Genomic DNA, 57,671 nt, shown 5'->3' with positions numbered 1-57,671 from the left:
CGGACGCGCCGGCGGGGCGCCGGGCGTCGCCGCCGTTTCCGTCCTTCGAACCATCGTCGCCATCCTTCGTCTGTGTCTTCGCATCGGCGCCGTCCGACGAACCGGAGTCGCCGCCGGACGCATCGGCCGGCATGCCGGACGCGTCCGGCGAGCCTTCCGCCGCCCCGGACGCCGCATCCGAGGAATCCTCCCCGGACGCGGACGCCCCGTCGGCGGCGAGCGTGCCGTTCTGCTCGCTGGCGGGCGTCGCGTCGAACGGCACCCAGCCGACGCCGTCGAGATACGCCTCCACCCACGCGTGCAACTGGCGCGACCGCACCTGGTAGTAGCCGTCGGCGCCGCGCGGGGACGCGCCGGCGTTGTAGCCGAGCACGACGCGGGTGGGCACGCCCATCGCCCGTCCCAGGACGGCGAGCGCGGAGGCGTAGTGCTGGCAGTACCCTTTGTGGCCGGTCTTCGGGTCGAGGAAGTCGTCGATGACCTGCATGTTGGAGCGTCCGTCGCCGTCGGGCGCGTCGAGCGAGTAGGAGAACCGGTTGTCCTTGGCGGTGAAGTAGCCGACGAGCCAACGCATGGCGCGCACCTGGGCGTCGTAGTCCTTGCCGGTGACCGGCACGCCGTCGGCCTGGGCGCGGCGGATGACGGCGCGCACGTTGGCGGGCAGGCTCTTCGGCAGCGACGTGTACCGCCCGGCGTGGGCGTCGTCGTCCGACCGGCGGACCATGTCGTCGAGGCGCCGCATCATGCGCTGCCCGTCATCGGAGGCGTTCGCCGCGTCCACGACGGTGGCGACGGACGCCCCCTCCCGCGTGATCAGTCCGGTCGCCGTGCGCGCCCAGTCGGGCAGGCTTCCCGACCAACCGTTCGCGCCGCCGGAAACGCCTCCGGAGCCGGATTCCGTGGCGGCGTCCTCGTCGGACACGTCGCGCAACGGCAGGACGATGACCGCCGTGGAGCCATCCGCGTCGAAGCCGTAGGCGGTGCCCTCCTTGCCGAGGCCGAGCTGCGCGGCGACGGTGTCGTCGAAGGAGATGCCGCTGGGAGCGCCGATCGTGGTCTCCGAGCCGTTCTCCCACGCGTCGCCGCCGCTCGAACCATGATCCGAAGCCGTCCCGTCGCCGATCTCCCCGCCGCGACCGCCGTCGAGGGACATGCGGTAGACGCTCACCCTGCCGAGACGCCAATCATGCGGACCGCGCACGACGCCGTCCTTGCCGACGGTGGCGCGGATGACGGCGAACCCGTCGCGCACCTCGCCGAGCCCGGAGCCGGCGAGGGACCGCCGCGCCTCGATCCAGGTGGCCACCTGGTCGTCGGAGGCCCGCCGGCGTTGCGCGAAGTCCTCGCCGGCGCGGCGCACGATGTCGAGGTCGGCGAACCCGGCGGCCGAGGAGATGGGCTCGAGATAGGTGCCGGATGCCGTGTATGTCATGTCCGCCGAGGTGGCGTTGACGCGGTTGTAGACGCTGCCGTCGCGGTAGCGCAGCCAGTCGGAGCCGACGCCGGCAATGTCGGTGGCGCTGCCGGGCACGGGCAGGAACCGGCTGCGGAGCGTGTCGACGTGGACCTTCGCGTATCCCATGAACCGTTCGAGTGTGTTCTCGTCGACGCCGGCGACGTCGTATCCGGCATAGCCGAGCATCCACATGTAGAGGGTGAGCGGGTCGGGGGCGCGGCGCTCGTCCATGTCGAGGTCGTCGGATTGATCGCGGCCGAGGCGGATGCCGGAACCATACAGGCCGGCGTCGAGCGCGATGTCCTTGCCGTACCCCCAGGTGTCGCCGTCGAATTCGTCGAGCGTGGTCATCTTCAGGTAGACGCGGCGGTAGGAGGAATAGCTGAGCACGACGGAGTCGGAACCGGCCGAGATGTTGCGTTTGAGATCGATGAGCGGGCTGACCGTGTTCGACGAGAACATGCCGCCGCCCTCGCCGATGGACAGCGGAATGCGGTAGGCGAGGGACTCGGCGGCCGGCGTGCCGGCCAGGGTGACGGCCATCACCGTGAGCGCGGCGCAGACGGAGGGCAGGATGCGGGTGGCGGGGCGAGGGGCCACAGCGGCACCCGATCCCGATCGCGGGATCGCCTTTGCCGGCGACGCCGTGGGTCGGCACGGCCGCTCCGCCCCGGCCGCCCACAGTCCCATCGGGAAGGCCGCGGCGAGCAGGGCGACCGCCCACCATGGGGCGACGTGCCCGAGCATCGCATAGTCGGCGGCGAGCGCGGCGACGGGAAGCAGGACGAAGAACGGCGCGGACCGGTGCCACAGCAGAAGACAACGGACGAGCAGGGCGACAACGGCGATGACGACGATGAGCAGGACGTCGGAGGCGGGCGCGACCTTCAGGGGCGGCAGTTGGCGGTTGAGCCGGTCGAATCCGCGTGACAGGGACTCGGCGAAGGACACGGCCGACGATGATGCCGGGGATGCCTTCGAGGACGTCGATACGGGTGCCATGCCGTGCAGCCGGATCAGGACCGCCACGGACGCGGCGATCCCGACGGCGAGCGCGTAGGCCGATACGCGGATCAGGGCGGCGCGCACGGAGGCCGCGGGCACGGACGAGGCAAGCGCCGCGATTGCGAGCGCACCGGCGGCGAACCATGCCCATAGTCCCGTGGGTTCCACAAGTCCGGCCAGGCCCTTGAGCATGATGCCGAAATACGCCAGCAGGGACGCCGCGGCGACGATGCGGGGTGCGGCGACGCGTGCCACGGGGATGACGGAGGTCACGAGCGGCGGCGCGGGGGTGACGTGCGGAGTTTCGGATGCGAGCTGCGGAGTTTCAGGGACAACGTGCGCGGTTTCGGGAGGAACATGCGCGATCACGACCCGTTCATGCGGAGTGGGGTCGAGTATGCGCACCGCCGCACCGATATGCGACCGCCGCAGGGATTGTGCCAAACCGTTGGAATCACTGGCATCGCACACCAGTACCTCCACCGGGCCCGAACGCCGGCGGACGGTGTTTCCCACCGACACTGCGCACGTTGCAGGCGAAACTCCGCACGTTTCGGCCGAACCACCGCAGCTTGCATCCGAAACTCCGCACGTAGGCCGTACAGCCGCCAGAAAACGGGTGACGGCCTGTGTGCCTTCGGCCACGCGCACGCCGTCGGTGGCCATCACATCCGTTCCGCGTCGCGCCCGCACGTATGGCAACAGGGTGGCGACCGCCCCGTCGAGCCGTTGCGCATCGACGCCGTCCGCACCGTCCGCATTCACCACGAGCAGCAGGGTGGCGCGGTCGTCGCCATCGGATTCGCGGGTCATCAGCCTGCCGCGATGCGCGCTGTGCCTCCATGAGATGCGTTTGATCGGGTCTCCCGGTTCGTAGGCGCGCACGGCCCCGGATTCCTCCGTATCCGACAGGCCCGCGGCCTTCCCCCGGGCGGCCGCTCCGATCCCGGACGACGGCTCCTGCACCGTTTCGGGCAGGATCGGTGTCTCCCCGGCGGCCGCGAGGCGGCGTCTCACCACGAACAATCCGAACGGAGACCTCCAGCGCGGCATCGTGCCGACCCGGCGGTACAGGCCGCGTTCGCGGGGCAGGTCGCCCGTCCATCGATCCACGACGTTCCCGTACTGGTCGATGCGTTCGTGCAGCGCCGTCGCCGTTACATCGGACGGCCGCAGCAACCGCGCCATCCGGGTGCACATGTCTCTTCCCCGGCCCGTGCGGCTCGCCGTCTCCACCACGCCGACGGCCGGGGATTCCCATCCGGCGCTCCCGGCCGCCACCCATTGCGCCACGGCGACGGCCAACGACAGCACGATCATCGACATGATGGCGATGACCGCGGCCATCAGCGTCCGCTCGTCAAGCAACAGCCCCGCATAGCACAGGGCGGCGCCCGCCACTACGAGCAGCAGACAGGACACGGCGGGGCGGATCATCCCATGCCAATGCGGACGTGCCCGCCGTTCCCGACGCACCCGGCGCGCGCCGCGCGGCGGACGAAGCGGGAACGGCGAACGGACGCGGAACCGGCACATGGCTGATCACGCTCGGGGCACGGTCGTGGCGCGCACGATGTCCGCGATGATCGCGCGCGCCCGTTCCAGGGATTCGCCGGCGAATCCCGCGTCGTCGAGCACAAGGCGGTGTGCGAGCACGGGCACGGCGAGCATGCGGGCATCGTCGGGGATCACGTAGTCGCGGCCGTCGATGAAGGCGCGGGCGCGGGCCATGGCCGCCAACGCGAGGCTCGCGCGGGGCGAGGCGCCGTACCGCACACCGTCATGGCGGCGCGTGCCCCGGGCGAGCGCGACGATGTAGTCGGCGACGGGCTTCGAGACGGCGACACGACGCGTGCCCTCGCGGACGGCGGCCGCATCCTCGATGCGGCACACCCGGTCGACGCGGTCAAGAGGATGGGACCAGTCGGGCGCGGTGATCATCGCCGCCTCGCTGTCGGCGTTCGGATATCCGAACGCGGTGCAGGTCATGAACCGGTCGAGCTGCGCTTCCGGCAGTGGATACGTGCCCTCCAGTTCGATGGGGTTCTGCGTGGCGACGACGAAATACGGGTCCGGCAGCGGGTGGGTGGCGCCGTCGACGCTCACCTGTCGTTCGTTCATCGCCTCGAGCATCGCGGATTGGGTTTTCGGGTTCGCGCGGTTGATCTCGTCGGCGATGACGATGTTGGCGAACAACGGCCCGGGATGGAATGCGAACCGGTCGTCCCGCCGCGACCAGACGCTCACGCCGGTCAGGTCGCCCGGCAGCATGTCGGGCGTGAATTGGATGCGGCTGACGTCGCCGTCGATGGCTCGGGCGAGGGCGCGGGCGAGCGTCGTCTTGCCGACGCCGGGCACATCCTCGAGCAGCAGGTGCCCGCCGGCCGCGAAGGTGATGACGGCGAGTTCGATGACATCCGGCGGGCAGGACAGCGCGTCGTGCAATGCCTCGGCGATGCATGTCGGCAGGGCGGAGATTCGTGACGCCGTGGATGCCACGGACCCTGCGGATGATGGTTCGGACGCCATGGACGCCTCGCTTCCTCGCGTTCCCCGTGACCGCACGGTCCTTGCGGCGCGCGTGGCATGCCTCCCCACATGCGGCCCGCGCGGGCCAGAACGGTCGTTGCCTGTTGATGCGAAGTCTACCGGAGCGGGCATAAAACGAAACCCCGTACGCCGAAGGCGATACGGGGTTCCAATGATTTCGGGGCGTGGTGCGCGTCCGCGGCGCCGCGGATCGGCGGGGCGGCCGCGTGCATGCGCGCCATGCCGGCGCGGGTCTCAGCCGAGGATGGCGAGCACGTCGCGGGCGCCGATGATGAGGTAGTCCTCACCCTCGTAGTGCACCTCGGTGCCGCCGTACTTGGAGTACAGGACCTTGTCGCCGACCTTGACGTCGACCGGGATGCGCTCGCCCTTGTCGTCGCGACGGCCCGGGCCGACGGCCAGGACTTCGCCCTGCTGCGGCTTCTCCTTGGCGTTGTCCGGGATGTACAGACCGGACGCGGTCTGGGTTTCGGCCTCGGCCTGCTTGACGATGATCTTGTCTTCCAGCGGTGTGAGCTTGATCGACACTGTGGGTCACCTCGTATTTCTCGTTAGTTCGATGTGTCCGCGCCAGGACTGCCCAAGAGGCTGACGATCACTTGCGCGATCCCAAGCACTGGTTCACATGGTAGCGCGCTTTTTAGCACTCTGCCAACTCGAGTGCTAACGCTGTGAGAGAAACGGGAGCGGCCCGGCCGCCTGATCAGGACTGGCGGCGGGCGAGAATGGCCTGCAGTCCGTTGCCGAGCGAATCGGAGGTGGCGGCGGGCACGGCGACCCGGGCCTGCTCCTCGGACTCGTGGAAGGCGGCCACGTCGGTGACGCCGGCGTCGTCCGGCACCGCGGCGAGGACGCTGCCGTCATTGGAGTCGTGCGCGGCATCGGCCGGATCCGCGTTCGCGGCGGTCGAACCGGCGGTGTCGGTCTCACCGGAAGGCTTGGGATCGGACTTCGCCGGAGCGGTCTCCACCTTGGCTTCGGCGGCCAGTTCGCGTTCGGTGGTCTCGTCGACGGGCGTGGCCTTGGCGACCTGACGCATCGACTTGATCTCGCGGCTTTCCGGCGGCGCGGGCTTCTCCTCGACCACGTTGCGGGGCTCGCCCAGCGAGAAGGAGATGAGTTCGGGCGACGGGGTGGCCATGTCGACCACGTCGAGCGCACGGGCGGGACGGACCTCGGCCAGTTCGTCGGTGGCGTCGGCGTCGGCCGCGACCTCGGTCGCGACCTTGGCGGCGGACGCGGATGTCGGCGTGGAGGCGGGCGTCTCCTCGGCGGAGACGGGCCCCGCGGACTTGACCGGGGACATATCCACGGACGGCCGCGCGGATACGGGCGTCTCCTCGACGGAGGCGACCTCGGCGTCGGCCGCGGCCCGGGACGGCAGCTTGCCGCGCGCGGCCAGCGCCTGACGCTGCTCGGTCTGCGCCTGACGCAGCACGCGGCGGATCTCGCGTCCCTCCATTTCGGCGGTCGGGGTGTCCTCGCCGGCGGGCGGCTCGTCCGCCTCGGACACGGCGGGACGCAGACGGGCGGCCTCGGCCTCGACGCGCGAAGCCTTGGCGTCGACGGTACGGGCCTGGGTCCTCGCCCGGGCGAGACGCGCCTTGCGTTCGCGTGAACGCGCCTGGGCGACCTTGCGCTCCCATTCGCGGGCCTGGCCGGCGGCGCGCGCCCCCAGCGCGAGCACCACGCCGGCGAGCGCGGCCGGGATCAGCGCGAACCACGGGCTGAAGTGAAGGGCGAACGCCGCCGCGGCGACGGCGACGGTGACGACGACCAGGCAGATGACGATGATCTGGCGGCGACGGACCGCTTCACGGCGCAACCGCCTCACTTCGGCGATGCGCCCGGGGCTGAGCGTGTTCGCGCGCCTCTCGTTCGGCTGCATCAAAACCCCCTTCGCATAGGTCGTGTCGTCGCTGAACCGCGTCCCGCTGTCTGCGTCGACCAGGTGCAGCGACGAGGAGTATCGGTCCTCGCGATGCTCCTCCACATGCCTCATGCTGTTGGTCGTGCGGATGGGCAGCCATACCACGATTCCGATGAGTACGATGATGAGCACGATGACCGTGCTCAGCTGCTCGTAACCCATAACACTCAAGAATAGGAGAGGGGCGGCACATTCACCGCATTGGGGGATGGCGTGTCGGGGGGCTCGGGCCCGGAACGGCGCGTCGCGGGCCGTGCGGCGAGGCGTGCCGCGAACCCCTCCCCCATGTCCTCGGCGAGCAGGCTGAAGGTCTCGTGCGAACGCCACCGGCCCGCGACGTACATGTAGAAGGGACGCAGGCCTTCGTGGCGTGCGCCCACCTTGCGCACCACGGCGAGCGAACGGGCGTTGTCCGGCAGGATGGCGATCTCGAGCCGGTGCAGCCGCGGGCCGGTGGGGTCGCCTATCGCCCAGTCGGCGAGCATGGCGAGCGCGGCGGGGGCGATGCCGAGCCCGGCGTGGTCCTGCGCCACCCAGTAGCCGACCACGCCGGTGCGCATGGCGCCGTAGGTGATCGCCCCGATCGAGATCTGGCCGACGATGCGCATGCGGTATTCGATGAGCAGCACGACCCCGGCGCCACGGTCCTCGTTGCGACGCTGCATGGCGAGCCACTGGTTGAAGGTGATGCCCGGGCCGTGCATCGGATCGCCGGACTCCCACGGTTTGAGCCATGCGTCGTTGCCCCACCGCACCTCGTTCCATTCGTCCTCGTCGTCGGCGCTCATCGTGCGCAGCGTGATCGGCGGGAGGCCGGCCGGCGCGTGGAGGACGACGGGCACGCGGATGGCGTTCGGGTCGGCCGGGGCGAACGCGTGGCGGAGGGTCTGGAAAACTGACACGCCCACCATTGTGCCACGCCGCCGAAAAACCGCGGTCGTATGCTGGCCGTCATGGAAGCACATACGAAACGCGAGCTGCGCCACGCCGCGATCGCCCGTCGCAAAACGGTGCCGCCGTCGGAGCGCGAACGAGCCGGGGAACGGTTGCGCGGGCTGTTGGACGAGATGTTGGGTGCGATGGCCGGGGCCGCCACGGTCGAGGAGAGTGAGAACGGAGAGGCCACGGCCCGAGATGCCGAGACCGGGGAGACCGGGGCCGGGATCGGCACCGGAACGTTCGCGGACGGGCCGGGGACGGTGGCGGCGTACGTCTCGATGGGGTCGGAGATCGAGCTGCGTCCGTTGCTCGGCGCACTGCTGGAGTCCGGAAGGCGCGTGCTGGTGCCGATGCTGGGCGCGGGTCTGGATGTCGGCTGGGGCGAGCTGCACGACATGGACGAGCTTCGCGCCATGGACGCGGGGGCCGGTCATCACCGGCCCGACGAGCCGGAGGTGGGCGCGTTGGACGCCCATGCGCTGGGAGAGGCCTCGCTCATCCTGGTGCCGGCGCTGGCGGTGGACGCCTCGGGCACGCGTCTGGGACGCGGCGGCGGATGGTACGACCGGGCGCTGGAGCATCGTGCGCCCGGCGCGGCGGTCATCGCGGTGTGCTGGCCGTGGGAGGTGCGCGGGCGCGGCGAGGAGCCCCTGCCCAGGGAGGCGCACGACCTGCCGGTCGACGGCGTGCTCACGCCGGACGGCCTGACGATGTTCTGACGTTTCCAGGCGATGTCCGCATCGTGGTCGCCGGGCGTTCGGCGACGGCGGAACGTGTCGCATGGACGATTAGGATATGTACGGTTGCATACACCGGATCGCGCGGGGCCTGCGAATGTCATGAACATCGGACATGCGGGCGCCCCGGAACGTTTCCGGGCAGGATCGTCGTCTGTTGGAGGAACACGTTGCCTACCTATCATTACCGTTGCAAGAGCTGTGGATACGATTTCACCGAGCGCCAGTCGTTCGACGACGCCCCGATCACCGTCTGCCCCGAGTGCCATGAGGAGCAGGTGCGCAAGATCTTCTCCGCCGTGCCGATCGAGTTCAAGGGCAGCGGCTTCTACCGCACCGATTCCGGCAAGAAGTGAGCCGGACTGCCGCCCGAATAGGCGGTATGGCCGTCCGATCGGGCGGCATCCCCGGATGACGGGGCCATCGTGCTTACCCATTGTGCTTACCCGTCCCCGATCCGGGGAGCGCATCGCCTCTCCCCGGATGACTGGAACCGGGCTTGGACCGCACCTTCCGATCGTCGGGCCGAATTGCTTCGGCCTTGGCGAATCGGAAGGTGCGGTTTTTCATATCCGCGCGACGCCCGGGGATGGGGACCAACGCGTGGGCACCGTGTGGCCGGTCGTATGAGGGCATGAGGGTATTTCGGCCCCCCGGGGTTCCGGAATACCCCGCTCACCCGGGCGTTCGAACAACGTGTGAAGATTCGTAGGGGTAGCTCTGTACACATTGGTCGCACGGATTGCGCACCCGCTCCCCCATACCCGACCATGGCGGTATGACGAGGTTCAGGATGCCTTGGGCGAGGCTCACCCGCCCCACGTTGGCCGCGAAACGCGCGCGTGCCCGGCTGATGCGGCTGGTCATGGCGTTGTGTTCCGGTTTCGCCGTGGTGCTGGTGCTGACCTCGCTGGACGCGATGACGTCCAAGACCACCGTGGTGGTGGCTTCCCGCGACGTGGAACGCGGGAACGTGATCCGTGACGGCGATGTCAGGATCGTCGAAGCGCCCTACTCCCCCGTCGTGTCCGGAGCCTTGTCGGACCGTCGGGATGCGGTGGGGCGTGTGGCGCAGACGGATCTGATGGCGTATCAGCCGTTGTTCCCCACGAACGCCCGCGACGCGCCGGTCGTGCCTTCCGGCATGACGGTGCTCGAGGTGCGTGTGGCGAACGACGCGTCGCGTCTGATCCCCGGCGACATGGTGTCGCTGGTGTCGGCCGTGGGCTGCGGTGCCGAAGTCGACGGCGGGAACGATACGAACGGTGATAAGGAGGATGCGGATGGAGGAAACGATGCCGGTCATACCGGCTACGCGGGCACGGATGTGACGGCCCCGGCGGGAACGGACGGCGTACGTCCGTGCACGCTGGCCGAGGAGACGCTCGTCATGGCGCGGGCGGCCGCCGACGAAGGCGGCTCCGGTGCCGCCGTCATCCCATTGGCCATGCCGCCGGATGCGGCGTTGCGTGTGATGGCGTCCGCCGAACTCGGAGCCGTGGTCGCCGTCATGCGCTGAAAAGCAAAGGCGTCAACGCCCGTCGTTGAACACCGCCCAATGGGCTGAGCCGTCAAGCGGAAAGCCCTGTGGGCTTTCCGTAGGCGAAGTGAGCGGCCGCACCATGGACGGCCGCGAAGGCCGCCTCATTGGGTGGGGTCAACGCTTGTCGTTGAACACCGCCCAATGAGGCGGCAGTTCTCCGAGGATGCGTTTGTCGTCGTCAGCCTCGCGCTGGCGTTCGGTCATCATGTCGGCAGGCTCGAGCTTGACGCCGTCGGCGTCGAACCGTTCGGTCCCCTCGCGCACGACGCGCTTGTGTTTACGCGGCGTGCGGCGGGTGGGCGAATACTCGCTCATTGGACCTCCCGGTACATTTCGCCGACCCTGGCGACGATGCGGTCGACTTCCTTCTCCGGGTTGACGAACGCGCCGACGCTCCACACGGTGATGGCGGACCAGCCGAGCGTCATCAGGTCGGCGGTGAGCATGCGGTGGCGTTCACGCGTCGACTGGATGGACATGTAGCCGGCGTCGTCGGTGAGCACCGCCAACGCGTACGGCTTGTCCTTGAGGCCCACGACCATCGGGATGGTCAGCCCCTTGTCGAATCCGTAGTCGATGGCCACGTCGAGTCCGCGTGCGCGGATGCGGTCGGCCAGGTCGTTGAACAGCGTGTTCTTGCCGGAGGCGAGCTCCACGGGGTGCGCGTCCTCGTCGGCGAGGTGCTCGGCCCAGACGAGCATGGTCTTGAGCAGTTTCACGCCCGGCGTGTGGATGCGTTCATCCTCCATCTCGTCGGAGGAGAACGCGGAGACGATGTCGACGTTGCGGTCGGCGAGCGCCAGCGCGTCGAGCAGCATGCCGCGGCCGCCGATGTCCTCGAGCGCGCCGAACTGCTGCAGGAGCCTGCCGTGCGCGGTCTTCGCATAGCACAGCGACAGGATCACGTCGGTGGCCTGGGCGCCGGCGACCTCGCGGATGCCGACGATGCGCACGTGGCGCAGGAAGCTGTTCATCGACTTGTCCTTGGCGGCCAGGAGCTTGAGCTCCGAGCCGAGACGCACGCGGAACACGTCGGTGAGCGTGACGACGGTGAGCATGTAGCTGGCGGGCACGATGGCGAAGCCGGCGGCACGTTCGGTGATGAGCCTGACGACCGCGTCGATCTCCTGCTGGCTGGATTCGACCAGCCCGGTGGAGAAGACCGGCGTGCCGTTGGCGTCGTCGATCTTGTGGTAGGCCACATGGCCGCGGGCGCCCTCGGTGGTGACGTCGTAGCGCACGGCGCCGTAGCCTTCGGATTCGAGGAATTCGCTCAGGACGGGCGCGCGGCGCACCGGATGCGACTTGACCTCGACGACGGGCAGGGCGTTGATGAGCTGCTTGAGGCCCATGCAGGTGACGGTGCCGCGATGCGCGATGACGACGACCTGCTTGACGCGCACGACGATGCTGAGCAGCTGGATCGGCGGGATGTGCGCGCAGGCGTCGATGATGGCGACGTCGGCGAGCGGTTTCGCCTCGGTGAGCGAGGCGAGCGTGTCGGGCGTGGCCATGAGGATCGGCTTGGCGGCGGCGAAGATCTCGGCGTGGTCGCGGCGGATGCGGTCGAGCGACAGGTGGGTGCGGCCGGCGAGCTGCGTGTGCAGGAGGTTCGCCTCCTGAGTGCGGGCGAACAGCAGGTCGCACAGGCGGCGCATGGACTCCTGGGCGACCATCGGGCCGATGGAGCGCACGTGTTCGACGTCCACCTGCTCGAAGCGTTCGGTGGCGTTGGCGAGCACCGAGCCGTCCTGGTTCGAGATGATCGGCGAGGAGCGCACGATGTCCTCGAACACGGTGGTCCACCAGGCGAGCTGGAGTTCGGCGCCCACGGCCGTGGGGTCGATGCGGCGGTTGGTGAAGTCGGCGACGAGGTCGTTGAGGCCGACCTGCTGGAACTCGTTCTCGAGCCGGCAGCGTTCGGGCAGGTCGTCGAGGGCCTTGTGGTCCTCGAGGAGCGCCTTGAGCCGGGCCTCGACCTCGTTGAAGTCGCGGGTCTCGAGTTCGCCGCCCTGCGGCGTGGTGCTGAGCACCGCGTCGAGCGCGGTCATGTCGGCGGACATGGTCTCCTGCGCGGCGATCATCTGGTCGAGCTTGGGCGGCAGGACGGGCCATCCGCCGTGCGGCACGAGCGTGTGCCACTGCTCGGACTGCTTCCTGACGACGACGAGTGCGGCGTGCAGGTCCTCGACCTGGGCGCCGACGCGCAGCAGCGACCTGGCCTCGCGCAGGTGGCGGCGACGCTCCCAGAAGCCCATCGTGGTGCCTTCGGCCTTGCGGTCGGCCTTCGGCTTGCTGGCCTCGATCATCGCATCGACGTCGCGTTCGAAGATCTCCGGCTGGAACACGTCGAGCACGCGGCGCAGGTTCTTGAGCACGATGATCTGGCGGCTCCAGTCGCGCGCCGTGGCGGGCACGGGGAAGCCGCACGCCTGCACGGTGGCGGAGACGTGCTCGCGCACGGCGGGCAGCACCTTCTCGAGCAGGTCGACGACCCGCTGGTAGGCGTTCACCGCCTCCTTCTCGCTGGTGAGCGAGGCCTTGTACCATGCGGTGTCGTTCGGCCCGATCGTGTATTCGCCGACCTCGCCGGCGCGTTCGAGCTTCTTCGTCCACTCGTCCATGTGGCCGGCGACCTGGCGCGCGGTCGTCTCGGTGAGCCTGACGCGCGTGGCCGGATGCGTGGGCGCCACGGAGATCGCGGCGAGGTTCTGGATGGTCTGGTAGGCGGACACGCCCCACTTCTCGCTCACCCCGTGCAGGTCGCCCAAGTAGCGGGTCAGACGGGAGCGCACGCCGACGAGTTCGTCGGCCAGCTGGTCGAAATGCTGGGTGGCGACGCCGGACTGGAATCCGACGGCGGTGATGAGCTGCCGATCGATGCTGGCGTTCGCCCGTTCGTCGGCGATGTCGAGCAGCAGGCCCTGCATCTCGTTCGCGCGCATGACCTGCATGAAGCGGCGCTTCTGTTCGGCCACGCCCGGCGCGTACAGGACGGTGCGGCCGTTCATCACGCAACGCGATGCGATGGCCGCCGCCTGTTCGGCGGTGTCACGGCCGAGCGCGCCGTCGATGGCGATGGAATGGCCGGCGGCGGCGAGCTGCGCCGCATAGCGCACGGTGTTGTCGACGTCACCCACCTCGTATTCGGTGTGCGGGTCGGCGTCGAACGGGCTGTAGTCGGGAATGGGAGCGCCGCGCAACGCCTCGATGGCGTCCTTGTCGCCGGCGAGCGCGTCGAGCAGCGGGTTGCCGCTCGGACCGTCGCCGAGCCTGTCGATGATGCGCTGCGTTTCGGTGAGCACCTGCGCGGAGGGTTCCATGAAGCAGCCGAGGATGATATGGCGCTCGATGGAGAAGTCGCCGATCGCGCGCTTGGCCTGTTCGGTGATCGTGCCGAACACGGCGGAGGTCTCGGGCGTGCCGGAGGCGTAGTGGGAGCCGTCGAACAGGTATTCCTCGTCGATGTCGACGCCGGCCGAGTGCATCACGGACACGAACGAGGCGTTGAGCGACACGTTGCCGGTGAAGGTGATCGACGACTGGCCGGGCGTGTCCGAGGAGACGGCCTCGACCGGGTAGAGCAGGACGGGCAGCGCGTTGCCCCGCCAGGTGGCGACGCCCACGACGAGGGACAGTTCGGCCACGCCGCTCATGCGCTTGCGGGCGCCGCGGTCTTCGAGCACGCGGCCCAGACGGCGTTCGGCGGCGCGCAGCATGCCGTTGTCGCGGAACAGCGATTCCAGGGTGACGTGCCCGGAGGCGAACAGCTGGGCGATGCCCGAGGGGTGGGCGTGGGTCAGGTCGAGCTGCGCGGAGAGCTGGCTGATGTTCTCCAACGGGGATGGCACCAGCGAGGCGCGGTACTGGTCGTGCCACTGCTGGAGACGGTCGAGCGTGGGTTGTGCACTCATCGTCCGCTCACTTTCCTACCGCTTCACGGTAATCCTGGTAGCCCGCGTTGTGGGCGAGCGCTTCGTCGATGTCACGGTCGCCCTGCGCCGCGAGCCATGCGTACAGGTCATCGTACAGCGCCGGGTTCATCGCGAGGAAGGGCAGCAGCTCGGCGTGACGCGCCATTTCGAACTGCAACGTCATGTCGGTGGTGTGGCGGGCGTCCTCGGAGGTCATCCCGTCGACCTCGACGACGGGGGCCTGCGGCTTGTCGAATTCGCCGTTGGAGACTTTCTCGAACACGGATCCCGGTTCGAAGGCCGGCGTGTAGACGCCGGTCGCGTCCGTCTCATCGGGGGTCACGGACGCCGCGACGGCCGTGGCGTCGCCGGCGGCGTTCATCGGCACGAAGGTGACGGCGCGTGGATCGGCGGGCGCTTCGGTGCGGACGGGTTCGTCGGCGGTCGTTCCGGATGCGGCCGGGACGGCGGTCCCGGGGGCCGCGGCATCGTCCGCGGCGGGTGTCGTCGGCGTCTGGGACACGGCGGTTTCGCCGGCGACGACCTCCTCGGCGGTCGGGGCCGCGGCCACGACGATCGGGGTGGTCCTGTCCGTGGAGGCGTTGGCCTGTGACGGCTGCACGGCCTTCATCGCGTCGGAGGAGGCGGTCATCGCGTCGGCGAACAGGTCGCGCGGCAGACTCGGCTTCAACGGGTCGACGACGCGCAGCGGCATCGAATCGGCCGGCGGCTCGTCGATGGAGGAATCGGAAGGCAGCACCGCGGGAACGGGATGGACGGGTTCGGCCGCGGCGGCGCCGGCGGGCACGATGGCGCCCGCGGCGGGATCGTCGAACACGACCGTCGCGGCGTCGTCCGCGTCGGCGAACGGGTCCTCGTGCGCGGGGACGGGTTGCGCATCCCGCACGGCCCGGGAGGCGTCATCATGGGCATCGCCAGATGTTCCGGCGGGGGCCGCATCGTCCTCGACGGGCATGTCGGACGCCTGAGCGGGGTCGACGGCGACGATGGACGGATCGGGATCGGTGTGGGTGATCGGCGCGAACGTGACCGGCTCGATGTCGGCGATGCGCGCGAGCGGCGAAACGGCGGCGTGACGGGCGTGCTGCGCGTTGAACACGGTGGTCGGCTCGCCGGCGCGCAGGTCGAGGATCTCGTCGACGGACATGTCCGCCGCCTCCGGTTCCTGACGCACGGTGTTGGCCGTGGAGTATTCGAACAGGTTGGAGACCTGGGCCACGGGGCGCGTATCCGGTTCGATGCGCACGAAGTCGATCGGCACGTCGCCGAACTGGATGCGCATCGGCGAGGAGGACAGCGGCACGTCGCGGCCGGCGGGCATGCGCAGGAGTTCGCCCTTCTCGTTCACGACGTAGGAGCCGTTGGTCGAATCGAGGTCGCGCAGCACCGCGCTGCCGTCCTCGGCCACGGAGAACCGGGCATGGCGCTTCGACATGGATTTGGTGGCGTCGTCAATCTCAAGCCGTGCGATGCCCTCGTCGGGCAGGGGACGCAGCGGCTTGCGGCCGATTTCAAGGCTTTCGCCCGGGCGCACGCTCACCTGGTCACCGCCGCTGACCTTCAATCGCCACTGGCTCGCCGTCTGCTCACTCACCGCGTCGGCCTTCCTTTCCTGAGGATTTCACGCACTATTTCCTATTGTGTCATGCCACGGCGCATTTGTTCGCATTATCGTCCGACGAATCGACAGATTCTCCGCCCGGCCGCACGGACGCCACGCCGGCCGGCCAGTCGGCCATGGCCACTATGCAGGAACCCCGCACCTGACATGGTCAGATGCGGGGTTCCCTTCGCGATTACGCGGTCAAGCATAGGAAGCGGCTTTCCCAGCCGCGTTCATTACTTGAGCTCGACGGAAGCGCCAGCGGCCTCGAGCTGCTCCTTGGCCTTCTCGGCGTCTTCCTTCTTGGCCTTCTCGAGGACGGCCTTCGGAGCGGAGTCGACCAGGCCCTTGGCCTCGGCGAGGCCCAGGTTGGTGATGGCGCGGACGGCCTTGATGACCTGGATCTTCTTGTCGCCAACAGCGGAGAGGATGACGTCGAACTCGTCCTTCTCCTCCTCGGCCGGGGCGGCGCCCGGAGCGGCGGCGGCAACGGCGGCGACCGGGGCGGCGGCCTCGACGTCGAACTTCTCCTCGAAGGCCTTGACGAACTCGGAGAGCTCGACCAGGGTCATCTCGCCGAAGGCTTCCAGCAGCTCATCGTTGGTGTACTTAGCCATTATGGCTTCCTTTCGATCTTTGGCGACGGACGGAATGAAGAGGTGATGCCCGTCACCTAAAACTTGGTTTCTTTTCAGTTATGACCGTTCGATTCACGCGGCTGGGACGAACCCCCGCCACAGTGAAATCAGGCGGCCTTCTCCTGCTTCTCGCGCAGCGCATCGATCGTACGCACGGCCTTGGTCGGCAGAGCGTTGAACAGGTACGCGGCCTTGGACATCGTGGCCTTGATGTCGCCGGCGAACTCGGCGAGCAGCTGCGGGCGGGACTTGAGATCCGCCAGCTTGGTGGCGCCTTCGGCGTCGTAGACGGTGCCATCGGCATAGCCGCCCTTGATGACGAGGGCTTTGTTCTCCTTGGCGAAGTCACGGATGGTCTTCGCAGCCTCGATGAAGTCGCCCTTCACGAAGGTGATGGCGGTCGGGCCGGCGAGAATCTCGTCGAGACCCTCGATGCCCGCTTCCTTGGCGGCGATGCGTGCCAGCGTGTTCTTTGCCACAGTGTAGGAAGTATCGCGGCCTAGCTTCTCGCGCAGATCGGAGATCTGCGGAACGGTAAGCCCGCGGTACTCGGTGAGGTAGATCGCGTCAGCGTCACGGAACTGAGCCGTAAGCTGGGCGACCACCGCTTCCTTTTCGGGCCTCTTCATGGCGTTCCTTCCTAAGTCGGCCGTTGACCTGAGGTTCGGAGCACCCCGCCGGGCAATAAAAAAAGCCCTGCACGCAGGCAGAGCAACATAAGGCCGTTTCCGGCTGCCCGCAAATGGGCTTATATCTCTCAACCTGCGCTGGCTCGGCAAGCCGAACTTCGGCAAGTGCGATTGCGCGCACCTGCAACCAACGGTCTGTGGTTTACGAGTGGATAAGTTACGTGAGGTCACGGACATATTCACGGACAGATAAGGACACGGCGTGTCGCCGTGACGATCTCCTGCCTCACGGTCGCCGCCGCTCGGCCGGACCTACGGACACCCCACCGGGCTGTCCGCCCACGGCCCGGCAGCGTGTCGCCGTGACAATTCCCCGCCCCACGGCCCGGCAGCGTGTCGCCGTGACGATCCCTACAGCGTCGCGGCGTACTGGGCGACGGAGGCGGAGACCTCCTTGAGATAGTCGAGGGAACGGCGCCAATGGCCGGGCACCTCGATCGAATGGTTCGCATCCGGGTATTCGTGCACGTGCGGGGTGAGCGCGTTCGCACGCGCACGGTCGTAGAACGGATCGGCGGTGCCGGCGCACACCAGCGGCGCCGGGCCGGGGTAGCGCGACGTGCGCCACCGTTCCAGCTCGCCCTCGCCGCCCGCGAGCGCGGCGGCGTCGCCGTCGACGACCGCACGCGCGACGTCGACCGCCGGCGCGTCCGGCTCGGCCACGATGTCGTCGCCCACGCGCGGCACCGGGATCACCCGCGCCGACGGGTCGAAGTCGGCGTGATGCAGCACCGGGGTGAGCAGCACGAACGGCAGTCCGAACGTCGTGGCGACGTGCGGATAGGTCATCGTCGTGAGCGACTTGCCGATGAGCAGCAGCCGCGGCGACGGGGCGGACGCCGCAGGACCGGCGCACTCGGCGGCGTCGCCGGAGGCGGCCGCGGCGCGCGCCCTCGCCGCCTCGGCACGGACCGACGCGACCCACCCATCGATCGCCTCGTTGAGCACCGGGATCACCGTGGAAAGGTCGTCGGAGGCGTTGCGCACGTTCATGCGGTCGATGCGCCAGCCGTTCTCCACCAACGCCTGGGCCGACCAGTACAGCAGCGGACGGTCGCAGTTGTAGCCGGTGCCCGGCATGAGCAGCACGCGACCGCGCTCCTCGCCCGGCTTCACCGCGTTCTTCTTCCACGCGCGAATCGAGACCTCCACCGAAGGCTTGCCCATCTCTCCCCCATCATGCGATACCTGTCGTTCCGCCGACCAGTCTAGCCTCGTGCGCACCGGCCGCGCGCAATACGCCCGCGCTATAATCGGCCACGGCTCCAGCCGGACTGGCCCCGGACGGGTTCCGGCGCATCCGGCGGGCAAGGCGAGTCGCGATTCTCGCCGGAGGCCGCGGCCTCCGCACAACCCATGGAAAGAGAGAAAGAGCAATGGAGAAGTTCTTCCACTTGAAGGAGAACGGCACGACGGTCTCGACCGAGATCTTGGCCGGCCTGACCACGTTCTTCGCGATGGCGTACATCATCGTCGTCAACCCGCAGATCCTGTCGTCCACCGGCATGCCGTGGGGCGGCGTCTTCCTCGCCACGATCATCGCGGCGATCATCGGCACGCTCGTCATGGGCCTGTTCGCCAACGTGCCGTACGCGCAGGCCGCCGGCATGGGCCTCAACGCGTTCTTCACCTACACCGTCTGCTTCGGTCTCGGCTTCACGTGGCAGGAGACGATGTGCATGGTGTTCCTGTGCGGCCTGATCAACATCCTCATCACCGTCACCAAGATCCGCAAGATGATCATTATGGCCATCCCCGAGCAGCTGCAGCAGGCGATCGGCGGCGGCATCGGCCTGTTCGTCGCCTATGTCGGCATGCTCAACGTCGGCCTGATCTCCTTCACCCCGAAGGACACGAAGGCCGCCGGCAAGGGCCTCGCCACCGCCGCGACGCCGGGCCTCGCCACGTTCAACACCCCGGTGCTGTGGGTGTTCCTCATCGGCCTGCTGCTCGCCGTCGTGTTCACCGTGACGAAGGTCAAGGGCGGCATGCTGCTCGCCATCGCCATCACCACCGTGGTGGGCATCCCGTTCGGCGTGACCAACTTCGGTTCCTCCCAGTCCCTGTCGCAGACGTTCTCCGAACTGCCGACCACCTTCGGCGCGATCTTCACCGCGGACGGCTTCCCGGCGCTGTTCTCCGACCCGGCGAAGCTGCCGCTCGTGATCGTGACGATCTTCGCGTTCTCCATGTCCGACACGTTCGACACGCTCGGCACGTTCCTCGGCACCGGCCGCCGCACCGGCATCTTCTCCCTTGAGGACGAGAAGGCGCTGGAGAACGGCTCCGGCTTCTCCTCCAAGATGGACAAGGCCCTGTTCGCCGATTCGATCGCCACCTCCATCGGCGCGATCTTCGGCACCTCGAACACCACCACCTATGTGGAGTCCTCCGCGGGCATCGCCGCGGGCGGCCGCACCGGCCTGACCTCCGTGGTCGTCTCCATCTGCTTCGCGCTGTCCATCTTCTTCGCGCCGATCATCTCCGCCGTGCCGTCCGCCGCGACCGCCGGCGTGCTGGTCATCGTCGGCTGCATGATGGCCGCGTCCCTCAAGGAGGTGAACTGGACGAGCATCGAGGATGCGATCCCGGCGTTCTTCGCCACCGCGTTCATGGCGTTCTCCTACTCCATCTCCTACGGCATCGCCGGCGGCTTCATCATGTACTGCATCGTGAAGACCTGCAAGGGCAAGGCCAAGGAGGTCCATCCGATCATCTGGACCGTCGCCGCGCTGTTCATCATCGACTTCGTGTGCATGGCGATTCTGTGATCGTATGATCGCGGCCACGTCCAGGGCCCGTGTCGTCCGCCGATTCCTGCGGACGACACGGGCCCTTTCATTTGGCGTAGGAGCTTTTATGCGGATTGCATGCCGCATGCAATGAATGTTGCCCCTCGGTATAGCGATTGGGGTTTTATCCATGGAGGGGCAGGAATTCCTGCCCCTCGGCACGGATTGCACGGGGATTGAACGTCGAGGGGCACACGGACGACTTGCAAGCCGGGAAGGCGCTTCGTTGGGTTGTTGGAAAATGGCGGATTATGGTGAGCCCGTTCTCACGGAACGCGGGAAGCTTGCCACTCGATAAAAGAAAGGACGCGTACCACATCGAGGGGCAACGAAATATGTCCCTCGACGCGTGCAACGAGGCTTTCATTCGTCGAGGGACAATCCAGCCACGAATGACGCCTGCATTCACGCATGAAATGCATGCATGAATCCATCCATGCATTCCCGCATTCACGCATGCATCCCATCCATCCACGCATCCATCCATGCATTCATGCATTCGTGCATGCATCCATTCACGCATGCATCCGAAGCCGTCGCGGCGGTCAAGAATAAGCGTGCATTCGTGCATTCATGCATTCGCACATTCACACATCCACGCATCCATACATGCATCCATGCGCGGCGTCCCGCACCGAAACCGGAAAGCCCCGCCGCATACATATGCGATGCACGTGTATGCGGCGGGGCTTTCCGGAAATGACGGCGATATCCGTCGCGCGATCAGCCGAAGCGGCCGGAGATGTAGCGCTCGGCCTCTTCGTTCTGGGGGTTGTTGAACATCGTGGTGGTGTCCGCGAAGTACTCCAGGTGGCCGGGCTCGCCGACGGCCTTCAGGTTGAAGAACGCGGTGAAGTCGGCGATACGGGCGGCCTGCTGCATGTTGTGGGTCACGATGACGATGGTGTAGTCGTCCTTGAGCTCGTTGATCAGATCCTCGACGGCCAGGGTCGAGATCGGGTCGAGGGCGGAGCACGGCTCGTCCATCAGCACGACCTGCGGGTGGACGGCCACGGCGCGGGCGATGCACAGACGCTGCTGCTGGCCGCCGGACAGGCCGATGCCCGGGTTGTCGAGACGGTCCTTGACCTCGTTCCACAGGTTGGCACCGCGCAGGGCCCACTCGACGAGGTCGTCGGCGTCGGACTTGCTCAGGTGCTTGTTGTTCAGGCGCACGCCGGCGAGCACGTTCTCGCGGATGGACATGGTCGGGAACGGGTTCGGGCGCTGGAAGACCATGCCGACGTCACGGCGGACGGAGACCGGGTCCACGTCCTTGTCGTACAGGTTCTTGCCCTCGAGCAGGACCTCGCCCTCGACGTGGGCGCCGGGGATGAGCTCGTGCATGCGGTCCAGGGTGCGCAGCACGGTGGACTTGCCGCAGCCGGACGGTCCGATGAACGCGGTCACCTTGTTCGGCTCGATGTTGATGTTCACATCCTCCACGGCGAGGAAGTCGCCGTAGTAGATGTTCTCGTGGTTGACGTCAATGCGTTGTCCCATGATGTTTCCTTTTGATTCCTATGTGATGCGATGTCGTCTGTATTGCGATATTGCGATGCGTCAGCGTTCCGTCTTGACGGCGAACACCTTCGCCACGAGACGGCCGATGAGGTTGAGGACCAGCACGATGATGATCAGCACGAGGGCGGCGGCCCAGGCGCGTTCCATCGGGATGGTCGGCACGCAGGCGGAGGTCGCGTGGACCGGGCAGTTCGCGTTGAGCTTCGAGTACTCCTGGTAGACGAACACCGGCAGGGTGGTCATCTGGCCGGAGAACAGGTTCACGTTGGTGCTGGAGATGTAGCCGGCGGTCATGAGCAGCGGGGCGGTCTCGCCGATCACTCGCGCGATGGCGAGGATGCAGCCGGAGACGATGCCCGGCAGGGCGGTGCGCAGCACGATCTTGGTGATCGTGCGCTGCTTGGTGACGCCGAGGGCCAGCGAGGCCTCACGCAGGTCGTTCGGGACGATCTTGAGCATCTCCTCGCAGGACTTGACCACGGTCGGCAGCATCAGCAGGGACAATGCGACGGAACCCTCGATGCCGTTGATGGTGCCGGGGCCGAACACGATGGTGAACATCGAGAAGGCGAACAGGCCGGCGACGATGGACGGGATGCCGCTCATCACGTCGACGAGCAGGGAGATCGTCATGGCGAGCTTGCCGCCGTGCGCGTATTCGACGAGGTACACGGCGCACATGATGCCGATCGGGATGGAGATGACCATGGCGCCGCCGGTGATCTCCAGCGTGCCGATGATGGCGTGGACCACGCCGCCGTAGCCGCCGGACGGGGTCGGGTTGCCGCCGACCACGCCGGTCATGTTGTAGGACAGGAAGTTGAGGTTGAGTCGCTTCAGGCCGTTGACGATGGTCGTCCACAGGACGGAGACCAGCGGGATGCAGGCGATCACGAAGGCCAGGCCGATCAGGCCGGTCATGAAGAGGTCCTTGCGCTTGCGGGAGTTCTCCGAGGAGCGGGTCGGACGGAACTTGTCGAAGTCGATGACGGGCGCGCCGTCGAGGTTCTTCTTCTTGGTTGCTTCAGCCATCAGACGCTCGCTTTCTCGGTGATCTTACGGGCGGCGTAGTTGACCACGAAGGTGATGAGGAACAGGATCAGACCGGTTCCGATCAGCGTGGAGACGCCCAGATCGTTCGCTTCGGGGTACTGCGCGGCGATGTTCGCGGCGATGGTCTGGTTCTGGGAGGCCTGCAGCAGCTTGATGGAGTAGGTGAGGCCCGGGGACAGGATCATCAACACGGCCATCGTCTCGCCGAGCGCGCGGCCGAGGGCCAGCATGGAGGCGGACACGATGCCGGACTTGCCGAACGGGATCACGGCCAGCTTGATCATCTCCCACTTGGTGGCGCCCAGACCGTAGGCGGCCTCCTGTTGGAGGGTCGGGGTCTGGAGGAAGATGTCGCGCGACATGGAGGTGATGATCGGCAGGACCATGACGGCCAGGACGACGGCCACGGTGGCGACCGTGCGCTGCGGGTTGGCGGCCGGGCCGGCGAACAGCGGGATCCAGCCGAGGTAGGTGGCCACCCAGTTCCAGAACGGGTAGATGGCCGGCACGAGGATCAGGCCGCCCCACAGACCGTAGATGACGGAGGGGATGGCGGCGAGCAGGTCGACCACGTAGCTCAGGCCGGTGGCGATCTTCTTCGGCGCGTAGTGCGAGATGAACAGGGCGATGCCGATCGAGATGAAGAACGCGATCAGCAGGGCGAGGATGGAGACGAGCACGGTGCCGAACAGCAGCGGGAGCACGTAGCCCCAGAAGCTGTTGGTCTTGCCGCCGGTGAAGCTCGAGATGGTGGCGCTGTTGGCGGACTGGTCGCCGCCGATGAGGGGCCACGCGCGGAAGAAGAGGAACAGGAACACGGCGGCGAGCACGACGAGGATCAGGATGCCGCAGGCATACGCGATGCCCTTGAACACCTTGTCCGCCGTTTTGCCACCGGCCGGCTGCATGACCGGCGTGTCTTGCGAACTCACGGATTCTCCTTAGTGGAAATGGTGCGTTGTGCGTGTATGGCGTGTACGGATGTACGGGTGACGACCGCCCGGGAGAGGGGTTCTCCGAAACCGGCTATGAGCCGCAGCCGTTCACACGACTGCGGCTCATAGGTGTTGTGCTGTATTCAGATATCAGCGGGGTTCCGATGGACCGCCGTTCCGGCGTCCGGCCGGGAGGGCCGGAGGAGGCGTCGTCACTTGGTCTTGATGGCCTCGATGGACTTGGTGATCTTCGAGGTCAGGCTGGACGGCAGCGGGGCGGAGCTGGCGGCGTCCTGAGCGGCCTTCTGGCCGTCGTCGGAGGTGACGTAGGTGAGCCAGGACTTGGCGAACTCGGCGTTCTTGGCGTCCTTGTAGGCCGGGCAGGCGATCATGTAGGACACGAGGACGATCGGGTAGGCGCCCTTGGCCTCGGTCTCGTGGTTGATCTTGACGACCACGCGGTTCTCACCGGTGGCGGTGTCGTCGAGCTTGGAGTCCTCGATGACCTTGGAGCCGCCCTCGGCGGAGATCTCGTTGTAGGAGTCGCCGACCTTCACGGCCACGGTGCCGAGCTTGCCGACCTGGGAGAAGTCGGCGTAGCCGATGGTGCCGTCGGCCTGCTGCACGGTGGAGATCACGCCCGAGGTGCCCTTGGCGCCCTGGCCGACGGAGTTCGGCCAGTTCTCGGACAGGTCGTAGCTCCAGTCGTTCGGGGCGGCGTCCTTGAAGTAGGAGACGAAGTTCTGCGTGGTGCCGGACTTATCGGAGCGGTGCACGACGGTGATCGGGGTGGCCGGCAGCTTGAGGTCCTTGTTCTGGCTCTGGATGGCGTCGTCGTTCCAGGTGGTGATCTTGCCGTCGAAGATCTTGGCGATGGTGGAGGCGTCCATGTTGATGTGCTTGCCTGCATCGGAAACGCCCTTGAGGTTGAAGACCACGGCGATCGGGGAGATGTAGACCGGCACGTCGAAGGCGGCGCCGGAGGCGCACACGGCCTTGGACTGGGAGACCTCGTCGTCGGACAGGGCCTTGTCGGAACCGGCCCACGCGGTGGCGCCGGTCAGGAAGGTGGAGACGCCCGCGCCGGAGCCGGACGGGTTGTACGCGATCTTGGCGTCCGGGTTGTTGCCCTGGAAGCCGGCGATCCAAGCCTCGACGGCGGCCTGCTGGGAGGAGGCGCCGGCGCCCTGGAAGTCGCCGGAGACCGGCTCGGACTTGGTGGCGGAAGAGCTGGATCCGTTGCTGGAAGTGGATGCGGTGTTGTCGCCGCAGGCCGCGAGACCGGCCAGCATCACAATGCCGGACAGGGCGGCAATGGAGCGAACGAGGACATTCTTGCGCATTGTTTCTTTTCCCTCTATCACTTGCATAAAGCCGGCCCGGGCTTCAATGGACCCACCCGGACCGTCTGTCATTTCTTCTGACATCTACAAGCCTATGGGCGCGAGCGGGGGCCGCGGGCCGAAATCAGTGAACAGACGATGAACAATCCGCGATATGTGCCTACGTCGTTTTCGGGGGTCCCGGCGTAGTTTGGCGACGCCCCTCCCGCAAACGGGGAAAGGCCCTCCATAGGAGAGCCTTTCCAAAACGGATTACACGTGACGAAGTCACGCGGCCGGCTGAGCCGTGAAGCAAACGACCCGGTGGGTCGTTTGTAGGCGAAGGCCTGCCGACAGGCAGGCAAGACGAATCGCGCGTGACCGCAGGTCACGCGGCCGGCTGGTCGATCTTGTATCCCAGGCCGCGCACGGTGGTGAGGTACTTCGGGTGGCTGGGGTCCTCTTCGATCTTGGCGCGCACGCGCTTGACGTGCACGTCGAGGGTCTTGGTGTCGCCCACGTAATCGGAGCCCCAGATGCGGTCGATGAGCTGGTGGCGGGTCATCACGCGCCCCTTGTTCTGCAGCAGGTATTCGAGCAGCTCGAACTCCTTGAGCGGGAAGAACACATTCTCGCCGCGCACGGTGACCTGATGCTGGCCCACCTGCATGGAGATGTCGCCGCACACGAGCGGCAGGTCGTCGCCGTTCGCGGACTGGTCGGCGCTCTGCACCTGCTGGTTGCGGCGCATGACCGCGCGGATGCGGGCGAGCAGCTCGCGGAACGAGTACGGCTTGGTCACGTAGTCGTCGGCGCCGATCTCGAGTCCGACGACCTTGTCGATCTCGGCGGACTTGGCGGTGAGCATGATGATCGGCACGCGGCTCTGCTCGCGGATGCGGCGACACAGCGCGGTGCCGTCGATGCCGGGGAGCATGAGGTCGAGCAGCACGAAGTCGATGCCGCCCTTGGTGAACAGTTCGAGTCCCTCCTCGCCGGTGGCGGCGGCGGAGACGTCGTATCCCTCTCGCGTGAGCTGGTACACCAGCGGTTCCCTGTAGGATTCCTCGTCCTCCACGATCAGAATGCGCGTCATGTTGTGTTCACCCTTCCTTCCGCGATACGTTCCACCATCGTAGTCGTCCGGTCGCTTGCCGTTCCACCGACGTCTCGACTACGTAACGGGATGCGCGCCGGTTCAGTCGGCCTTCGTCGCCGAAACATCAGCGGTCGCAACGGGACCTGCACCGGAACCGGCGCCCGCATCGTCCCGAGAATCGGCGTCCGAATCGGAGGCTACGTCGTCTACGGAACCGCTCGCGGCGGCGCCCGTGGACGACGCCGTGGCCGCGTCGTCGCCGTCGGCGGGAGCCGCCGCGACGAGCGGCGTCTGGTCGGCGGCGAGCGGCAGTTCGACGGTGAACGTGGACCCCTCCCCCTCGTGCGACCACACGGACACCGTGCCGCCGCAGTCGGCCACGCAGTGCTTGACGATGGCGAGGCCCAGGCCGGTGCCGCCGGTGGCGCGCGACCGCGCGGGGTCGACGCGGTAGAAACGTTCGAAGATGCGGTCCAGCGATTCGGCGGGGATGCCGATGCCCTGGTCGATGACGCGGATGCGCACCTTGCCGTCGCGCACGCCCGTCGCGACGCGCACGGTCGTGTGTTCGGGCGAGTAGTGGATCGCGTTCTCGACGAGGTTCTTCACCGCGGTGGTGATCGACTCCTCGTCGCACGAGATGACGGCGTCCGGCTCGCCCGGCACGGCGTGCAACGGCACCTCGACGCCGTCGTAGTGCAGTTCGAGCGCGATGTGGCGGCCGTCGGCCTGCACCTGGTTCTCGGCGATGGCCTTGCGGGCCACCGCGAGCACGCTCAGACGCTTCGGGTCGAGCATCGTGTCCGCGTCCTGCGCCTTCTGCAGGTCGATGAGGCGGTGGACGAGTTCGGTCAGGCGCGTGGACTCCTTCGCCACGCGGCCGGAGAAGTAGCGCACGGCGTCCGGGTCGTCGGCGGCGTCGCCGATCGTCTCGGCGAGCAGGGAGATCGCGCCGGCGGGCGTCTTGAGCTCGTGGGAGACGTTCGTCATGAAGTCGCGTCGCATCGCCTCGAACCGGCGCTGTTCGCTCATGTCGCTCAGGAAGATGGCGTACAGGTCGTCGCCGATCGCGCCGATGCGCACCTTGAGATAGCGGATGTTGGAGGGCATCGTCTCGCCCGCCTGCACGCCGTGGCCGGAGTTGCCGTTCACGCCGGCGGGCGTGCGCACGCCGTCGAGCGGCAGTTCGATCTCGCGTTCGCGCGTCGTGCCGTCCGCGACGACGCGCGCGAGGATGCCGATGGCGTCGTCGTCGGAAAGACGGCCCGATTCGGCGAGCCCGTAGTCGGCCACGCCGTCGGTCGTGTAGCGGACGAACCCTTCGCCGTCGACGAGCATGACGTCCTCGGGGACGGCGCGCGCGAACGCCTCCTCGCATGCGCGCACCGACGGTTCGGCGCCGAACAGCGCCTCGTGCGGATCGAGCGGTTCGGGCACGTGGGGCCGTGACTCGCGCCCGATGATCTCGCCGCGTTCCATGCCGTTGCGGTAGGCGGTGACGGCCGCGACGAACGCGACCGCGACCACCACGCCGAGCACCTGCCACCAGACCATCTGACCCCACCTCTCCGCCGGCCCCGCCGGGCCGTTTGAAGAAAACGTTTGCTCTCCCAGCGTAACGGGCCGGCGCGGAGTGCACGCGTTTCACTACGTAAGTTCAGCAGAAGTTCATCTTGCCGCGGGCGTCACATGCGGCGCAGCATGTCGACGACGAGAGAGGCGGCGGTATCCGCGTACTCGCTGATGTCGAACTCCTTGAACACCTCGTAGTCGGTGTCCGCGTTGTCCGACAGGGCGCGGATGACGAGCGCGGGCACGTCGTTGCGGGCGGCGACCTGCGCGACCGCCGCGCCCTCCATCTCGACCGCGTCGGCGCCCGTGTCGTGGATGACACGGCTCACATGCTCGGGCGAGTCGACGAAGTAGTTGCCGGAGGCGATGATGCCGGTGATGTGCCTGGTTCCGGCGGCATCGAGCGCCTCGTCGGCGAGGTGCAGGAGGTGGTCGTCGGAGTGGAACTCCGTGACGGGCGCGTCCTGCGTGCCGGGCTTCCACTGGCCGACGAGGCGCATGTCGGTGTCGAGGAAGCGCAACGTGCCGCCGAGTACGACGTCGTTGACGTGCAGTTCGCGGTTGAGGTTGCCGGCGATGCCGGAGAAGACGACGGCGTCCGGCGCGTACGTGCTGATGAGGTGCTGGGTGGTCGCGGCGGCGGCCACGAGGCCCATACCGCCCACGGTGGCGACGACGCGGATCTCCTCGCCGTTGTTCGTGCGGATCGTGCCGCGGTTCACGTCGAGGCTGGCGGCGCGGTCGTGCTCGACGCCGTCGAGCGCCTTGGCGATGAGCGCCACCTCCTCGTCCAATGCGCCGATGATCGCGATGGTCCTGGTCATACGAAAACTCCCCTCTGCTCGATGTACGTTCCGCAATCGAGCATAGGGGAGCTTATGGTCAGGGCCGATCAGGCCTCGTAGTCCTTGTCCTTGCTTTCCTTGATGAGGAACAGGGCGATGAGGGCGAGGGCGGCCATGATGGCCATGTACCAGCCGACGGACACCACGGAGCCGGTCTTCTGCACCAGCGCGGTGGCGATGGTCGGGGCGAACGCGCCGCCGAGGATGGCGGCCAGGTTGTAGCTCAGGCCGGCGCCGGAGTAGCGCACGTTGGTCGGGAACAGCTCGGGCAGGTAGGCGCCGCACGGTCCGAACAGGCAGCCCATGAGCGCGAAGCCGACGCACAGGAACACCATCACGGTGAGCACGTTGTGCTGCAGCAGGTGCATCGCGAACAGCGAGAACACGAGCGTCAGGGCGGTGGTGGTGATGAGCACCTTCTTGCGGCCGATGCGGTCGGAGTAGATACAGGAGATGAGGATGAAGATCGCGAAGAAGACCACGGAGGTCATCTGCATGGCGAGGTACTCGTTCTGGCTGAACGGCGGGTTCATGACCTTCACGCCGTAGCTCAGGGACCAGGTGCCGAGCACGTAGAACAGCGTGTAGGTGATGCCCATGGCGAAGGTGCCGAGGAGCACTTCCTTCCAGTACGGCACGAGGGAGCGCAGCGGGTGCTTGACGACGCGGTCGTTGGCGACGGCCTTGCGGAAGATCGGGGTCTCGGTCATGCGCAGACGCACGTACAGGCCGATGGCGACGAGCACGGCGGAGCACAGGAACGGGATGCGCCAGCCCCAGGCCTGCATCTTGTCCGGGCCGAGCGTGGAGTCGAGCAGCAGGTTCAGGCCGTAGGCGCAGAAGAAGCCGATCGGGGCGCCGAGGTTCGGGAAGGAACCGTACAGGGCGCGCTTGTGCGCCGGCGCGTTCTCGGTGGCGACGAGGGCGGCGCCGGACCATTCGCCGGCGAGGCCCACGCCCTGGCAGGCGCGGCAGATGCACAGGATGATGATGGCGGCCATGCCGAACTGGTCATAGCCGGGCAGGCAGCCCACGAGGAACGTGGAGATGCCCATCGTCATCAGGGCCACGACGAGCGTGGTCTTGCGGCCGATCTTGTCGCCGAAGTGGCCGAACAGCATGGAGCCGAACGGGCGGGCGAGGAAGGACACGGCGAACGTGAGGAACGCGAGCATGGTGCCGATGGCCGGGTTGGCCTTGGTGGCGGCCGGGAAGAAGATCGCGCCGAAGTAGCTGGCGGACGCGATGGAATAGCAGTAATTGTCGTAGAACTCGATGGCGGTGCCCACCATGGAGGCGGCGATGATCTCGGGAACCGAGTCCTTCTTCGCCGAGGCGCCCGAAGTGGCGACTGCAGTTGCGGACATAATGGATATACCCCTCTACAGATGAATCTCTCAATCTCGATCCATCCCCGTGCCGCGGCCTGTCGATAGGCGCCGCGATCACGGGCGATGATGCGGGGCGTGCGGGCGCGGACCGAAGGCTTGTGGCTGCAGCGGCGTCCGCACACCGCTGTGCTGGTGTATAGGTCTACTCGCGTGGCGAAGGCTGTGGTGATGCTGCTCACATAGTGAGCAGCCCGTCAGCGCCAGCGGCGCGTGGCCACCGCCTCGGCGAGTTCGCGCAGCAGGGTCTCCGTATCCTGCCAGCTCAGGCATTTGTCGGTGATCGACTTGCCGTAGACGAGCTTGTCGAGCGGGGCGGCCGGCTGGTTGCCGCCCTCGAGGAAGCTTTCCATCATCACGCCGGTGATGCCGCGCTCGCCGTTCGCGATGCGCCCGGCGATCTCGCGCACGACCTGCGCCTGGCGATGCTCGTCCTTGCCGGAGTTGCCGTGCGAGCAGTCGACGATGAGCCCGTGCGCGGCCGCCGAATCGGCGGGCATGCGCTTGCGGATCGTCTCCAGGGCGGCGGCGATGTCCTCGCGCGAGTAGTTCGGGCCGGAACTCGAGCCGCGCAGCACGACGTGGCAGTCCGGGTTGCCGAGCGTCTTGACCACGGCGGCGCGGCCGAGATGGTCGATGCCGAAGAACGTGTGCTGCTGCGCGGCGGCGAAGCACGAGTCGGACGCGGCCTTGACCGAGCCGTCGGTCGCGTTCTTGAAGCCGATGGGCATCGACAGGCCGGAGGCGAGCTGGCGGTGCACCTGGCTTTCGGTGTTGCGCGCACCGATCGCGCCCCAGCTGACCGCGTCGGCGATGAACTGCGGGCTGGTCGGCTCGAGGAACTCGGTGGCGGCGGCGAGACCCTCACCCAGCACGCCGAGCAGGGTTCTGCGCGCCAGCAGCAGGCCCTTGCGGATGTTGCACGAGCCGTCGATGTCCGGATCGTTGATCAGGCCCTTCCAGCCGACCGTGGTGCGCGGCTTCTCGAAGTACACGCGCATGACGATGAGCAGCTCGCCGTCGAGTTCGTCCTTGAGCTTCGCGAGGCGGCGCGCGTAGTCGAGCGCCGCGGCCGGGTCGTGCACCGAGCACGGGCCCACGACGACGAGCAGACGGTCGTCCTGCCCGTACAGGCAGGCGCGGATCTCGTCGCGCGAGTAGGCGACGATCTCCTGCGCCTCGGCGCTGAGCGGCAGGTCGGCGAGCACCTGCGCCGGGGTGGGCAGCACCTCGAACTCGAGCACGCGGCGGTTCACGATGCGGCTGACGCCGACCTGGTCCTCCCAACGCGGCACGTCCGTGGTGACGAGCGGGTTCTTGCCCGCGTCCATCGCCTCGCGGATGGCCTTGAGATCCTCCGGCTTGTTCAATGGCTGCTGCTGCATGACGTCTGTGCTCTCCCTACGCTCACGGTTCCAGCCCCTAGCATAGCCGAGCCCTTGCAGCGAACGGTTCTCAATAAGTTCCGTGCGGGGCGACCGCACATTCCCGCACGATACGCACATCGCCCGCAACGGCGGGAAACGGCCGTTGCGGGCGATGCCATGTTCGATCAACGGTGCGGCGAACCTTGCACTCAGCGGGCGGCGCGACGGGCGCTGACCGCGTCGGCCAGCGTGTGCAGCAGCTCCTCGGTGCGGTCCCACGGCACGCAGGAGTCGGTGACCGACTGGCCGTAGACCAGCTGGTCGAGCGGCGCCGGCTTCTGGTGGCCGGCGACGAGGAAGCTCTCCATCATCACGCCGAGGATGCCCGGTTCGCCTTCGGCGACGCGCTGGGCGATCTCCTCGATCACCTCGGCCTCGCGCACCTCGTCCTTGCCGCAGTTGCCATGGGCCGCGTCGATGATGAGGCCGTGCTCGCTGGGGCCGGACGCCTTCGACTTCTTCAGGTCGGCCAGCGCCTGGGCCACGGACGCCTTGTCGTAGTTGGGCCCGTGGTTCGAACCGCGCAGCACCAGATGGCAGTCCGGGTTGCCCTTCGTCTCCGCGGAGATGACGCGGCCGTCCAGGTTGATGGACAGGAAGTGGTGTTCGAACGCGGCCGCGTAGCAGGAGTCGGCGGCCGGCTTGATCGAGCCGTCGGTCGCGTTCTTGAAGCCCACCGGCATCGACAGGCCGGAGGCGAGTTCGCGGTGCACCTGCGATTCGGTGTTGCGCGCGCCGATCGCGCCCCAGCTGATGAGGTCGCAGATGTACTGCGGGGTGATCGGGTCCAGCCATTCGGTCGCGGTGGGCAGCCCGAGGTTGAGCACGTCGGTGAGCACCTTGCGCGCCAGCCACATGCCCTTGCGGATGTTGAAGCGGCCGTCCAGGTCGGGGTCGTTGATCAGGCCCTTCCAACCGATCGTGGTGCGCGGCTTCTCGAAGTAGACGCGCATGACGATGAGCAGACGGTCGTTGAGCTCGCGATTCACGGCGGCGAGCTTCTCCGCGTACTCGTGCGCCGCCTTCGGATCGTGGATGGAGCACGGGCCCACGATGACGAGCAGACGGTCGTCGCGACCGTGCAGCACGTCGCGGATCTGCTGGCGGGACGTGAGCACCAGTTCGCTCATCGCGTCGGTGAGCGGAAGCTCCCTGAGGAACGCGCGGGGCGCGGGGATCGGGTCGAGCTGGCGGATGTTGACGTCGACGGTCTCGGGAAAGACGGCCTGCTCCCCCAAACGCTGTGCGTCCACGGAACTGTCCGGGCCACGAAGTGCTGCCATGCCGACTCTCCTTTCTTGACCATCAAGTCTCTTGACCATAAGTCATATCGTTCGATGCGCCGCACGGTGCGGCGACCACTTCACTGTAGTTGTCGATGTCCGAAACGCGAAACCGGCCGGCCGTTTCTTGGAACGGCCGGCCGGAATGGCGGGGGGTGCCCGGGTCTACGCGATCACGCGCGCTTGCGCAGCATCAGGGCCGCGCCGCCGGCGACCAGCGCCACCGCGGCCGCGACGACGACGCCGATCACGGCGGCGCCGGTGTTCGCGGTGGAGCCGGTCTTCTTGGCCGGCTTCTTCGCGGTCGCGGAGCCGGCGGGCTTGGACTGCTGCTGGGACGGCTTGGACGCGCCGGGCGTGCCGTCCTTGATCGTCACCGTGAACCGGGCGCGCGCGCCACGGCTGAAGACCACCGTGACCGTGCCGGTGCTGCCGGTCTTCTTGCCGTTGAGCAGGTCGCTGGACAGGGTCAGGCCGGAATCCGTCACGGTGTAGTCCGTGCCGGCGGCGAGCGGGTGCTCGTCGTACCGCACCTCGTCGACGCCGGCGCCGTTGAAGGCAATGCCGACGTTCAGCCCCTTATGGTTGGCGGCCTTGGATTCGGCGTCGTACTTGTCGTACGTGAAGGCGTTGCGCTCCAACTGCGCGTTCGCGTCGTCGCCGGAACCGTCGTCGATCTTCCAGATCTGCGTGCCGTGGTACGGGTTGGCGGTGCCGATGTTCAGACCGGTGTCGGTGACCGCGAACACACGCAGGCCGTGGTTGTTGTTGTCGCCAAGGCCGTTGCGGGTGACGGTGCTGAAGTGCACGCCGTCGGCGCTGGTCACCAGGTCGAAGCCGCGCTTCTCCTTGGTGGCGGAGCTCAGGTACTTCATGGTGCCCACGAAGTAGCCGAAGTTCTCCACGTTCGCCTGCGTGAGCCACTCGTCGAAGGACTTGACGAGGGAGTCCGGCAGGTTGGCGCGGTTCTTCTCGAGCAGGTCGCGCAGCTGGGTCAGCTGGTTGTAGAAGCGTTCGCGGTCCTGCGCCGACGGGGCGGCGTCGGCGGAGTACGTGGTCACGCCGTCGGCGGAGGCCGTGGCGGGGGCGGCGGTCAGGTCGCCCTGCATGTCGCCGAGCAGCGTCTGCATCCGTTCGACGTCGGACTGCACGGCCTGCGCGTCGCCGTCGGCGGAAAGCGTGGCGGCCTTGAGGTCGTCCTCGCTCGCCGGGGCGGTCGCCTCGGAGGAGGATTCGTCGGACTGCGCCGCGGCGTCGGACTGCTGGCCGGCGGACTGGCCATCGGACTGCTGGCCGGCGGACTGGCCGTCGGACGAGGCGGACGTCCCCTGCTTCTTGTCCTTCTTGTCGTTCTGACTCTTGCGCAGCGCCTCGATGAACGCCTTGACGTAGTCGATCTGCTTCTGCCACTCCTCGGGCGTGCGGTGCAGGATGTCGCCGTTCGCGAACTGCGTCGCCGGGTAGGCGAGGTCGCTGATGTCGAAGGTGCCGGCGTACAGCTTGCCGTCATAGGACTGCATGCGCCACACGTACTGGTTGAGGAAGCGGCTCGCCTCGTCGTCGCTTCCCAGGCCGGCCCTCATCGTCGCGCCGTCGATGGTGCCGATCGGGCCTTCGGGGAACGCGTCGTTCGCCTCGCCCGCGACCATCTGGAAACGCTCGTCGGCGTCCATGCGCCACAGGTTCACCGGGCTGTTGAGGTCCTTGTAGAGGTTCTCGAACTTGAACTGCATGGCGTCCGGCAGGGCCACCATCGGATCGTTGTAGCCGCCGATGTACAGATGGTCCTTGTAGACCACGAGGTTGGCCGCGCCGGAACGGTCCGCGCCGAAGCCGAAGTCGTATGCGGCGCCCTGCGCCTTGTCGCCGACGAGCAGCTTGTAGTCCCAGCGGCCGGTCGCCTTGGGGGTCGCGCGGAACAGCGCGAAGGAACGCTTGCCGCCGTTCTTGCCGGTGACCACGGTCACGTACATGCGGCCGTCGAAGCCGACCATATCCCAGATGGCGCCGCCGAAGATCTCATCGGTGTAGTGGTAGGCCGGGTAGTCGAGCAGATCCTGCTGCGTGCCGACGATGCGGAACGAATCCTGGCCGGCGGACGGATCCGAGGAGGCCACGATGTAGGCGCCGCTCTCGTTGTCGCCGTACTGGCCGATCATGCTGGCGACCAGCTGGTCGCCGACGACCGCCAGGCCGCGGATGCCCACCGACATGGTGCGGTCGGCGACCTTGCCGCTGGTGTACACGGTCTTGACCGCGTCGGTGGCCGGGTCGACCTCGACCAGGTACGGGGTCGGCTGCGCGGAGGCCGCGAAGTAGAGCTTGTCGTGGAATTCGATGGCGGAGCGGTAGCCGGACACGCTCACGCCGTTCACGTTGCGGATCGGGCCCTGCACGATGCGCACTTCGCCGGTGCGGGTGTTGATCTTGAGCAGCAGGCTATGGTTCTCGCCGCTGTCCAGGAACAGGTTGCCGTTGAACAGGGCGTCGATGCCGGCCTTCAGCGTGGCGTAGTCGGTGCGCAGCTGGGAGGCCATGATCTTGAGCGTGCTGCCCATCGCGGAGTAGCAGGTGCCGACGTACATCCAGTCGCCGTAGCCCACGGCGGACCAGGAGTAGCTCTGGCCGCGGTCGTTGGTGCCCTCGCCGGCGGTGGGATTGCCGTTCGCGTCCACGTTGAGGATGCCGTCGTCGGCGCCCAACGCGGCATCCGGGTGGGAGATCTTCGTGGCGCTGTAGCCGCCCTGCTGCGGGACGGTGACGCCGGGAGCCTGCGCGGCGGACGCGGTCGCGGCGCCGGTGGCGATCATCGTGATTGACGCGAGCGCGGCAATCACGGCCTTGCACAAGCCATGTCGCATGATATGGGACCCTTCCTCTCGACATGCGGAAAACTGCATGGAATCGTGCCCATGTTCCCACGCGCCGGGGAACAACAGGAGACGTAGGGGGAAACGGACGGCGTGTAGCGGGTGAAGGGGAAACGCGGGAGGGAGGGATTGGCGGTGGATGGAAGGAGGAACGAGGTGGCGTTGCGGCGGAAGCCGGGTTCGCGGGGAACCGGATTCACCGGAAGCCGAGGCGGATATGACAACGGCCGGCCGTTTCCTGGAACGGCCGGCCGGAATGGTCGGGAGCTCTTCGCGTATCAGGGTTCTTCCTCGCGCCGGGCTATCGTCCGTCGCTCGGCGCACTCGCCTTTCATGCCAAAGCTCTCCGAGCCCTGCAATTACGGACTCGCCTGCGGCGAGACCCAGACCTGCCCTCGCCGTGCCCCGCAGCCTCACGACTGCGGGCCATGCCTACGGACAGCCCACCGGGCTGTCCGCTATACGGCATGTCGGCTCGGGAGCTCTCGCCTTCAGGCGAGAGCTCCCATCGGATCCCACGCAGGCAGGGAGATGGCGGGCTCTTCGAGGGCCTTGAGGTACTCCTCGGGCAGGAGCGCCTTGGGGACGGCGACCTCGTAGACGTACTCGGTGAACCAGTCGTCGCTCATCGTGAAGTAGCCCTTGTCGGCGATCTTCGCGCCCCAGGAGTTCTCGACGCGCCAACGGCGGGTGGAGCCGTCCTCGGCGACGTCCACGCCGGCGAAGGCCATCGCGTGGTTCATCGCGGAGTCGGCGAAGCGCACGCGCTCCTCCTTGTCGAGGTCGAAGTCGAAGTCGTAGATCGAACCGTACTCGAACAGGTCGGTCGCCCACGCGCCGGACTCGCGGTCCATGAACGGGTGGCAGTCGGCGCCGAACCACACCGGGATGCCCTGCTCGACGAGGATCTTCTTCACGCAGTCCTTCATGAACCGGTTCGGCACGTTGAGGTACTCGGTGGCGTCGCCGCCGGCCACGTTGCCCAGGTGCTCGATGGCGATCTTCTTGCCCTTCGGGTGCTCCTTGCGCGGATCGTCGACGAGGCAGACGTAGCTTTCCAGATCGGCGGAGCCCACGTACTTCTTCCAGAACTCCTGCGGCATGATCTCGCCGTCGCGGTGGAACTCGCCGTCCTTGTCGGTCCACTCCCAGTCGAAGGAGACCGGCGGCTCGCCCAGGTGGATGGTGAGGATGCGGTGGCCGGCGGCGCGCGCCTCGGTGATGACCTCGTCGATGCGAGCGTCCTCGCCGGCGGCGTTCGCGGCGAACATGCGCGCAACGGCGGTGTGCAGCATGTGGCGCAGCTGCGTGTTCATCGCGCCCGTGTTCTTCGAGGAGGCGGTCTCCGGGTAAAGGTCCTTCGGCACGGCGCCGTACTTCTTGTACACGTTCATCGCCATGGTCCACTGGCCGCCGTCGCCCATCACGTCGGCGAGCAGGTGCTGGACGAGACGGGAGTCGGCGGGCTCGCCGGCGCGCACGAGGGTGGCCACGTCCTGCAGGAAGTAGTTGACGCGCTCGAGCTTGTCGTAGTACATGGCGTAGTTCTGCGAGAACTCGAACTCCTTGAGGTTCAGGTTCTTCTTGGCCACGAAGCGCGCCACGTTCAGCGAGCTGAACAGCCAGCAACGGCCGGAACGGTCCTGGTGGGTGGCCTCGCCGTTGTCCACGACAGTGGAGAAGCGGCGCTGCAGCAGACGGGCGCGGTCGTAGTTCTTGGCGACGGTGTCGATTCCGGCGGCGGTCACCGCGTTCATCGCCATGCGGTTGGTGCCGTCCGCGTCGAACTCCTCGCGCAGGGCGTTCAGCGCGTCGCCGTTCAGCGGCTGCAGAGTGGTCATGTCTGATATCTCCTTTGTGTTCGACCTTGTGGGTTGATAACCGCCATAAGCTTACTCGCCGCGACGGGCATGCGAAAACGGGCGGCCCCGCGCATTCCTGACCATGCGCGGGACCGCCCGTGTGATGCCTATCGGCCTCCCGGCCGCCGTCTTATCGACGACCGGTCACGACCGGCTCACTGCTGGTCGGCCGGCTGCCCGCCCTCGCCGGACTCGGCCGGCTGCTGCTGCGGCGCCTCGGCGTCCCCGCCCTCGCCGGAGTCCTCGGCCTGCTCGCCGGGGACCGCGTTCTTCACCGGGACGCTGGGCGCGCCGGTGCCCTCGCCGGACAGGAATCCGGAGAACGCGTTGGCGAACATGGAACGCAGCTCGGTGACGCGCTGCGTGATCTGCGCCTCGCGCTGCTGCAGCTCGGCGATGTGGCTCTTGAGACCGTCGAGCTCGGTCTGGGCGGCCGCGCGGCGCTCCTCGATCTGCGCCTCGGCGTCCTCGCCCGCCTTCTTGAGGATCGCGGCGGCCTGGGCGTCCGCCTCGGAACGCTTGCCGGCCGCGTAGGTGTCGGCCTCCTCGCGCACGGTCTTGGCCTGGCCGACCAGCTCGTCGGCCTCCTTCTTGGCGGCGGTGCGGCGCTCCTCGAGGTTGTCGAGCAGCTCGCTGACCTTCTTGGTGGCCTCCTCCTGCTGGGCGGCGATGTCGGTGCGGATCTGCTCGACCTCGGCGTTGACCTGGCTCATCGTCTTGGTGCGGTTCACCTCGGCGTCGTCGGTGATCTCCTGGGCTTTCGACTTGGCCTCGTCGGTGATCTCGCCGGCCTTGCGCTGGGCGTCGGTCATCATCTTGGAGACCTGCTCGCGCACGTCGGCGAGCTTCTTGTTCGCCTCGGCGAGCGCGGCCTCGATCTGGTCGTTGGCCTCGGACTTGAGACGGGAGAGCTCCTCGTTGGTGCTCTTGCGCTGGGCAGCGATCTGCGCGGTGGCGGTGGCCTTGAGGTCGGACAGCTCGCGTTCCTGGGAGGCGCGCTCGGAGGCGAGCTTCTTGTCGTGCTCCTCGCGGGAGTTGCTCAGCTCGAGTTCGACGGTCTGGCGCTGCTCGGTGACGTTCTTCGCGGTCTCGGCGCGCAGCTGGGCGGCGTCGTTCTTGGCCGTGGTGGTGATGGTCTCGGCCTCGCTGTTGGCGCGTTCGAGGATGGAGGCCGCCTTCTGGTTGGCGTCGTCGACGATGTGCTGGGCGTCGAGCTTGGCGTTGTTGATGAGCGTCTGGGCCTGGGCCTGGGCGGCCTTGCGCGTGGTGGAGGCGTCCGCCTTGGCGCGCTCGAGCAGCTCGGAGCTGGTCTGTTCGGCGGAGGCGAGCATCTGCTGGGCGTTGGCGCCGAGGGAGGCGAAGCTGTTGTTGGCGGGCTTGCGCTTCTTCTCCTCCTCGAGCTGGGCCTGCAGCTGCAGGATGCGGTCGTCGTTCGCGGCGATCTGCTCGCGCATGCCGGCGAGGGTCTGCTGCGCCTGGTGCACGCTTTCCTGCGCGGCGGCGAAGGCCTCGTCCACCTTGTCCTTGTCGTAACCCCTCAACACGATCGGGAACTGATCCATGCTCTTGATCCTTTCGGCTGCATCACATCGCTCTACCCTTGTTGCCCATGCGGGCGCATTCGTGCAAAATCGTAGCCCATCATGGCTGGAAACAGGCTGAATGCCCGGGGAATGCACACAGCATTACCCACTTTTGTTCGACCGCGTGTCACGCCCCGTCATGCGCGCCGCGCGCGAAGGCCCTCAGGCGATGAGGATGTCCTCGGAGCTGGGCCGGCGGTAGTAGCGCACGGCCTCGCGCACCACGTCGCCGCCGGCGGCGACCAGCTGGCGCAGAGGCAGCCCGTGCTGCGGATGGGGGGACTCGTTGATGAGCGGCAGGCTCACGAACCCGGCGAGCACCTTCTCCTGGCCGTGCGCCCAGTTGAGCAGGTTGTAGAACAGCGAGTTGCACACGAACGTGCCCGCGTCGGAGCTCAGGGTGGCGGGGATCGCGTCGCGGGAGAAATCGGCGAGGATCGCGCGCAGCGGCAGGCGCGTCCAGTACGCGCCCGGTCCGTCCGGGTCGATGGGCGCGCGCCGCGGCGTCACGTTGTCGACGTCCGGTTTGGCGGCGTCCATGAGGTTCGTGGCGCAGCGTTCCAGCATCACGCCGCGCGCCGCATGCTTGAGTCCGGTGGCGATGACGATGTTCGGCCGCGTCTCCTCGATGGTGCCGAGCAGCGTGGGCCACGCCTTCGCGAAGCTGACGGGCAGGCTCACCGCGTGGATGGTCAGGTCCACGTCGTCGAGCCCGTCCACGCCCTGTTCGGCGAGGATGCGCGGCACTTCGGAGGAGGGGTTGACGCGGACGTCCTCGTAATGGTCGAAGCCGGAGATCACGACACTGAGCTGTTGCATGGCACCCAGTGTACCCGCCGGGAGCCGGCCGCGGGACGTCCCACCCGCACCGTCCGCGCTCAGCGGCGGTGCATCTGGGCGGCGGCCCCGGCGAACATCGCGTGCATGCGCGCCTTCGCCTCCTCGCGCGTCATGTGGTGCGTGAGGTCGGCGGCGATGCGCTCGGCGACGGGGATGTCCGCCATCGTGGTGATCTTGAGGTTCGTCTCGGAACCGGAGACGATCGCGACCGGCTCGCCAGGCATGTAGTCGACCACGACGCGCGTGTCGTCGGTCGGGTGGAAGTCGGGGTCGGCGGCGGCCAGCTCGTAGGCGCGGCGGATGGTCGCGAAACGGAACGACTGCGGGGTCTGCGCGCGGTAGGTGTCCGGGCGGTCGGGCACGCTCGCCACGACCTTGCGGTCGCCCAGGTCGCGGGTGAGCAGGACGGTGTCGGTGGACGCGAACGCGACGGTCGCGGCGCGGAATTCGTCGAGCGCGGCGATCGAGCCGTCGATGGCCTCCTGCGCGACGAACGGGCGCACCGCGTCGTGGATGAGGATCTTCGCCTCGTCGGGGATGCCGGCGGAGGCGAGCATGTCGAGCGCGGCGGCCGTGCTGTCGACGCGCTCGGCGCCGCCGTCGATGACGACGCGCACCTTGCCGTAGCCGTTCTCGCCGATGAGCTCCTCGACCGTGGCGCGCACCTTCGGGTTGACGACCACGACGATGTCGGTGACGCGCGCGCAGCGTTCGAACGCCTCGATGCTCCAGCACACGATGGGCTTGCCGCCCACGGAGACGAGCTGCTTGGGGTTGTCCGGGTCGAAACGGGTGCCGAATCCCGCGGCGAGCACCACCGCCACGACGGGTGCGGCCTGCGCGGTCTGGGGGGTATGCGGTTCGGGCGTGGAAGCGGTCATATCGGCACTCTCTGGTCTCTCTTCGGTCAACACGCCTCTACCGTAAACGCACGTGCGGAGGGTGTGACCGACGCCACACCCCATCTGCACGGAAAATACGGAAAACCGGCGCGCTCAGTGGCGCACGATGAGGGCGAGGAGACGGCCCTCGTGGCGCTTGCCGGCCTTCGCGGCGCGGCGGTGCGAGTACCATAGCGGGTTCTCGAGCGTGCACATGCTGTGGCGGATGCCCGCGATGCGCTCGCTCAGCTCGGCCGGGCCCTCGCCGTCAGTGCGGCACAGTTCGGCGAGTTCGGCGTCCTCCTCCAGGTATTCGGTGGCGGCGTGGACGCGCGGCATCGAGTCGACGATGCGGTGCACGCCGGCGAACGCGAGGTCGATGCGCGCGGCCTCGGCGATGTCGATGCCGGCGCCGCCGAAGCGCGTCGCGGTCTTGGTGAGCGGGAAGCGCTTGACGAACGTGTCGGCGATCTCGTCGCCCACCTCGTAGCATTCGCCGCAGATGCAGGGGCCGAGCGTGGCGACGATGTTCTCGGGGCTGGCGCCCTTGGCGGCCATCAGGTCGACGGTCGCCTGGATCACGCCGCGCTCCAGGCCGCGGCGGCCGCAATGCGCGGCGCCGATCACGCCGGTGACCGGGTCGGCGAACAGCACGGGCAGGCAGTCGGCGGCGAACATGCCCAGGGCGACGCCGGTCTGCGCGGTGACCTGGCCGTCGGCCTCCATCACGTGGACGCCGGAGTCGGCGGCCGCGACGTTTCCGGCCGCGGCGGACGGTTCCGTCGCCTCGCCGGGAGCCTCGGCGGCGGCCGCGCCGGTGCGCGTGCCGGAGACGTCGAAACCGAACGGCGTGTTCACGGTGAACGCCTCGTCCACGTCGACGGCGATGCCGGAGTGGACCTGCGAGACGAGCGAGAGGCGCGCGCCGACCGCTTCGGCGAGCGCGATGCGGTTCGACAGCACGGCCTCCGGGTCGTCGCCGGATTTGCCGCCGAGGTTGCAGTTGCCGAAGTCGCCGGTGGACAGGCCGCCGAGGCGCGTCGTGTAGACGACGGTGACGCCGGGGGCGAGCGCGATGGGGATGGTCACCGGGATGGGCCGGCCCGCCTTGTCGGTGGAGCTGATGGCGTTGGAGTCGAGGATCGTCTCGTCGATTTCACTCATGATGGTGTCTCCTTGAAGTGGGTGCCCCTCGCAAGGCGGGTTTACTGTCGGTTCCCCGGGTTTCGGGGCCGGACCTCGTCGCGAGGGGTGCATGGTCATTCGGCCTTGAGCGTGGGCTTCTTCGTGCGCGAGCGGATGGCCGCGTTCTCGGGCACCTCGTGCGGGCAGGGCAGCGAGAATACGTGCGCCGGGTTGTTGATGGCGGCGACGGGCACGCCGTCCGCGTCCTCGAGCCCGCTGCCGGGCACCGTGTAGGCGAGCGGGGCCTCGCCGGGCAGCAGGAATTCGACGTCCTGGCCGGGTTCGATCTTGTTGCGGCTCATGATGGTCACGCGGCCGCCTCGCTCCGGGCTCCAGGAGAGCACTTCGCCGACGACCATCCACGCGCGGAAGTAGGCGGAGCGGTTGGTGTTCTGCGTCACCTTGTGCTCCGGGTAGTAGAAGCCGGTGGAGTAGTCGCGGTGGGCGACCTTGTCGGGCTCGTCGAGCAGCCATCCGGGCAGCGCGACGTGCGGCGCGGGACGACATTTCGCGTGGTGCCAGCCTTCGGGCAGCACCTCCTCGCGCGTGTTCGACTTGCGGCGGGCGGAGCGGGCCTTGTAGCTCAGCCGGTCGAGCTGCGCGCCGCCGGCGGAGCGGGCGGCCGCGTCCTCGGTCTTCGCCGGGGCGGCCGCGCCTGTCGCCGGGGCGGCGGTTTCGGTCGTCGCGTCGTCGCCTTCCTCCGGCGGTTCGCCGGGCACGCCGGCAAACGCCTTGTCGGCATTCCCTTCGATCGAGTCGTCGGCGGCGAGCGCGAAATCGGGGTCGTCGGGGCGGATCACGCGGTCGCGGAACGGCTTGATGACGTCGCCGTCCGCGGTCTCGAAGCCGCGCTGGACCATGTATTCGTTCACGGCGGTCTTGTACGCGTTGGTCATCGCGGCGATGTAGTACGCGGATTTCGAGCGGCCTTCGATCTTGAGGCTGGTGGCGCCGGAGTCGATCAGGTCGTCGATGTGGTCGAGCATGCACATGTCCTGAGAGTTGAACAGGTACGCGCCCTCCTCGGTCTGTTCGATCGGGAAATACTGCCCGGGGCGCTTCTCCTCGACGATCGAGTACTTCCAGCGGCAGGGCTGCGCGCATTCGCCGTGGTTGCCGTCGCGGCCGGTGAGGTAGTTGGAGAACAGGCAGCGGCCGGAGAACGCCATGCACATCGCGCCGTGCACGAAGCATTCGATGTCCATGTCGTCGGGGATGCGGGCGCGGATGTCGCGCACGGCCTGCAGGTCCATCTCGCGGGCGAGCACGACGCGTCGCGCGCCGAACTCGTAGAGCGCCTGCGCGGCGCCGTAGTTGGTGACGCCGGCCTGGGTGCTCACGTGCAGTTCGACGTCGGGGGCGATCCGGTGGGCCATCATCATCACGCCGATGTCGGTGACGATCATCGCGTCGATGCCGGTGTCCTTCAACTGGCCGATGTAGTCGCGCATCGCCTCGACCTCGGCGTTGCGGGGCAGCACGTTGAGCGTGACGTACACGCGGCTGCCGCGTTCGTGCGCGTAGCGGGCGCCCTCCTCGAAGTCCTCCAGGCTGAGGTTCCTGGGGGCGCTGCGCATGCCGAACGCCTTGCCGCCGCAGTAGACGGCGTCCGCGCCGTAGTCGACGGCGGTCTTCAGTCCGCGCAGGTTGCCGGCGGGGGCGAGCACTTCGGGCTTGCGGCGCATGCGCAGGGGGTTGTTGCCATTCGTATTCATCACCCCAACAGTGTAGCGAGCACGGTGTAGCGCCCGGCGCAACGCCATCGCGCACCCCGCCCTCCGCGCAATCATCGTGCACGGCCCCGTTCTCCGCATGGAGATCGCGCCAGGAGAAGGGCCGAGGGGACGTCAGAGGACGGCGAGGGCGAAGTCGACGAGGAGCTTGACGCCGTAGAGGGTGATGACGCCGCCGCACACGCGGTTGAGCACGTCGATGATCTTCGGGCTGAACTTGTGGGCGAACGCGTTGACGACGAGCGTGACGCCGAGGAACCACAGCACGGAGGCGGTCTCCACGCCCGTGATGAACGGGGTGGTCTGGCCGGCGTGGAGCGTGGCGGCGAACGCGCCGAGCATCAGCGTGCCGTCGATGATGGCCTGCGGGTTGAACCAGGTGACCGCGCAGGCGGTGCCGATGGTCTTCATGAGGCCGCGCGCGCCGAGATGGCGGGCGGGTTCGGGGCCTGCGGATGCGGACGCGGCGGCCGCGTATGCCGGCGCGTCTTCCGACTTCGCGGCGCCCTTGCGCTTCGGCAGGACCAGCCCCATGCCGATGCGCACGACGACGAGGCCGCCGAGCCCCAGCACGATGGTCTCCAGCCACGGGTGCGCCTGCATGAGCGCGCCGATGCCGAAGAAGCAGGACAGCGACAGCGCCATGTCGAAGCAGATGACGATGAGCGCGGTGATGAGCGCGTTGCGGCGCGTGCGCGTCAACGCCGAATTGATGACGAACAGGTTCTGCATGCCGATCGGCGCGATGTACGCCAACCCCATGGTGAGTCCCTGGATATACAGTCCCATCCTCGCTCCTCGTTCTCCTCGACCGGTGCCCGCGTTACGGATTCCGTCTTCCTTCCCGGCCCCTCTTGTCAGGGAAGCCGGCGGCCGCGGGCCGTCCGAGAGGCGGTCACGGCAGCCCCTCAGCAGACCTTTTCGGTTTGGCTGGGTGATACACACCCAACCAAAACCAGCCAAATGCAATTCGGTCAGAAATCCGTACGCGAATCACAAATCACGTAATCCGCATCATTCCAATGCCGTTGCCATATCCTACGCAGCGAATTACACTTGGCAACCAGCCAAGAACAATCCATTTCACCCAACCAAATACGTCCGCTCGGCCGGCCTGCGGATGTCGGTCCTCCTCAAGGGCCGCAAGATCCCCGCCGACCAACGCGATGAGGTCGCCCCTCCGTCACCGCTTCGCGACGCCATCTTCCTCATCAGAGGGAGGCGAGTGCGGAACGGCCGACCTCCAATAAGAAGGAGCCGCATATGCCGCGCAGCGCGCCGCTCGACATCGACTGGACGCCGGACCGCACATCCGCCACGCCAATCACCGAACAGATCGTCGACTACATGTGCGGGCGCATCGCGTCCGGCTCGTGGCCGATCGGCGCGAGGCTGCCCAGCCAACGCGCGTTGGCCGAATCGTTCGGCGTGAACCGGTCCACCATCATCGCCGCCGTCCAGGAGCTCGCCGACTACGGCATCGTCGAGGGGCGCCACGGGGCGGGCACGCGCATCGTGAGCAACACGTGGTCGCTGATGCTGCCCGGCGCCCCCGACTGGGCGGATTACGTCTCGTCCGGATTCTTCAAGGCGAACAACGCGACCATCCAGGCCATCAACCGTCTTGAATTCGACCGGTCGCAGACGCGGCTGGGCACCGGCGAGATCGACCCGCGGCTCTTCCCGCGCGACATGTGGCGGCGCGTGGCCGGCGAGGCGGCCGCCGAGATCGACGCGCTCGGCTACCCGCCGCCGGAAGGATTGGACGTGCTGCGCGAGGCGATCGCCGCGCACATGCGCGACTGGGGCGTCGACTGCCGCCCCGGGCAGGTGCTCGTCTCCTCGGGCGCATTGCAGGGGCTGCAGATGATCTCGGTGAGCTTGCTGTCCGCCGGAGCGACCGTCTACGCGGAGGCGCCGAGCTACATCAAGTCGCTGCAGGTGTTCCAGTCGGCCGGCATGACGCTCGCCGGCGTGCCGATGGACGGGCAGGGGCTGGACGCGGGCGCGCTGGGCGGACTGCTCGACGGACGCTCCGCGCGAGACGGTTCCGTGCTCTATACGATTCCCACGAACCACAATCCGACCGGACTGACCATGCCCGAATCGCGCCGGCGGACGCTCATCGAGGCGTGCGTGGCGCACCGGCTGCCGATCATCGAGGATTGCGCGTACCAGGACCTCGTCTTCGAGGGGGCCACACCGCGCGCGCTCAAATCCTACGACGACACCGGCATGGTGATCACGCTGGGCAGCGCGTCGAAGGCGCTCGCGCCGGGATTGCGCATCGGGTGGATTGTGGCCGACGAGCGGATCGTGCACCGTCTGGCGGATGTGAAGATGCAGATGGACTACGGCGCGAGCACGCTCAGCCAGTGGGTGTTCGCCCGGTTCCTCACGAGCGGGTTGTACGCGGAGTACTTGGAACGGCTGCGCGCCGAGCTGCGACGCCGCCGCGACGCCGCGCTGGAGACGCTGGAGCGGCTGTTCGCCGGCCGTGCGCATTGGAAAGTGCCGCGCGGCGGGTTCTACATCTGGCTCACGTTCGACGAGCCGGTGCGCATGGGACGGCTGTTCCGGCGGGCGGCCGGGCGCGGGGTGCTGCTCAATCCGGGCGACATCTACGATTTCGAGGGAGACAACGCGCTGCGCCTGAGCTACTCCTACACCACTCCGGAGGAGTTCGCCGAGGCGGCGCGGGTGCTGGCCGAACTGGTGTAGGTCATACGGATCGCGCTCTTCGACGCGGTATGCACCGATTCATCACGACAATATGCTCCCTCTTGAGGATGCGGTGGCCCTCGACGCGGTATGCGCCGATTCATCTGTCGAGGGGCAGGCATTCTCGCCCCTCGATGCGATATCCGCCGATCATCGCACCGAGGGACAACGGGACCTGTCCCTCAACATGCATCAACCGTTATATGGGCACGAGGGGCAACATTGCAGCCCCGATTCCCTTGGAAAACAGTCATTCCACATATGCTTACAAGCATTGCCCTGCCCCGCGAAGAGGAAAATCGCGAATATTTCGTCGAGGGGCATGAATTCGTGCCCCTCGACGAAACCACACCCCGATTGCCACCTCGCGGGGCAGATGCGAACCAAGCCGCCAACCGGACGGTCCGCAAGGGCTGTCTTACAACGAGAACCGCACGGCAATGGCCGCGCGGCGGAACATCAGCCGAGCTTGGCGAGCTCCTCCGGGGTGAGCTCGAGCCGGTCGGCCTTGAGGGAGTCGAGGATCGTCTCGGGGCGGTGGGCGCCGGGGATGACGAACATGTGGTCGCCCTTGGCGAGCTCCCAGGCGAGCACGACCTGCTGGTAGCTCACGCCGTGCGCGGCCGCGACCTCGCGGAACGGGTCGAACTTGGACTCGTCGTACGGGTGGCGGTAGCCGCCGAGCGGGCTCCAGCACACGAACGCGAGGCCGAGCTTCGCGCAGTAGTCGAGCGTGTCCTGCGTCTCCAGGTGGATCGGCGAGTACTGGTTCTGCACGGCGACGAGCTTGTCGCCGAGGATGGATCGCGCGATGTCGATCTGCTCGATGGACGCGTTGGACACGCCGGCCACGCGGGCCACGCCCTCGTCGACGAGCTGCTTCAACGCCTCGATGGACTCGTTGTACGGCACCTCCGGGTCGTGGCGGTGCAGGTACAGCAGGTCGATGGTGTCGACGCCGAGCGCCAGCGCGGACTGCTTGCCGTATGCGATGAGGTGTTCCGGCTTGCCGTCGCGCGGCCACAGCGGCTCTCCGTGCTCGCCCCACACGCGGCGCAGGCCGATCTTGGTGGCGACGGTCACCTCGTCCTTCGGCCCCTTCCACGTGGCGAGCGCCTCACGCACGAGCTTCTCGCCGGTCTGCTCCTCCTCGCCGGGCGTGTAGTAGGCCCACGCGGTGTCGATGTGGCGGCATCCGGCGTCGAGCGAGGCGTGCAGCGTCTCGATGCCGACGTCGTGTCCGCGGTTGTTCTCGATGGTCAGTGGCATTTCGCCGTGGCCGATCGCGGTGGTGGAGAATGGTCCGAGGTTGCGGTACAGCGCCATGATGTTCCCTTCTTTGTGGTGTCTGCGGTGATGACTTCGTTGTGTCGTGGCGTGCGGGTGGCCATGCCGGACGATGCCGGCGGACACCCCGTCCGTCTTCCAGCGTAGGAAGGCGGGTGGATGAACCGGACGCCGGATGCCGCCGATCAGCGGCCGCCGAAGGAGCCGCCGCCCGAGCCTCCCCCGCCACCGCCGAAGCCGCCGCCACCTCCGGAACCGCCCGAACCGCCTCCGGACGAGGAGGGCGCGGCGGAGTTGATGGCGGAACCGATTTCAGCGAACCCGGATCCCAACTGCGTGCCGATGCCGCCGAAGTTCGCGGCGAGCCCGCCGGGCATGGGCCCGATCGAACCACCCGCCCCGGAACCGCCGGAGGCGCCGGATCCGAACGCCGAAGTGTCGGAGAGCACGTCGTGCAATGCGTTCGCACGGTAGTTCCAGTACATCATCGAGTCGGCACCGTTCTCGTCGAGCCAGTCGGGGTCGCGCATCTGCGGGTAGGCCTTGGCGAGTTCGCGCATCGCCTTGCGGGAGATGCCCATCGCGGTGGCGTAGACGAGGTAGCGGTCCCAGAGCACCAGGTCGGCGGCGCCGCGGTCGGTGAAGTCGCTGAAATCCTCGAGGTACCGGTACAGTCCCACGATCTCGCGCCCATGCTTCCATCCGTCGGGCGTGAGCGTTTCGTCCGGTGCGAGCAGCAGCGCGCATCCGGCGGCGGCCATGACCGGAAGGCCGATCAGGGCGGCGAGCGCGAGGTTGCCCTGCCACATGGCCGCGCCGGCGATGACGATGCCGTACAGTCCGGCCGCGACGGCGAGGATGGTCGGCATCGGCCCGACGTTCTTCGTGGCCTGGAGGCGGTCGAACGCCTTGTCGCAGGCGTTGGTGTAGACGTCGAGCATGTTCTTGCCGCCGCGCCAGGTGCGGCAGGTGTCGCGCATCTGGTCGAGGTCGAAGACGGCGGAGCGGCGTTTCTCGGCGATGGCTTCAAGCAGGCGCAGCAGGCTGTTCTCGGGCCGGCTCAGGTGGAGCGATCCGCGGTTCGTGGCGCATACGGGCATGATGACGATGGTGCTGGTGGAGGCGACCTGTTTGGCGAGCCTGTCCGGGTCGTGCGATGCCAGTGCGGCGGCGACGTCCCGCCGTGAGGCGGGGGCTCCGCCGTCGCCGCGCAGGTCGAGGCCGTCGTAGAGTTCCGCGGGTCCGGGGTGGATGGCGATGGCCTTCTTCGAGGCGAGCGAGAGCACGGTGGCGGCCATGCGCCGTGATTCCAACGTGCCGCCTTCGTCGGGGATACTGATGATGTTGGCGATGCGGGCCACGCTTTCCGGTCCGATGTCCGGCGGCGTACGCACGTAGGCGGCGTCCTCGAGCCGTTCGCCGCCGTCGTGCGGTCGTGTCGCGCGGCGGAGCAGGAGGATGGCGACGCCGAGGGCGATCAGGGCGAGCACCGCACCGACCGCGGCGGCCGCACCCCAGACGGAGACGGTCCGGCGCTGGGAGACGCGCCAGTCGTGTTCCTTGTCGCGTTCGTCGCGGATGAGCGAGGGCAGTCTCTCCCAGTCCTGTTGGCGGATCCAGTCGCCTGCGGGCTTGTACTGCGTGCCGGCTTCGCCGTGGGAGGTGTCGCGCGCCGCGTCGGCGTTGTAGGCGGCGACCACGTCGAGGTAGCGTCCGGCGCGCACGTTGTGTGCGGTGAAGCGGAGCGAGCCGTCCGCGTTGCGCGAGGTTTCGGAGGCGCCCTCGTAGTGCAGCCACGTCCATGGGCCGTTCGTGGTCGGGTCGTCCGCGGACGGATTCGATGCATCGGCGGAGGCCGAACCCGGGGAGGCCGTGCCGGTGGAGTCCGAACCCGGGGAGGCCGTGCCGGCCGCGCCTTCGGGGAACCGCACCACGCCGGTGACCGTGCCGATGGGCACGGTGTTGGAGTCCGATATCGGCTCCCATTGGAACGTGGCGACGTCCGCGTAGCGGGTGACGGCGCCGACGAGTGTCATCGTCACGTCGAACCGCATGCTGTTCGTCTTGACGGTGGAGGGGATGTTCCAGCCGATTTCGAGGGTTTTGCCGGTGGCCCAGTCCGTGTCTTCGTTCTTCTCGTATTCGGAGTATTTGCGCGGGTCGCTGTAGATGGGGATGCCGTCGGCGCCGGGCGTGTATGGCGTGAGTTCGCTGTCGCCGTCGCTCACGTCGGCGATGTACCAGTGGTTCGCGTAAAGCCGGTCCCACGTGGCGTCCCCGATATAGGTGGGCAGGACGGGTTCCTTGAGCTGCGTGTATGTGTCACCGGTGGTCGCATTCCTCACGCTGATGCCGGTGATGTCCGACAGGTTGTAGTCGTTGAGCTCGTAGCGTTGGATGAGTTGTTTCCATGGGCGGCCCTCGTCGCGTTTGGCGAGTTTCACGTCGATGTGCTGCGTGACCTTGAGGTCGCCGTTGGGTTGCACCGTGGCCTCGTAGTCGAGGCTGCGGTAGCTCATCGCCGGCTTGTCGGCGGTGAACCAGTGGAATGCGAACACCGCCGTGAACACGAGCACGGCGATGACGAGGCCGCCGACCATCGATTCGACGACCCGTCGTCTGCCGAAATGCCTCATTTCGCCTCGCCTTCCATTGATGTCGTGTTCGTTTCGCTCGTATGCGTTTCGTCCGCGGCGTGCCGCGGTTCAGCGGCCGCCGGAGGAGCCGCCGCCCGATCCTCCCCCGCCGCCGCCGAAGCCGCCGCCACCGCCGGAGGATGGCGAGGCGGCCGAGATCGTGGAGGAGACGGACGCGAACCCGGAGCTCAGCTGCGAGCCGATGTCACCCAGGCCGGCCGCGAACGAGTCCCCGCCGAATATGAAGTCGCCGGGTCCGGCGCCCCCGTCGAAACCGGTCGTGTCGACGGACGGTCCGGAGGAACCGTACGAGCCGGATCCGCCGTAATGATGGTGCCACCGGTACGGCCGGTAGCTCCAGTACCAGATGGAGTCGGAGCCGTTCGCGTCGAGCCAGTCCGGATCGGTGACCTGCGGGTACGCCTTGGCGAGTTCGCTCACCGCGCGCCGGGAGATGCCGAACGCGGCCGCGTACACCATGTACCAGTCCCACAGGGCCAGGTCGGCCGTGCCGCGGTCGGTGAAGTCGGAGAAGTCCTCCATGTAGCGTTTCAGCCCCAGGCATCTGCCGCCGAGGTCCTGCCCGTATGCGGTGAGCATGAGGGGCGCGCCGGCGAGGAGCGCGAACAGTCCGGCGAAGAACGTGGGCGCGCCCACGCACAGCTGCACGGCGATGTTCGAGGTGAGCGACGAGGTGGTGAGCAACGTGGTTCCGAGGATTATGAGGATGACCCCGGGCACCGCGTAGCGTGCGGTGAGCGGTTTGGTGGCGCCGAGCAGGGCGAGTTCGTTCTTCGCGGCGGTGGCGAACCTGCCGAGGGACTTGTAGCCTTCCTTCCACTTCTTGCATGCGGCGCCCATCTGCTCGAAGTCGAATACGGGGCAGCCCACGCGATACGAGATGTCGATGAGCAGGTCCAGGCAGGCGGCTTCGGATTGGCATAGGCCGAGCGAGGACCGTTCCGCGCCGAATGCGGCGGGCAGGATCACGATGGTGCTGGTGGATCGCAGGGCTTCGATCTTGTACGGGTCGGCGCCGATCATGCGCGAGATGCCGACCGCGTCCGCCCGGCTCATGTCGATGCCGCGGTACATGCCGGCGGGGCCGGGGTAGATGGCGATGGCCTTTTTCACGGCGAGCGCCATCACGGTGGCGGCGAGCGCGCGGTTGTCGGCCTGCCCGGCCTTGCCCGTCGGCGGTTCGCTGACCGTGTCGATGAGGCGTGCGGCGCAGGCGGGGCTGACCCCGGGCGGGTCGCGCCAGTATTCGAGGGACCCGTGGTAGCCGGAGAGCCGGCGTGTGCGGAATACGGCGATGAGCGCCCATGCGATGAGCGCGATGGCCCCGAGCGCGAGACCGGCCCATGTGGCGAGGCGGGTTCGGGCGACGCCGCGCTGTTGATCGCGCCAATTCCGCTCCTTGGCTTTCTCGTCGGCTTTGAGCCGGCCGAGTTCATCGCCGGCGGCGGTGCGTTTCACGGCGCCGGCGTACTTGGAGTCGTAGGCGGCGACGACGTTGATGTAGCCGCCGACCTTGAGGTCGTGGACGGTGAAGCGCAGGGTGCCGTCGCCGGTGCGGCCTTCGGCGTCGGTGTTGGTTTCGCTGGTGTTTTCGGTGTGCAGCCAGCTCCATGCGCCGGTCGCGTCGACGCCTTTGGGGAACGTCACCACGCCGGTGACGGTGCCGGCGGGCACTTGGTTGCTGGCCGCGATGGGCTCCCATTGGAAGGTGGTGATGTCCGGGTGTTTCGTGGCGACGTCGTGCATGGTGAACGAGACGTCGAATCTGAGGCTGTCGGTTTCCTTGGTGGCGGGGATGTTCCAGCCGAGTTCGATGGTTTTGGTCGTGCCGTATGCGGTGTCGAGGCCGCTTTCGCCGGGTTCGTAGGGTTGCGGGTCGTCGGCGCCGCGGGTCACGTCGGCGATGTACCAGTGGTTCGCGTACCGGATGTCCCAGGTGCCGTCGTTGATGGCGTCGGGGTTCTGCGGGTCGGTGCGCGTGTAGGTTTCGCCGGTGGTGGCGTTGCGCACGCTGATGTCCGTGATGTCGGTGAGCTTGTTCGGGTCGAGCGTGTACTGCCAGTAGAGCTGTTTCCAGCGTTTGGTGTGGCCGTCCTCGTCTTCGCGCGCCTTGAGCTTGTAGTCGAGGTGTTCGGTGACCCTGAGGTCGCCGTCGGCGGTGGCGACGGCCGTGTAGTCGATGGTCCGGTAGCTCAGCAGGGCGCCGTCGACGCCGTTGATGTGGCCGCCGATGAGGATGCCGACGAGGATCACGGTGGTGACCAGGGCTCCGAACATCGCGGGGATCAGGCGTTTGCGCATGGGTGGTCACCTGCCTCCGAACGAGCCGCCGCCCGATCCGCCGCTGGATCCGCCGAAGCCGCCGCCGGAGAAGCTTCCGGAGGAGGAACTCGACCAGTCGGAGCCGGAATCGGAGCTGACGGGTGCGGCCTCGTGGATGGTGGAGGTGATGTCGGACATGCCGGCGGACAGTTGCGAGCCGAGGTCGCCGAGTCCGAAGCCGGGGCCGCCGCCGTTCTGGACCGCGTTCGGCCCGATGCCGTGGAATCCGCCGCCGAACGCCTGTACGGGCCCGGAGCCCACGGAGACCCCGCCGACCCGCATGGTGCCGTGGGGCTCGTCGTAGCGTTCGTCGCGCCAACGGTCGGCGCGGTAATCCCAGTAGAACGTGGAGTCGGAGGCGTTCCGGTCGAGCCATTCGGGGTCGGTGACCTCGGGGTATGCCTTGGCGAGTTCGCGCTTGACCTTGTCGGAGATGCCGAATGCGGCCGCGTACACCATGTACCAGTCCCAGAGGGCCAGGTCGGCGGCGCCGCGGTCGGTGAAGTCGGAGAAGTCCTCCATGTAACGTTTGAGGCCGAGGCATTGGCCGGCGGTCTCCTGCCCCTGCCTGGTGATCACGTGCGTGGCGCCGGTCATCGAGCAGAACAGGCCGATGGTGAGGGCGGGCAGGCCGAGCAGCAGACCGACCGCACTGTAGCCGATGATGGCGTTGGCGAGCAGTGTGACGAAGCCGAGCACGGCGGCGAGGACGCCGGAGAGGATCCACTGCCAGGAGACGGATTTGGACGCGCCGAGTCTGCGGTATTCCGTGTCGCAGGCGTCGGTGAACCGGCCGAGCTCGATGTAGCCGTCCTTCCAGTCGCGGCATGCCTCGCGCATCTGGTTGAGATCGAACACGGGGCATCCGACGCGTTGTGAGATGACGATGAGCAGGTCGAGCAGCGCGTTCTCGGATTGGGTGAGCCCCATCTGCGTCGTGTTGGGGATGCGGTCGATGCTTTGCGGCATGACCACGATGGTGCTGGTCGTGCCGGCCGCCCGCCGCCTGCCGGGGTCGGCCGCGACGAAACGGCTCAATGACGCGGGTGCGGCCTCGCTCAGGTCGATGCCGTAGTACATGGATGCGGGGCCGGGGAAAATGGCGATGGCCTTCTTCACGGCGAGGGACAGCATCGTGGCGGTCAGCTCGCGGTTGGACCGTGACATGGCGGGCGCGCGGCCGCCGCCACCGCCCTTGCCGTGGTCCACGATGCCGATGAGCCTGGCCGCCGCCGCGGGCGACGCGGACGGCTTGTCGCGCCAGTATTCGATGGGCCCGCGGTACCGGGATCTCAGGTGGCTGGACACCACGGCGATGATGGCCCACGCGCATAGGATCACGCCCATGATGAGGGTGATCGTCCAGTAGATGAGCCGCGCCCGGGCGGCGTTGCGCTTGTTCTCCTCCCATTGGCGCCGCTGCTCGTCCTCGCTATGTTTGAGCGCATCGAGACGGTCGCCGGACCGGGTACGTGCGATGTTCCGGGTCTTGTGCACGTCGTAGGCGGCCACGAGGTCCAGGTAGTCGCCGGAACGCACGTCGTGCACGGTGAATTCGAGGCCGCCTCCGGCGGTGCGCGTAGTGGTGGATTCCCGTTCGGTGTGCAGCCATGCCCACGAGTCCGTCTTGCCGACGCCCGCGGGGAACCGCACCGTGCCGGTGACCGTGCCGATCGGCACCTGGTTCTCCTTGCCGAACGGCTCCCATTGGAACGTGGCCACGTCGTCCCATGCGGTGGCCACGTCGTGCATGGTGAAGCGTATGCGGAACCTCATGCTGTCCGCCGACGCGGTGGCGGGGATGTTCCAGCCGAGTTCCACGGTCTGCTCGTCGTCCCCTTGTACCCCCTGCGGCAGGGAGACCTCGCCGTCGCCCACCTCGTAGCTCGTCGTGGCGCCGCCGTTGACCTTCGCGATGTACCAGTGGTTGGCCTGTTCGGCGTTCCACTCGGAGTCGGAGTAGACGTCCGGAATGGCGGACTTCGCGCTCTCCTCGTAGTCGATGCCTTCGGTGATGTTCTTGACGCTGATGTCCGAGATGCCGGTCAGGTTGGAGGATTTCAGCCGGTACTGCTGGTACAGCTGCTTCCAAGGCCTGACCTTGCCGTTGTCATCCTTGCGTTCGGTCATACGCACGTCGATGGTCTGCGTGACCTCCAGATCGCCGTTGCCGACGACCCGCACGTCGTAGTCGAGCGACCGGTAGCTCAGCGGCGATGCGATGCCGAAGCGCTGCGCGACCGCGATCGCGCCGACGACGAAACTCATCGGGAGCACGACGACCAGGCTCACGATGATGGCGACGATGAACCGCTTCCTCATGGTTCCGCTCCCCTTCCCCGAACGGCGGGCGGCCGTGGACGGTAAGGACGCCGCCACGGCCGGTCCCTCCGAAATCTCAGAACCTCACTTGCGGCACGGCTCGGCTGGCCTCGTCGGCCATGAAATACTGCGCCTGCGTGAAGTGGAACATGCCGGCGATGATGTTGCTCGGCACGGTTTCGATGCGCGTGTTGTACTTCATCACCACATCGTTGTAGAACTGGCGCGCGTACGCGATCTTCTGTTCGAGCCCCTGCAGCTGGTTCTGCAGGTTCATGAAGTTCTGGTTGGCCTGCAACTGCGGGTACGCCTCGGCGGTGGCCTGCAGGTTGAACAGGGCGTGCGAGAGCGCGTTTTCGGCGGCGGCGCGTTCGGCGAGCGAGGCGCCCGGATTGGCGGCGGCCGCCACGGCGCCGGCGCGGGCGGCGGTCACCTGCGTGAGCACGCCGGACTCGTGCGCCGCGTACCCCTTCACCGTCTCCACCAGGTTCGGGATGAGGTCGGCGCGCTGTTTCAGCTGCACGTCGATCTGCGCCCACCCGTTGCCCACGCGGTTGCGCAGCTGCACCAAGCCGTTGTAGGCGCCCACCGCCCATGCGACGAGCCCCACGGCCACCGCGAGTATCACCACCACGACTACCAGAAGAACTCCCATGACCGCTCCTTCGCTCGGGGACCCCGTCCGTTCCGCCCACACGATTCGAGTGAGCGTCTGCGTCCATTCTTCCACGCCATGCGCCGGACCGGTAGATATCTACCGGTTATTCCCGCCCGCCCGGCGCGTCGCCGTCGTTCTCTCCGGCTTCTCCGCGTTCTCCCAGATGACGACAAGCCCCTTAACGAAAATAGGGGTTCGGAACATCGTATGATGTTCCGAACCCCCTTGGGTTGATGACCGCTAGGCTATGCATCCGGCATGGGATGTTTTCGAAGGCGATCTCATGTCTTCAACTGCATGTGAAGAGGCTTGACCGGCCACCAACCCAAGCTCGGGAGCCTGAATCGGTATGACGCGATCAGGCACGCTTGCGCAGCAGGGTGACGGCGGCGGCACCGGCGATCGCGATGACCGCGAACACGGCCACACCGGCGACGGCGGAACCGGTCTCGCCCAGGATGGCGCCGGCCTTCTTCTTCGCCTTGGCCTTCGTGGCGGTCTTCTTGGCCTGATCACCCTTGGTGTTGTCGGTCTTCGGAGCGTCCTTGTACATGGCGTACACGGCCCAGTTACCGGTGACGACGGCATCCGGATCGACGGCGACGTCACCGTCGTTGGAGGCGAAGCCCCAACCGACGAACACCTTGCCCTCGACGGCCGGAGCCTGGATGCCCAGCGCGTACTGCGAGAACTTCACCTGGTCCTTCGCGTAGTAACCCACGGTCTGGATGAGGTTCTGATCGGCATCGTAGAAAGAGACGACGTTCTGCGTATCGTCATCGGTCTTCGGCGCGTCCTTGTACATGGCGTAGACGGCCCAATCGCCGGTCACCACGTCGTCGACGTTCACCGCGACGTCACCGTCGTTGGAGGCGAAGCCCCAACCGACGAACACCTTGCCCTCGACGGCCGGAGCCTGAATGCCCAGCGCGTACTGCGAGAACTTCACCTGGTCCTTCGCGTAGTAACCCACGGTCTGGATGAGGTTCTGGTCCGCATCGTAGAAGGAAACGACGTTCTCCTTGGTGTCGTCCGTCTTCGGAGCATCCTTGTAGGTCGCGTACACAGCCCAGTCGCCGGTCACGGTCTCGGTGACGTCGACCAGCTTGTCGCCCTCGTTGGACGCGAACGCCCAACCCGCGAACACCTTGCCCTCGACCGCCGGAGCCTGAATGCCCAGCGCGTACTGCGAGAACTTCACCTTGTCCTTCGCGTAGTATCCCACGGTCTGGATGAGGTTCTGGTCCTTGTCGTAGAAGGAGACCACGTTCTCCTTGGTGTCATCCGTCTTCGGCGCGTCCTTGTACATGGCGTAGACGGCCCAATCACCGGTCACCACGTCGTCGACGTTCACCGCGACGTCACCATCGTTGGAGGCGAAGCCCCAACCGACGAACACCTTGCCCTCGACCGCCGGGGCCTGGATGCCCAGCGCGTACTGCGAGAACTTCACCTGGTCCTTCGCGTAGTAACCCACGGTCTGGATGAGGTTCTGGTCCGCATCGTAGAAGGAGACGACGTTCTCCTTGGTGTCATCGGTCTTCGGAGCGTCCTTGTAGGTCGCGTAGACGGCCCAGTCACCGGTCACCACGTCATCGACGTTCACCAGGACATCGCCCTCGTTGGACGCGAACGCCCAGCCGGCGAACACCTTGCCCTCGACGGACGGAGCCTGGATGCCCAGCGCGTAGGTGGCGAACGTCTGGGTGCCGGCCTTGTAGCCCACGGTCTGGATGAGGTTCTGATCGGCATCGTAGAAGGAAACGACGTTCTGCGTATCGTCATCGGTCTTCGGAGCGTCCTTGTAGGTCGCGTAGACGGCCCAGTCACCGGTCACGACGGCATCCGGATCGACGGCGACGTCACCGTCGTTGGACGCGAACGCCCAGCCCGTGAACACCTTGCCCTTAACGGACGGGGCCTGGATGCTGGCGGCGTACTGCGAGAACTTCACCTGGTCCTTCGCGTAGTAACCCACGGTCTGGATGAGGTTCTGATCCTTGTCGTAGAAGGAGACGACGTTCTCCTTGGTGTCATCGGTCTTCGGAGCGTCCTTGTAGGTCGCGTAGACGGACCAGTCACCGTTCACGGTCTCGGTGGTGTCGACCAGCTTGTCGCCCTCGTTGGAAGCGAACGCCCAGCCCGCGAACACCTTGCCCTCGACGGACGGGGCCTGGATGCCGGCGGCATAGGTGGCGAACGTCTGGGTGCCGGCCTTGTAGGTCACGGTCTGCAGCAGGGTCTGGTCCGCGCCGTAGAACGACACGGTCGCATCCTTGGCAGCCGGAACATCCTTGTAGGTCGCGTAGACGGACCAGTCACCGTTCACGGTCTCGGTGGCGTCGACCAGCTTGTCGCCCTCGTTGGAAGCGAACGCCCAACCGGCGAACACCTTGCCCTCGACCGCCGGGGCCTGGATGCCGGCGGCATAGGTGGCGAACGTCTGGGTGCCGGCCTTGTAGGTCACGGTCTGCAGCAGGGTCTG

At 67.4% G+C, this 57,671-nt stretch carries 40 protein-coding genes (1 of these 40 running past the window's edge); 5 read left to right on the top strand and 35 right to left on the bottom strand.

Translation table 11 applies throughout. From position 1 onward, the window contains the following. From GFD21_RS04405 to GFD21_RS04385, 5 genes are all read right to left on the bottom strand, one after another. A protein-coding gene (locus GFD21_RS04405; protein WP_163196721.1) for a transglutaminaseTgpA domain-containing protein crosses the window boundary here: on the bottom strand, positions 1–3,883 show its 5' portion. The gene continues 668 nt to the left of window position 1, outside the view; only the first 3,883 of its 4,551 coding nucleotides appear in the window; the start codon lies at positions 3,881–3,883; its stop codon lies off the left edge, out of view. A 120-nt stretch (positions 3,884–4,003) separates the two neighbouring features. Further along, positions 4,004–4,990, bottom strand: a complete 987-nt coding sequence (locus tag GFD21_RS04400; protein WP_163196720.1) for an AAA family ATPase — start codon at positions 4,988–4,990, stop codon at positions 4,004–4,006. Positions 4,991–5,245: 255 nt separating this feature from the next. Beyond that, the gene (groES, locus tag GFD21_RS04395; protein ID WP_034527158.1) at positions 5,246–5,539 is read right to left on the bottom strand and encodes a co-chaperone GroES; all 294 of its coding nucleotides are present in this window, start codon (positions 5,537–5,539) and stop codon (positions 5,246–5,248) included. 175 nt (positions 5,540–5,714) lie between these two features. Beyond that, the gene (locus tag GFD21_RS04390; RefSeq protein ID WP_163196719.1) at positions 5,715–7,103 is read right to left on the bottom strand and encodes a hypothetical protein; all 1,389 of its coding nucleotides are present in this window, start codon (positions 7,101–7,103) and stop codon (positions 5,715–5,717) included. A 5-nt stretch (positions 7,104–7,108) separates the two neighbouring features. Further along, the gene (locus GFD21_RS04385; RefSeq protein ID WP_163196718.1) at positions 7,109–7,852 is read right to left on the bottom strand and encodes a GNAT family N-acetyltransferase; all 744 of its coding nucleotides are present in this window, start codon (positions 7,850–7,852) and stop codon (positions 7,109–7,111) included. 42 nt (positions 7,853–7,894) lie between these two features. On the opposite strand from GFD21_RS04385, the gene GFD21_RS04380 reads away from it, so the two are divergent. From GFD21_RS04380 to GFD21_RS04370, 3 genes are all read left to right on the top strand, one after another. Next, complete coding sequence (locus GFD21_RS04380; RefSeq protein WP_163196717.1) at positions 7,895–8,599, top strand: 5-formyltetrahydrofolate cyclo-ligase; 705 nt, start codon at positions 7,895–7,897, stop codon at positions 8,597–8,599. A gap of 188 nt (positions 8,600–8,787) precedes the next feature. Further along, positions 8,788–8,973, top strand: a complete 186-nt coding sequence (locus GFD21_RS04375) for an FmdB family zinc ribbon protein (RefSeq protein WP_163196716.1) — start codon at positions 8,788–8,790, stop codon at positions 8,971–8,973. Positions 8,974–9,395: 422 nt separating this feature from the next. Continuing rightward, complete coding sequence (locus GFD21_RS04370; protein WP_163196715.1) at positions 9,396–10,136, top strand: SAF domain-containing protein; 741 nt, start codon at positions 9,396–9,398, stop codon at positions 10,134–10,136. Positions 10,137–10,274: 138 nt separating this feature from the next. On the opposite strand, the gene GFD21_RS04365 is transcribed toward GFD21_RS04370, so the two are convergent. The 6 genes from GFD21_RS04365 to GFD21_RS04340 all read right to left on the bottom strand — a co-directional run bounded on the left by GFD21_RS04365 (position 10,275) and on the right by GFD21_RS04340 (position 18,192). Further along, a complete protein-coding gene (locus tag GFD21_RS04365) occupies positions 10,275–10,475 on the bottom strand; it encodes a hypothetical protein (RefSeq protein WP_163196714.1) in 201 nt (66 codons plus the stop codon). Further along, entirely contained in the window at positions 10,472–14,074 is a 3,603-nt protein-coding gene (locus GFD21_RS04360; RefSeq protein WP_163196713.1) for a helicase, read from the bottom strand. Before GFD21_RS04360 ends, GFD21_RS04365 begins: the two co-directional genes overlap by 4 nt. 7 nt (positions 14,075–14,081) lie before the next feature. Beyond that, positions 14,082–15,689 carry a variant leucine-rich repeat-containing protein gene (locus GFD21_RS10960; RefSeq protein WP_318643733.1) on the bottom strand — a complete coding sequence of 536 codons (1,608 nt, stop codon included), beginning with the start codon at positions 15,687–15,689 and terminating at the stop codon, positions 14,082–14,084. A 245-nt stretch (positions 15,690–15,934) separates the two neighbouring features. Then, entirely contained in the window at positions 15,935–16,315 is a 381-nt protein-coding gene (gene rplL, locus GFD21_RS04350; RefSeq protein ID WP_163196712.1) for a 50S ribosomal protein L7/L12, read from the bottom strand. A gap of 128 nt (positions 16,316–16,443) precedes the next feature. After that, positions 16,444–16,965 carry a 50S ribosomal protein L10 gene (gene rplJ / locus GFD21_RS04345; protein ID WP_163196711.1) on the bottom strand — a complete coding sequence of 174 codons (522 nt, stop codon included), beginning with the start codon at positions 16,963–16,965 and terminating at the stop codon, positions 16,444–16,446. A 411-nt stretch (positions 16,966–17,376) separates the two neighbouring features. Further along, positions 17,377–18,192: a hypothetical protein gene (locus GFD21_RS04340; RefSeq protein ID WP_163196710.1), complete on the bottom strand. Its 816-nt coding sequence runs from the start codon at positions 18,190–18,192 to the stop codon at positions 17,377–17,379. A gap of 209 nt (positions 18,193–18,401) precedes the next feature. On the opposite strand from GFD21_RS04340, the gene GFD21_RS04335 reads away from it, so the two are divergent. Further along, positions 18,402–19,796, top strand: coding sequence for an NCS2 family permease (locus GFD21_RS04335; protein WP_163196709.1), 1,395 nt, complete (start codon positions 18,402–18,404; stop codon positions 19,794–19,796). A 744-nt stretch (positions 19,797–20,540) separates the two neighbouring features. On the opposite strand, the gene pstB is transcribed toward GFD21_RS04335, so the two are convergent. From pstB to GFD21_RS04245, 18 genes are all read right to left on the bottom strand, one after another. Then, complete coding sequence (gene pstB, locus GFD21_RS04330) at positions 20,541–21,320, bottom strand: phosphate ABC transporter ATP-binding protein PstB (protein ID WP_034527981.1); 780 nt, start codon at positions 21,318–21,320, stop codon at positions 20,541–20,543. Between the two features lie 60 nt (positions 21,321–21,380). Then, positions 21,381–22,373, bottom strand: a complete 993-nt coding sequence (gene pstA / locus GFD21_RS04325) for a phosphate ABC transporter permease PstA (protein WP_163196708.1) — start codon at positions 22,371–22,373, stop codon at positions 21,381–21,383. Beyond that, a complete protein-coding gene (gene pstC / locus GFD21_RS04320) occupies positions 22,373–23,326 on the bottom strand; it encodes a phosphate ABC transporter permease subunit PstC (protein ID WP_318643732.1) in 954 nt (317 codons plus the stop codon). Before pstC ends, pstA begins: the two co-directional genes overlap by 1 nt. Positions 23,327–23,541: 215 nt before the next feature. Then, positions 23,542–24,672 (bottom strand): phosphate ABC transporter substrate-binding protein PstS, encoded by a 1,131-nt coding sequence (locus tag GFD21_RS04315; RefSeq protein WP_163196707.1) that lies wholly within the window; start codon positions 24,670–24,672, stop codon positions 23,542–23,544. A gap of 367 nt (positions 24,673–25,039) precedes the next feature. After that, the gene (locus GFD21_RS04310; protein WP_163196706.1) at positions 25,040–25,747 is read right to left on the bottom strand and encodes a response regulator transcription factor; all 708 of its coding nucleotides are present in this window, start codon (positions 25,745–25,747) and stop codon (positions 25,040–25,042) included. 102 nt (positions 25,748–25,849) lie between these two features. Beyond that, positions 25,850–27,304: a sensor histidine kinase gene (locus GFD21_RS04305; RefSeq protein ID WP_163196705.1), complete on the bottom strand. Its 1,455-nt coding sequence runs from the start codon at positions 27,302–27,304 to the stop codon at positions 25,850–25,852. 131 nt (positions 27,305–27,435) lie between these two features. Further along, the gene (mtnN, locus tag GFD21_RS04300; protein WP_163196704.1) at positions 27,436–28,146 is read right to left on the bottom strand and encodes a 5'-methylthioadenosine/S-adenosylhomocysteine nucleosidase; all 711 of its coding nucleotides are present in this window, start codon (positions 28,144–28,146) and stop codon (positions 27,436–27,438) included. Positions 28,147–28,214: 68 nt separating this feature from the next. Next, the gene (locus GFD21_RS04295) at positions 28,215–29,534 is read right to left on the bottom strand and encodes an MFS transporter (protein WP_163196703.1); all 1,320 of its coding nucleotides are present in this window, start codon (positions 29,532–29,534) and stop codon (positions 28,215–28,217) included. A 218-nt stretch (positions 29,535–29,752) separates the two neighbouring features. Beyond that, the gene (locus GFD21_RS04290; protein ID WP_163196702.1) at positions 29,753–30,940 is read right to left on the bottom strand and encodes a 3-deoxy-7-phosphoheptulonate synthase; all 1,188 of its coding nucleotides are present in this window, start codon (positions 30,938–30,940) and stop codon (positions 29,753–29,755) included. 191 nt (positions 30,941–31,131) lie between these two features. Beyond that, the gene (locus tag GFD21_RS04285) at positions 31,132–32,265 is read right to left on the bottom strand and encodes a 3-deoxy-7-phosphoheptulonate synthase (protein WP_163196701.1); all 1,134 of its coding nucleotides are present in this window, start codon (positions 32,263–32,265) and stop codon (positions 31,132–31,134) included. Between the two features lie 173 nt (positions 32,266–32,438). Next, positions 32,439–35,126 carry a X2-like carbohydrate binding domain-containing protein gene (locus GFD21_RS04280; RefSeq protein ID WP_163196700.1) on the bottom strand — a complete coding sequence of 896 codons (2,688 nt, stop codon included), beginning with the start codon at positions 35,124–35,126 and terminating at the stop codon, positions 32,439–32,441. 500 nt (positions 35,127–35,626) lie between these two features. Next, positions 35,627–36,976 carry a C1 family peptidase gene (locus tag GFD21_RS04275; RefSeq protein ID WP_163196699.1) on the bottom strand — a complete coding sequence of 450 codons (1,350 nt, stop codon included), beginning with the start codon at positions 36,974–36,976 and terminating at the stop codon, positions 35,627–35,629. A 176-nt stretch (positions 36,977–37,152) separates the two neighbouring features. Further along, positions 37,153–38,559 (bottom strand): cell division protein, encoded by a 1,407-nt coding sequence (locus GFD21_RS04270; RefSeq protein ID WP_225431649.1) that lies wholly within the window; start codon positions 38,557–38,559, stop codon positions 37,153–37,155. 183 nt (positions 38,560–38,742) lie between these two features. Beyond that, on the bottom strand, positions 38,743–39,399 hold the full coding sequence (locus GFD21_RS04265; RefSeq protein ID WP_163196698.1) for a pyroglutamyl-peptidase I: 657 nt from the start codon (positions 39,397–39,399) through the stop codon (positions 38,743–38,745). Between the two features lie 59 nt (positions 39,400–39,458). After that, positions 39,459–40,301, bottom strand: coding sequence for an IspD/TarI family cytidylyltransferase (locus GFD21_RS04260; RefSeq protein WP_163196697.1), 843 nt, complete (start codon positions 40,299–40,301; stop codon positions 39,459–39,461). Positions 40,302–40,415: 114 nt separating this feature from the next. After that, complete coding sequence (locus tag GFD21_RS04255) at positions 40,416–41,465, bottom strand: polyphenol oxidase family protein (RefSeq protein ID WP_163196696.1); 1,050 nt, start codon at positions 41,463–41,465, stop codon at positions 40,416–40,418. A 95-nt stretch (positions 41,466–41,560) separates the two neighbouring features. Next, the gene (locus GFD21_RS04250; protein WP_191996848.1) at positions 41,561–43,201 is read right to left on the bottom strand and encodes a peptidase U32 family protein; all 1,641 of its coding nucleotides are present in this window, start codon (positions 43,199–43,201) and stop codon (positions 41,561–41,563) included. A 132-nt stretch (positions 43,202–43,333) separates the two neighbouring features. Beyond that, complete coding sequence (locus tag GFD21_RS04245) at positions 43,334–44,008, bottom strand: LysE/ArgO family amino acid transporter (RefSeq protein ID WP_163196695.1); 675 nt, start codon at positions 44,006–44,008, stop codon at positions 43,334–43,336. A gap of 474 nt (positions 44,009–44,482) precedes the next feature. Here GFD21_RS04245 and GFD21_RS04240 point away from each other — a divergent pair, with 474 nt between their 5' ends. After that, positions 44,483–45,940, top strand: coding sequence for an aminotransferase-like domain-containing protein (locus GFD21_RS04240; RefSeq protein WP_163196694.1), 1,458 nt, complete (start codon positions 44,483–44,485; stop codon positions 45,938–45,940). 459 nt (positions 45,941–46,399) lie between these two features. On the opposite strand, the gene GFD21_RS04235 is transcribed toward GFD21_RS04240, so the two are convergent. From GFD21_RS04235 to GFD21_RS04210, 6 genes are all read right to left on the bottom strand, one after another. Continuing rightward, complete coding sequence (locus tag GFD21_RS04235) at positions 46,400–47,266, bottom strand: aldo/keto reductase (protein WP_163196693.1); 867 nt, start codon at positions 47,264–47,266, stop codon at positions 46,400–46,402. 146 nt (positions 47,267–47,412) lie between these two features. Then, the gene (locus tag GFD21_RS04230) at positions 47,413–49,863 is read right to left on the bottom strand and encodes a DUF2207 domain-containing protein (protein ID WP_163196692.1); all 2,451 of its coding nucleotides are present in this window, start codon (positions 49,861–49,863) and stop codon (positions 47,413–47,415) included. Between the two features lie 69 nt (positions 49,864–49,932). Further along, entirely contained in the window at positions 49,933–52,185 is a 2,253-nt protein-coding gene (locus GFD21_RS04225) for a DUF2207 domain-containing protein (protein ID WP_163196691.1), read from the bottom strand. A 6-nt stretch (positions 52,186–52,191) separates the two neighbouring features. Continuing rightward, positions 52,192–54,528, bottom strand: coding sequence for a DUF2207 domain-containing protein (locus GFD21_RS04220; RefSeq protein WP_163196690.1), 2,337 nt, complete (start codon positions 54,526–54,528; stop codon positions 52,192–52,194). 76 nt (positions 54,529–54,604) lie between these two features. Then, the gene (locus tag GFD21_RS04215; protein ID WP_163196689.1) at positions 54,605–55,183 is read right to left on the bottom strand and encodes a LemA family protein; all 579 of its coding nucleotides are present in this window, start codon (positions 55,181–55,183) and stop codon (positions 54,605–54,607) included. Between the two features lie 361 nt (positions 55,184–55,544). After that, on the bottom strand, positions 55,545–57,671 hold a 2,127-nt coding region (locus GFD21_RS04210), incomplete at its 5' end, for an InlB B-repeat-containing protein (protein WP_191996847.1).

It is taken from the genome of Bifidobacterium platyrrhinorum (assembly GCF_010667645.1).
GTDB lineage: Bacteria > Actinomycetota > Actinomycetes > Actinomycetales > Bifidobacteriaceae > Bifidobacterium > Bifidobacterium platyrrhinorum.
The sequence above is the reverse complement of the archived record's forward strand: the minus strand, read 5'-3'. Positions and strand labels throughout refer to the sequence as shown.

Coding starts and splice junctions, on each gene's coding strand:
- GFD21_RS04400 (WP_163196720.1), bottom strand. CDS start 4,990: ATGGCGTCCGAACCATCATCCGCAGGGTCCGTGGCATCCACGGCGTCA.
- GFD21_RS04390 (WP_163196719.1), bottom strand. CDS start 7,103: ATGGGTTACGAGCAGCTGAGCACGGTCATCGTGCTCATCATCGTACTC.
- GFD21_RS04385 (WP_163196718.1), bottom strand. CDS start 7,852: ATGGTGGGCGTGTCAGTTTTCCAGACCCTCCGCCACGCGTTCGCCCCG.
- GFD21_RS04380 (WP_163196717.1), top strand. CDS start 7,895: ATGGAAGCACATACGAAACGCGAGCTGCGCCACGCCGCGATCGCCCGT.
- GFD21_RS04370 (WP_163196715.1), top strand. CDS start 9,396: ATGACGAGGTTCAGGATGCCTTGGGCGAGGCTCACCCGCCCCACGTTG.
- GFD21_RS04365 (WP_163196714.1), bottom strand. CDS start 10,475: ATGAGCGAGTATTCGCCCACCCGCCGCACGCCGCGTAAACACAAGCGC.
- GFD21_RS04360 (WP_163196713.1), bottom strand. CDS start 14,074: ATGAGTGCACAACCCACGCTCGACCGTCTCCAGCAGTGGCACGACCAG.
- rplL (WP_163196712.1), bottom strand. CDS start 16,315: ATGGCTAAGTACACCAACGATGAGCTGCTGGAAGCCTTCGGCGAGATG.
- rplJ (WP_163196711.1), bottom strand. CDS start 16,965: ATGAAGAGGCCCGAAAAGGAAGCGGTGGTCGCCCAGCTTACGGCTCAG.
- GFD21_RS04340 (WP_163196710.1), bottom strand. CDS start 18,192: ATGGGCAAGCCTTCGGTGGAGGTCTCGATTCGCGCGTGGAAGAAGAAC.
- GFD21_RS04335 (WP_163196709.1), top strand. CDS start 18,402: ATGGAGAAGTTCTTCCACTTGAAGGAGAACGGCACGACGGTCTCGACC.
- pstB (WP_034527981.1), bottom strand. CDS start 21,320: ATGGGACAACGCATTGACGTCAACCACGAGAACATCTACTACGGCGAC.
- pstA (WP_163196708.1), bottom strand. CDS start 22,373: ATGGCTGAAGCAACCAAGAAGAAGAACCTCGACGGCGCGCCCGTCATC.
- GFD21_RS04315 (WP_163196707.1), bottom strand. CDS start 24,672: ATGCGCAAGAATGTCCTCGTTCGCTCCATTGCCGCCCTGTCCGGCATT.
- GFD21_RS04310 (WP_163196706.1), bottom strand. CDS start 25,747: ATGACGCGCATTCTGATCGTGGAGGACGAGGAATCCTACAGGGAACCG.
- GFD21_RS04305 (WP_163196705.1), bottom strand. CDS start 27,304: ATGGTCTGGTGGCAGGTGCTCGGCGTGGTGGTCGCGGTCGCGTTCGTC.
- mtnN (WP_163196704.1), bottom strand. CDS start 28,146: ATGACCAGGACCATCGCGATCATCGGCGCATTGGACGAGGAGGTGGCG.
- GFD21_RS04295 (WP_163196703.1), bottom strand. CDS start 29,534: ATGTCCGCAACTGCAGTCGCCACTTCGGGCGCCTCGGCGAAGAAGGAC.
- GFD21_RS04290 (WP_163196702.1), bottom strand. CDS start 30,940: ATGCAGCAGCAGCCATTGAACAAGCCGGAGGATCTCAAGGCCATCCGC.
- GFD21_RS04285 (WP_163196701.1), bottom strand. CDS start 32,265: ATGGCAGCACTTCGTGGCCCGGACAGTTCCGTGGACGCACAGCGTTTG.
- GFD21_RS04280 (WP_163196700.1), bottom strand. CDS start 35,126: ATGCGACATGGCTTGTGCAAGGCCGTGATTGCCGCGCTCGCGTCAATC.
- GFD21_RS04275 (WP_163196699.1), bottom strand. CDS start 36,976: ATGACCACTCTGCAGCCGCTGAACGGCGACGCGCTGAACGCCCTGCGC.
- GFD21_RS04270 (WP_225431649.1), bottom strand. CDS start 38,559: ATGGATCAGTTCCCGATCGTGTTGAGGGGTTACGACAAGGACAAGGTG.
- GFD21_RS04265 (WP_163196698.1), bottom strand. CDS start 39,399: ATGCAACAGCTCAGTGTCGTGATCTCCGGCTTCGACCATTACGAGGAC.
- GFD21_RS04260 (WP_163196697.1), bottom strand. CDS start 40,301: ATGACCGCTTCCACGCCCGAACCGCATACCCCCCAGACCGCGCAGGCC.
- GFD21_RS04255 (WP_163196696.1), bottom strand. CDS start 41,465: ATGAGTGAAATCGACGAGACGATCCTCGACTCCAACGCCATCAGCTCC.
- GFD21_RS04250 (WP_191996848.1), bottom strand. CDS start 43,201: ATGAATACGAATGGCAACAACCCCCTGCGCATGCGCCGCAAGCCCGAA.
- GFD21_RS04245 (WP_163196695.1), bottom strand. CDS start 44,008: ATGGGACTGTATATCCAGGGACTCACCATGGGGTTGGCGTACATCGCG.
- GFD21_RS04240 (WP_163196694.1), top strand. CDS start 44,483: ATGCCGCGCAGCGCGCCGCTCGACATCGACTGGACGCCGGACCGCACA.
- GFD21_RS04235 (WP_163196693.1), bottom strand. CDS start 47,266: ATGGCGCTGTACCGCAACCTCGGACCATTCTCCACCACCGCGATCGGC.
- GFD21_RS04230 (WP_163196692.1), bottom strand. CDS start 49,863: ATGAGGCATTTCGGCAGACGACGGGTCGTCGAATCGATGGTCGGCGGC.
- GFD21_RS04225 (WP_163196691.1), bottom strand. CDS start 52,185: ATGCGCAAACGCCTGATCCCCGCGATGTTCGGAGCCCTGGTCACCACC.
- GFD21_RS04220 (WP_163196690.1), bottom strand. CDS start 54,528: ATGAGGAAGCGGTTCATCGTCGCCATCATCGTGAGCCTGGTCGTCGTG.
- GFD21_RS04215 (WP_163196689.1), bottom strand. CDS start 55,183: ATGGGAGTTCTTCTGGTAGTCGTGGTGGTGATACTCGCGGTGGCCGTG.